At 72.3% G+C, this 57,671-nt stretch carries 32 protein-coding genes and 2 pseudogenes (2 of these 34 cut by a window edge); 24 read left to right on the plus strand and 10 right to left on the minus strand.

All coding sequences use genetic code 11. From position 1 onward, the window contains the following. The 3 genes in view from PVK37_RS09040 to PVK37_RS09050 are tightly spaced (at most 47 nt apart) and all read right to left on the minus strand, a layout consistent with a single transcriptional unit that may run on beyond the window. On the minus strand, window positions 1-801 hold the start of the coding sequence (locus PVK37_RS09040; protein ID WP_275033355.1) for an iron ABC transporter permease. 1,308 nt of this gene lie to the left of the window's left edge; the window shows 801 of its 2,109 coding nt (coding positions 1-801); the start codon lies at window positions 799-801; the stop codon falls past the left edge of the window. Beyond that, on the minus strand, window positions 798-1,784 hold the full coding sequence (locus PVK37_RS09045; protein ID WP_275033356.1) for an ABC transporter substrate-binding protein: 987 nt from the start codon (window positions 1,782-1,784) through the stop codon (window positions 798-800). The genes PVK37_RS09040 and PVK37_RS09045 overlap by 4 nt, the downstream gene beginning before the upstream one ends. A 47-nt stretch (window positions 1,785-1,831) precedes the next feature. Continuing rightward, complete coding sequence (locus PVK37_RS09050; RefSeq protein WP_275033357.1) at window positions 1,832-2,656, minus strand: ABC transporter ATP-binding protein; 825 nt, start codon at window positions 2,654-2,656, stop codon at window positions 1,832-1,834. A gap of 560 nt (window positions 2,657-3,216) precedes the next feature. Here PVK37_RS09050 and PVK37_RS09055 point away from each other — a divergent pair. The 9 genes from PVK37_RS09055 to mnhG all read left to right on the plus strand — a co-directional run bounded on the left by PVK37_RS09055 (window position 3,217) and on the right by mnhG (window position 12,108). Then, window positions 3,217-4,299: a polyprenyl synthetase family protein gene (locus PVK37_RS09055; RefSeq protein ID WP_275033358.1), complete on the plus strand. Its 1,083-nt coding sequence runs from the start codon at window positions 3,217-3,219 to the stop codon at window positions 4,297-4,299. 133 nt (window positions 4,300-4,432) lie between these two features. Further along, on the plus strand, window positions 4,433-4,867 hold the full coding sequence (locus PVK37_RS09060) for an SRPBCC family protein (RefSeq protein ID WP_275033359.1): 435 nt from the start codon (window positions 4,433-4,435) through the stop codon (window positions 4,865-4,867). Window positions 4,868-4,963: 96 nt separating this feature from the next. Next, window positions 4,964-5,878: an ion transporter gene (locus PVK37_RS09065; RefSeq protein WP_275033360.1), complete on the plus strand. Its 915-nt coding sequence runs from the start codon at window positions 4,964-4,966 to the stop codon at window positions 5,876-5,878. A gap of 112 nt (window positions 5,879-5,990) precedes the next feature. Further along, the gene (locus tag PVK37_RS09070) at window positions 5,991-8,825 is read left to right on the plus strand and encodes a Na+/H+ antiporter subunit A (RefSeq protein WP_275033361.1); all 2,835 of its coding nucleotides are present in this window, start codon (window positions 5,991-5,993) and stop codon (window positions 8,823-8,825) included. Next, a complete protein-coding gene (locus tag PVK37_RS09075; RefSeq protein WP_275033362.1) occupies window positions 8,822-9,283 on the plus strand; it encodes a Na(+)/H(+) antiporter subunit C in 462 nt (153 codons plus the stop codon). The genes PVK37_RS09070 and PVK37_RS09075 overlap by 4 nt, the downstream gene beginning before the upstream one ends. A 2-nt stretch (window positions 9,284-9,285) precedes the next feature. After that, window positions 9,286-10,863 carry a Na+/H+ antiporter subunit D gene (locus PVK37_RS09080; protein WP_275035048.1) on the plus strand — a complete coding sequence of 526 codons (1,578 nt, stop codon included), beginning with the start codon at window positions 9,286-9,288 and terminating at the stop codon, window positions 10,861-10,863. Further along, the gene (locus PVK37_RS09085) at window positions 10,860-11,492 is read left to right on the plus strand and encodes a Na+/H+ antiporter subunit E (RefSeq protein ID WP_275033363.1); all 633 of its coding nucleotides are present in this window, start codon (window positions 10,860-10,862) and stop codon (window positions 11,490-11,492) included. Before PVK37_RS09080 ends, PVK37_RS09085 begins: the two co-directional genes overlap by 4 nt. Continuing rightward, complete coding sequence (locus PVK37_RS09090; RefSeq protein WP_275033364.1) at window positions 11,489-11,752, plus strand: MrpF/PhaF family protein; 264 nt, start codon at window positions 11,489-11,491, stop codon at window positions 11,750-11,752. Before PVK37_RS09085 ends, PVK37_RS09090 begins: the two co-directional genes overlap by 4 nt. After that, entirely contained in the window at window positions 11,749-12,108 is a 360-nt protein-coding gene (gene mnhG, locus PVK37_RS09095) for a monovalent cation/H(+) antiporter subunit G (protein ID WP_275033365.1), read from the plus strand. The genes PVK37_RS09090 and mnhG overlap by 4 nt, the downstream gene beginning before the upstream one ends. A gap of 190 nt (window positions 12,109-12,298) precedes the next feature. On the opposite strand, the gene PVK37_RS09100 is transcribed toward mnhG, so the two are convergent. Both PVK37_RS09100 and PVK37_RS09105 read right to left on the minus strand, forming a co-directional pair. Next, window positions 12,299-13,057, minus strand: a complete 759-nt coding sequence (locus tag PVK37_RS09100) for a class I SAM-dependent methyltransferase (RefSeq protein ID WP_275033366.1) — start codon at window positions 13,055-13,057, stop codon at window positions 12,299-12,301. Window positions 13,058-13,139: 82 nt separating this feature from the next. After that, the gene (locus PVK37_RS09105; protein WP_275033367.1) at window positions 13,140-13,520 is read right to left on the minus strand and encodes a YccF domain-containing protein; all 381 of its coding nucleotides are present in this window, start codon (window positions 13,518-13,520) and stop codon (window positions 13,140-13,142) included. Window positions 13,521-13,815: 295 nt separating this feature from the next. On the opposite strand from PVK37_RS09105, the gene PVK37_RS09110 reads away from it, so the two are divergent. The 3 genes from PVK37_RS09110 to PVK37_RS09120 all read left to right on the plus strand — a co-directional run bounded on the left by PVK37_RS09110 (window position 13,816) and on the right by PVK37_RS09120 (window position 17,606). Then, window positions 13,816-14,037, plus strand: coding sequence for a hypothetical protein (locus tag PVK37_RS09110; protein WP_275033368.1), 222 nt, complete (start codon window positions 13,816-13,818; stop codon window positions 14,035-14,037). Window positions 14,038-14,694: 657 nt separating this feature from the next. After that, window positions 14,695-16,017 (plus strand): NAD(P)/FAD-dependent oxidoreductase, encoded by a 1,323-nt coding sequence (locus tag PVK37_RS09115; RefSeq protein ID WP_275033369.1) that lies wholly within the window; start codon window positions 14,695-14,697, stop codon window positions 16,015-16,017. A gap of 26 nt (window positions 16,018-16,043) precedes the next feature. Beyond that, the gene (locus PVK37_RS09120; RefSeq protein ID WP_275033370.1) at window positions 16,044-17,606 is read left to right on the plus strand and encodes an aminotransferase class I/II-fold pyridoxal phosphate-dependent enzyme; all 1,563 of its coding nucleotides are present in this window, start codon (window positions 16,044-16,046) and stop codon (window positions 17,604-17,606) included. Window positions 17,607-17,646: 40 nt separating this feature from the next. Here the strand turns inward: PVK37_RS09120 and PVK37_RS09125 are convergent, their stop codons facing one another. Continuing rightward, the gene (locus PVK37_RS09125; protein WP_275035049.1) at window positions 17,647-18,591 is read right to left on the minus strand and encodes an ROK family protein; all 945 of its coding nucleotides are present in this window, start codon (window positions 18,589-18,591) and stop codon (window positions 17,647-17,649) included. Continuing rightward, entirely contained in the window at window positions 18,588-20,108 is a 1,521-nt protein-coding gene (locus PVK37_RS09130) for an FAD-binding oxidoreductase (RefSeq protein WP_275033371.1), read from the minus strand. The genes PVK37_RS09125 and PVK37_RS09130 overlap by 4 nt, the downstream gene beginning before the upstream one ends. A gap of 497 nt (window positions 20,109-20,605) precedes the next feature. On the opposite strand from PVK37_RS09130, the gene PVK37_RS09135 reads away from it, so the two are divergent. Continuing rightward, window positions 20,606-23,500 (plus strand): ATP-binding protein, encoded by a 2,895-nt coding sequence (locus PVK37_RS09135; protein ID WP_275033372.1) that lies wholly within the window; start codon window positions 20,606-20,608, stop codon window positions 23,498-23,500. Here PVK37_RS09135 and PVK37_RS09140 read toward each other — a convergent pair. Next, window positions 23,489-25,363, minus strand: coding sequence for an FAD/NAD(P)-binding protein (locus tag PVK37_RS09140; RefSeq protein WP_275033373.1), 1,875 nt, complete (start codon window positions 25,361-25,363; stop codon window positions 23,489-23,491). The two genes, PVK37_RS09135 and PVK37_RS09140, sit on opposite strands and share 12 nt — an antisense overlap. After that, a complete protein-coding gene (locus PVK37_RS09145) occupies window positions 25,360-25,800 on the minus strand; it encodes a GNAT family N-acetyltransferase (protein WP_275033374.1) in 441 nt (146 codons plus the stop codon). The genes PVK37_RS09140 and PVK37_RS09145 overlap by 4 nt, the downstream gene beginning before the upstream one ends. A 388-nt stretch (window positions 25,801-26,188) precedes the next feature. On the opposite strand from PVK37_RS09145, the gene PVK37_RS09150 reads away from it, so the two are divergent. The 5 genes from PVK37_RS09150 to PVK37_RS09170 all read left to right on the plus strand — a co-directional run bounded on the left by PVK37_RS09150 (window position 26,189) and on the right by PVK37_RS09170 (window position 32,855). Next, window positions 26,189-27,223 (plus strand): amino acid ABC transporter permease, encoded by a 1,035-nt coding sequence (locus tag PVK37_RS09150; protein WP_275033375.1) that lies wholly within the window; start codon window positions 26,189-26,191, stop codon window positions 27,221-27,223. Next, window positions 27,220-27,984 carry an amino acid ABC transporter ATP-binding protein gene (locus tag PVK37_RS09155; protein ID WP_275033376.1) on the plus strand — a complete coding sequence of 255 codons (765 nt, stop codon included), beginning with the start codon at window positions 27,220-27,222 and terminating at the stop codon, window positions 27,982-27,984. Before PVK37_RS09150 ends, PVK37_RS09155 begins: the two co-directional genes overlap by 4 nt. Before the next feature lie 20 nt (window positions 27,985-28,004). Continuing rightward, a complete protein-coding gene (locus PVK37_RS09160) occupies window positions 28,005-28,940 on the plus strand; it encodes an ABC transporter substrate-binding protein (protein ID WP_275033377.1) in 936 nt (311 codons plus the stop codon). Between the two features lie 10 nt (window positions 28,941-28,950). Continuing rightward, a complete protein-coding gene (locus PVK37_RS09165; protein WP_275033378.1) occupies window positions 28,951-29,985 on the plus strand; it encodes an LLM class flavin-dependent oxidoreductase in 1,035 nt (344 codons plus the stop codon). Between the two features lie 110 nt (window positions 29,986-30,095). After that, a complete protein-coding gene (locus PVK37_RS09170; RefSeq protein ID WP_275033379.1) occupies window positions 30,096-32,855 on the plus strand; it encodes a helix-turn-helix transcriptional regulator in 2,760 nt (919 codons plus the stop codon). Here the strand turns inward: PVK37_RS09170 and PVK37_RS09175 are convergent. Next, entirely contained in the window at window positions 32,822-33,217 is a 396-nt protein-coding gene (locus PVK37_RS09175) for a winged helix-turn-helix transcriptional regulator (RefSeq protein WP_275033380.1), read from the minus strand. The genes PVK37_RS09170 and PVK37_RS09175 overlap by 34 nt on opposite strands. 66 nt (window positions 33,218-33,283) lie before the next feature. On the opposite strand from PVK37_RS09175, the gene PVK37_RS09180 reads away from it, so the two are divergent. The 6 genes and pseudogenes from PVK37_RS09180 to mhpA all read left to right on the plus strand — a co-directional run. Next, window positions 33,284-34,090, plus strand: coding sequence for a shikimate dehydrogenase family protein (locus tag PVK37_RS09180; protein ID WP_275033381.1), 807 nt, complete (start codon window positions 33,284-33,286; stop codon window positions 34,088-34,090). 105 nt (window positions 34,091-34,195) lie between these two features. Beyond that, a complete protein-coding gene (locus PVK37_RS09185) occupies window positions 34,196-47,386 on the plus strand; it encodes a type I polyketide synthase (RefSeq protein ID WP_275033382.1) in 13,191 nt (4,396 codons plus the stop codon). A 38-nt stretch (window positions 47,387-47,424) separates the two neighbouring features. Next, window positions 47,425-52,857: pseudogene (locus PVK37_RS09190) on the plus strand (SDR family NAD(P)-dependent oxidoreductase); the annotation flags it as partial. A 38-nt stretch (window positions 52,858-52,895) separates the two neighbouring features. Continuing rightward, window positions 52,896-55,991 (plus strand): annotated as a pseudogene (locus PVK37_RS09195) (type I polyketide synthase); the annotation flags it as partial. Between the two features lie 38 nt (window positions 55,992-56,029). Next, window positions 56,030-56,818, plus strand: a complete 789-nt coding sequence (locus tag PVK37_RS09200) for an arylamine N-acetyltransferase family protein (protein ID WP_275033384.1) — start codon at window positions 56,030-56,032, stop codon at window positions 56,816-56,818. Window positions 56,819-56,845: 27 nt separating this feature from the next. Further along, on the plus strand, window positions 56,846-57,671 hold the 5' portion of the coding sequence (mhpA, locus tag PVK37_RS09205) for a bifunctional 3-(3-hydroxy-phenyl)propionate/3-hydroxycinnamic acid hydroxylase MhpA (protein ID WP_275033385.1). 767 nt of this gene lie beyond the right edge of the window; the window shows 826 of its 1,593 coding nt (coding positions 1-826); the start codon lies at window positions 56,846-56,848; the stop codon falls past the right edge of the window.

Below are 57,671 nucleotides of genomic sequence, written 5' to 3' on the forward strand. Positions count from 1 at the left end.
CGCGGCGGCGGAGAGCAGCACGGCGAGCACGACCACCACCAGCCGGGTACGCCGGACGTGCAGCCCGAGCACGGTGGCCGTGTCGTCGCCGAGGGCGAGGATGTCCAACCGGTGCCCGAGCGCCACCAGCAGCAGCGCGCCGAGGCCGATCACCGGGGCCAACTGGGTGAACGCCACCATGTCGCTCTGCACCAGCGAGCCGTTGCCCCATGCGAACAGACCGATGGTGGCCTGCTCGAACAGGAGCAGCAGCAGCATGGTGAGCGAGCTGAGGGCGAGCGCGGTCGCCGAGCCGGCGAGGATCAGCCGGGTGGTGCCGGCCTGCCCGCCGGCGGAGAGCGCCATCACCAGGCCGGCGGCGGCGAGTCCACCGCCGAAGGCGAGCGCACCGGACGGCAGTGCCGGGAGGGTGATCCCGAACGCCGCCACGGTGACGATGGCCAGGTGCGCCCCGGCGTTGACCGCGAGGGTGTCCGGGGAGGCGAGCGGGTTGCGGGCCAGCGACTGGAGGGCGGCCCCGGCGAAGCCCAGCGCGACCCCGACGGCCAGCCCGGCGAGCAGCCGGGGCAGCCGGGACGCGACCAGCACCCGGGCGGCCTCGTCGTCGGTGTCGACGACTAGGCGCAGCAGATCGGTCGCGCCCACCGAGGAGGTCCCCTGGGTCAGGTGCACCAGGGTGATCACCAGGAGCAGGGCGGTGGCGAGGACGAAGGCGCCGGTGACCCGGGTGGCGCCCAGTGGCCCGGTCGGGGCCGGCCGGGTGGCCGACCCCGATCGGACGGGTGCGTCGAGCTGGCTCAAGCCGCGTAGACCTTCACGAGCTGGTCGACGTACTGCTTGGCGGAGAGCGGGCCGCCGAAGGTCCAGATGCCGTCGGGCATCCGGTGCAGCTTGTTCTGCTGCACGAACGGCAGCGACTTCCAGATGGCGTTGGCGGCGAGCCCGTCGGCGAAGACGTCGTTGCCGTCCGAGGCGTTGTAGAAGAAGTGCAGGTCCTGACCCTTGAGGACGGTCAGCCCTTCGACGTCGGTCTGGCCCAGGCCCCACACCTCGTCGGCCTGGCCGGTCCAGGCGTTCTTCAGGCCGAGCTGGATGCCGAGCTGGGAGACCAGCGCGCCCTGGCCGAACATCCGGATGGAGACGGTGCTGCCCTCCTTCCAGCCGTCGGCGAACGCGAACTGCTGGCCGGCGGCACCGGCGTCGGCGATCTTCTTCTTGCCGTCGGCGAGGGCGGCGTCGAAGTCGGCGAGGAGCTTCTCCGCCTCGGCGGTCTTCCCGGTCGCCTGGGCGATCATGTTCACGTCGGCGCGCATCCGGCCGAGGTTGTCCTTGGCGTCGCTGCCCTTGGTGACCAGCACCGGAACGTACTGCTCCAACTGGGTGACCAGCGCGGAACCGCGCTCGGCCTCCATCACCACCAGGTCGGGCTGCAACGCCACGATCGAGTCGACGCTCGGCTCGCCCCGGGTGCCGACGTCCTTCACGCCGGCGTCGAGCTTCGCGGCGCTGACCCAGGTGGCGTACCCCTTGGGGTCGGCCACGCCGGCCGGCATGACGCCCAGGCTGACCAGGATCTCAGCCTCGGCCCACTCCAGGGCGACAACCTTGCTGGCCGGGGCCTTGAGGGTGACCGCCTTGTCGCGGCTGTCGGTGACGGTGACCGGGCCGCTGGAGGTGGTGTCGGCGGAGGGGCTTCCGGTCGGGGTCTCCTCGGTGGTGCCGCAGGCGCTGAGCAGCAGCGCGGCGACGGCGGCGACCAGAACGGTCGCACGGGTACGCATCATGGCTCTTCTCTGTTCTCGGGTCCGTGGTACGTGGATCGGTGCAGGGGTCAGGCGACGACCCGGGTGGTGTGCCGGCCGACGGGTCGGGTGGAGAGCAGCCCGGTCACCGGGTCGACGGTCACCTCGATGCGGATGCCGTACGTCTCGGTGAGGGCGTCCTCGGTGAGGACGTCGCCCGGTGCGCCGGTGGCCCGGACGCGTCCGGCGTGCAGGAGCACCACCTCGTCGGCGACGGCGGCGGCCTGGTTGAGGTCGTGCAGCACGACACCGACGGCGACCCCGTCGGTGTCGGCGAGGTCCCGCATCAGGTCGAGGATCTCGACCTGGTAGCGCAGGTCGAGGAAGGTGGTGGGCTCGTCGAGCAGCAGCACGGCGGTGTCCTGGGCCAGGCAGGTCGCCAGCCACACCCGCTGCAACTCGCCGCCGGAGAGTTCGTCGACGGGCCGGTCGGCCATCGCGGTGACCCCGGTGACCGTCATGGCGCGACCGATCATGGTCGGGCCGTCCGGGTCGTCGGCCCGCCACCGCCCCCGGTACGGGTGCCGGCCGTAGCCGACCACGTCCCGGACGGTGACGCCGCTGGGGGTGGGTCGGCTCTGGGCCAGCAGGGTGACCCGGCGGGCGAACTCCCGGGCGGACAGGGCGCGGGCGGGGGTGCCGTCACCGAGCAGGATGTCGCCGTGCTCGAGCGGGTGCAGCCGGGCCAGTCCGCGCAGCAGCGTCGACTTGCCGCTGCCGTTCGGCCCGACCAGCGCGGTCACCGCGCCGGGGCGTAGCGTGATCGCGGCGTCGTGGACCACGGTCGTACCGTGGTAACCCAACCGCAGATCCACGCCCCGTAGGCCCTCGGCGTCGCCGTCCCCACTGCTCATGGGGGTTAGGTTAACCTAACCTTAGTTGGCGTTGTCAAGGTTGTCCGGCGTCCGGTGGCCGACCGTCCGGCGGCCACCGCGACGGCGTGCGGCCCCACCAATTGGGGCCGTCGATAGTTGGCGTTGGGAAAATGTCCCGGGCGGCCCGGCACGAAATCGCGCGGACCGGCGCATCGTTTCGGTACGCGCCGGGTGAACTGCTCCGCCGACGCCGCCCGAAAGGGTACGGGGGCCGGCGAACCAGCAGGTCAGGCCGGTCCTTCGCGGATCCCGGCGGTGGCCTGTGGAAGTGCCGGCGGGAAGTGCCCGACAAGGGCCGCCGGACACCTGCCGGTCCGATACACTCATCGAGCGCTGCCAAAGAATGCGTTATGCCATAAGGGCTGGAGTTCGCCGAACGGCGGCGCGACGCCATGCCTGGCTGCCGGGCCGTCGCCCGGTGGTGCCCGCCGGGCCCGGCGGTTCCGCGTCGTCCGCCGGTCGGGCCGCCACGGCCGGTCACCCCTGCGGCCGGCGCGTCCGGAACACCCGCCCCGGCCGGAGTCGACGGGAGAACGGGCATGATCAACGTGGATGGGCCGCCGGTGTCGCTCGACCGTGGGGCCGATGCCGTCCGGCGTGCGGTCGACCGGGTGCTCGACGAGTTCCTCACCGCGCAGCGGGACGCCACCGGAGACGACGACTGGCGGCAGGACGTCGACCTACTGCGCTCCTTCGTGCTCGGCTCCGGCGGCAAACGCACCCGGCCCACCCTCTGCCACCTCGGCTGGCGGGCCCACGCCGGCGAAGGCCCCGGCATCCTCCGGGCCGCCGCCGCGCTCGAGTTGTTCCACGCGTTCGCGCTGATCCACGACGACCTGATGGACGACAGCGACACCCGCCGCGGTCGGCCCACCGTGCACGTCACGCTCGCCGAACGGCACCGGCGGCGGGGCTGGCGCGGGAGCGCCGACCGGTACGGCCGGAACACCGCCATGCTCTGGGGCGACCTGTGCCTGGTCTGGGCCGAGGACCTCTTCCACGCCGGCGAGGTGGCCGCCGCGCGCCGGCCCCGGGTACGGGCGCTGTTCCAGCGGATGCGTACCGAGGCGATGCTGGGGCAGTACCTCGACGTCCGGGGCGAGGTGGCCGGCGCCGACCTGGCCGACTGCCTGCGCATCCTGCGCTACAAGTGCGCCCGGTACACGGTCGAACGTCCACTCCAGATCGGGGCGGCGGTGGCCGGCGCGGAAGAGGCCGACCTGGCCGTGCTGTCCCGGTACGGTCTCCCGCTCGGCGAGGCGTTCCAACTCCGGGACGACGTGCTCGGGGTCTTCGGCGACGACGCGCTCACCGGCAAGTCCAGCCTGACCGACCTGCGGGACGGCAAGGCCACGGTGCTGATGGTGCTGGCCCGCCAGGCCGCCACCGCCCGCCAGGCCGCCACGATCCGGCGCTGGCACGGCGCGCCCGACCTCGACCTGGCCGGCGCGGACCTGCTCCGGGAGGTCATCGTCGACACCGGCAGCCTGCGCCGGGTGGAGGAGATGATCGCGGCGCGCACCGAGGAGGCGGTCGCCGCGTTGGACGACGCGTCCATCGTGGACGACGTACGGGCCGAACTGGTCGGGCTGGCCCGTAGGCTCTCGGTCCGGAGCCGCTGACGCCGTCGGGGCCCGGGACCCTGGCCGGCGGTGGTCGCGGCACGCCGGAACGTGACCGTCGGCTGACTGTCGCCGCGAACCTGAGTACGGTTCACGGTGCACGGCGACCGCGCTCGGGACGGGGAGGCAGACGATGGGTGTCACGTACCGCCGGATGGTCGAGCTGGTTCAACCGGTCGAGACGGTGGTGCGCGTCCTGACGGACGTGGCGGGGTGGCCGCGCTGGAACGCGTCCGTGGCATGGCTCGAACGCCCCGGCACCGGGCCGCTCACCGTCGGCGAGACCATCCGGCTCAAGCAGCACCGACTGCCGGCGAACACCTGGACGGTCACCCAGGTCGACGGGTCCGGTTTCACCTGGACGGCGACCAGCACCGGTGTCCGTACCACCGGGGACCACCGGGTCCGGCCGGCCGGTGCCGGCCGCGTCGAGGTCAGCCTCGCGCTGACCATGGACGGGCCGATGGCCCGGTTCACGACGCTGCTCGGGGCCCGGTTGATCCGGCGCTACCTCGACCTGGAGGCCGAGGGGCTGCGCCGCGAGACGGACCGGGGCGGTACCGGATGAGCGTGCCGTGCGCCCAGGGCCGTACCGGATGAGCGCGTCGCGTGCCCCGGGTCGGTACCGGACGGGCGTGCCGTGCGGCCCGGGGACGACCCGCCGGTGAGACCTGCCTCCACGCCGACCGTCGGTCGGCCCGACCTGGCTGCCCGCTGTGCCCGCATCGCCCGGTCCCGGCCGTTCGAGATCGCCATCGTCGTCGTGATCATCGCCAACGGGATCGTGCTCGGTCTGGAGACCTACCCGCACCCCGGTCTCGCCGGGTCGGTGCTGCGCGGGCTGGAATGGGCCTTCCGGGTCGCGTTCGTCACCGAGATCCTCATCCGGGTGCTCGCCTACGGCCGGCGTCCGCAGGACTTCTTCCGGCACGGCTGGAACGTCTTCGACTTCCTGGTCATCGCGGCGATCTTCATCCCGGGGTTGCACGGCGACTCGGCGTTGCTGCGGGTCGTGCAGGTGGCCCGGATGCTGCGACTGGTGCGGTTCTCCCCGGGGCTGCGCACCATCGTCGCCGCGCTGTGGCGCAGCCTCCCCGGCGTCGGCGGCTTCCTGGCGCTGGCCGTGGTGACCCTCTACGTGTACGGCATGGCCGGCTGGCTGATCTTCGCGGACACCTACCCCGAGGAGTACGGCGACATCGGCCGGTCGCTGCTGACCCTGTTCGTGCTGCTCTCCCTGGAGACCCTGCCGGACCTCATCGAGCAGGGCATGGCGGTCTCGCCGTGGACCCTGGTCTACTACATCAGCTACGTGCTGATCACGGTGAACCTGCTGCTCAACATCCTGATCGCGGTCATCGTCAACTCCATGGAGGAGGCCCGCCGGCTGGAGATGACCGAAGGGCTGGCGGCCGACTACGACGAAGACGGCGACGGTGTACCGGACGAGGTGGACCGGATCGCGATCAGTCAACGGCTGGACGACCTGCGGATGGTCATCGCCGAACTGGAACGGGAGCTACGCATCGACCGCGATGACCCTCAGCATCGTTCGCCGCACCGGCCCGACGGGCGCTGAACCGCTGGTGGCGTCGATGGCCGGGCCGATGACCTGACTCACGACGCGTGCCGGCACGCCGGATCCCCGGATAGGGTGGTGGGAACCGGTGTGCTGATCTTGGGGAGGGTGTGTGCTGGTACTGGTGGCGGTCCATGCGCTGGCAGCCGTGGTCGCCCCAGGGCTGGTACGCATCTGGGGCCGAAGCGCACTCTACTCCCTCGCGGCCGTACCGGGGGCCACCCTGGTCTGGGCGCTGGCCCACACCGGTCAGGTCCGCGCCGGTGAGCCGGTGGTCGAGACGTACCCCTGGGTGCCCCGCCTCGGCCTGGAGATCGCCCTGCGGATGGGCACCCTGGCCTGGTTGATGGTGGTGCTGGTCGGCGGGGTCGGCGCGCTGGTGCTGGTCTACAGCGCCCGCTACTTCCGCTCCGACGACCCCGGCCTGGGCCGGTTCGCGGCGGTGTTCGTCGCGTTCGCCGGGGCCATGCTGGGCCTGGTGGTCTCCGACGACCTGCTGCTGCTCTACGTCTTCTGGGAACTCACCACCGTCTTTTCCTACCTGCTGATCGGGTACGACCCGGCGAAACGGGCCAGCCGGCGGGCCGCCATGCAGGCGCTGCTGGTCACCACGCTGGGCGGCCTGGCCATGCTGGCCGGGTTCGTGATGCTCGGCCAGCACGCCGGCACGTACCGCTGGTCGGAGATCGCCGAGAACCTGCCCGGCGGCGGCTACCTGGCGGTGGCGCTGGTACTGGTGCTGCTCGGCGCGCTCAGCAAGTCGGCGATCTTCCCGTTCACCTTCTGGCTGCCCCGGGCGATGGCCGCCCCCACCCCGGTCAGCGCGTACCTGCACGCCGCGGCGATGGTCAAGGCCGGCGTGTTCCTGGTCGCGCTGTTCGGTCCGGCGGTCGCCGAGGTCACCGTGTGGCGGGTGGTGCTGCTCACCGCCGGCCTGGTCACCCTCTTCGTCGGGGCCTGGTCCGCGCTGCGCCAGGACGACCTGAAACTGCTGCTGGCGTACGGCACGGTCAGCCAACTGGGTCTGCTGATGGTGGTGCTCGGGGCCGGCACCCGGGACGCCGCGCTGGCCGGGGCGGCGATGGTGCTGGCGCACGCCCTCTTCAAGGCCACCCTGTTCCTGGTGGTCGGCATCGTCGACCACGCCACCGGCACCCGGGACCTGCGCGAACTCAGCGGCCTCGGCCGGCGGGCACCGGCGCTGGCGGTGGTGGCGACGCTCGCCGCCGCGTCGATGGCCGGCCTGCCGCCGCTGGCCGGGTTCGTCGCCAAGGAGGCCGCGTTCGAGGCGTTCCAGCACGGCGGCCCGGCCGACCTGGTGGTGCTGGTCGGCGTGGTGGCCGGCTCGGCGCTGACCGTGGCGTACACGCTGCGGTTCCTGTGGGGCGCGTTCGCCGGCAAGCCGGACGTCGCCGCCACCGAACCGAAGCCGGTGCGCTGGTCGTTCCTGGCGGCCCCGGCCCTGCTCGCCGTGGCCGGGCTGGGCGTCGGGGTGGGCGCCCCGGCGATCGACAAGCTGCTCGCCCCGTACGCCGACGGGTACCCCACCAGCGAGACCCCCTACCACCTGGCGCTCTGGCACGGCCCGACGCTGGCGCTGGGGCTGTCCGTGCTGGCGGTGGCGGCCGGGGCCGGGCTCTTCCTGCTGGCCCGCCGGGGCCGGTTCCGGCCCGGCCAGGTGCTGCCGTTCGACGGGACGAGCGTCTACCAGCGGGTGATCGACGGGACGGACCGGGCGGCGGTCGAACTGACCGGTGCCACCCAGCGGGGTTCGCTGCCGTTCTACCTGGGCGTCATCCTGATCATCCTGGTGGTGCTGCCCGGTGGCGCGCTGATCGCCGGCAACCCGTGGCCGGCCGGCTTCCGGGCCTGGGACACCCCGCTCCAGGCGGTCGCCGCCGCGGTGGTGGTGGTCTCCGCGATCGCCGCCGCCCGCGCCCTGCGCCGGCTGACCGCGATGATCCTGGTCGGGGTGGCCGGCTACGGCACCGCGCTGCTGTTCGTCCTGCACGGTGCCCCCGACCTGGCGCTCACCCAGTTCCTGGTGGAGACCGTCACGATCGTGATGTTCGTGCTGGTGCTGCGCCGGCTGCCGGAGAAGTTCTCGGAACGGCCGATCCGGGCCAGCCGGCGCGGCCGGATCGCGCTCGGCGTCGCGGTCGGCGCGGTCACCGCCGGCATGGCGTACGTGGCCGCCGGCGGGCGGGTCGCCGTACCGATCTCGGTGGGCTTCCCCGAGGAGGCGGTCTCCTACGGCGGCGGCAAGAACGTGGTCAACGTGACCCTGGTCGACATCCGGGCCTGGGACACCATGGGCGAGATCGCGGTACTGGTGGTGGCCGCCACCGGCGTGGCCAGCCTGATCTTCCGCCGGGCCCGGGACCTGGACCGGCGCAGCGGCATCCCGGGGGAGCGGAGCGCGCTGCCGTCGCGTCCCCGGTGGCTGCTCACCGGGGACACCACCCGCCGCCAGTCGGTGATCCTCCAGGTGGTCACCCGGCTGCTCTTCCACGCCATCGCGGTCTTCTCCATCTACCTGCTCTTCTCCGGGCACAACGCCCCCGGTGGCGGGTTCGCCGCCGGCCTGGTCGCCGGGCTGGCACTGACCGTGCGGTACCTGGCCGGTGGGCGTACCGAGCTGAACAGCGCCGCCCCGGTCGACGCCGGCGCGGTGCTCGGCGCGGGACTCTTCGTCGCGGTGGGCACCGGCGTGGCCGCGATGCCGTTCGGCGGGGAGTTCCTGCAGAGCGCGGTCCTCGACTTCTACCTGCCGGTGCTGGGCAAGCTGCACTTCGTCACGTCGGTCTTCTTCGACGTCGGGGTGTACCTGATCGTGGTCGGCCTGGTGCTGGACATCCTGCGCAGCCTCGGCGCGGAGATGGACCGGCAGCACGAGATCGAACGGGCCGAGGCGCCCGCCGACGAACGGGACAAGGAGCTGGTGTGACCCCCAACCTCACCTACGTCCTGGTGGTCGGCGTGCTGTTCGCCGCCGGGGTGACGCTGCTGCTGGAACGCAGCCTGACCCGGGTGCTGATGGGCGTCATCCTGCTCGGCAACGGAGCGAACCTGCTGCTGCTCACCGGCGGCCGGGCCGGCGGACCGCCGATCGTCGGCACCACGCCGGAGGGTGCGATGAGCGACCCGCTGCCGCAGGCGATGGTGCTCACCGCCATCGTCATCACCCTCGGCATGACCGCGTTCCTGCTCGCCCTCTCCTACCGCAGCTGGCACCTCAACGGCCACGACGAGGTGCAGGACGACGTGGAGGACCGCCGGATCATGGACCTGGCCGACCGGGACGAGGGGCCGGGCACCGCCGACGACGACGGATCCACCGCCGACGACGACGATCCGGACGAACCGGTCGCCGGAGCCGGCGTGACCGCCGGGAGGTCCGGATGAACCTGAACCATCTGGTGCCGCTGCCGGTGGTGCTGCCGCTGCTCGGTGCGGCCCTGACCCTGATGCTGGCCGGGCGTCCCCGCGCCCAGCGTTGGGTCAGCCTCACCGTCCTCACCGTCACCGTCGCGGTGGCCGCGACACTGCTGATCCAGACCACGCTGAACGGGCCGATCGTGGTCGAGGTGGGCGGGTGGGTCGCCCCGCTGGGCATCGTGCTGGTCGCCGACCAGTTGGCCGCGTTGATGCTGGTCGTCTCGGCCGCCGTCACGCTCTGCGTGCTGGTCTACTCGATCGGGCAGGGCATGGCCGACGGCAACGAGGAGACGCCGCTGTCGGTGTACCACCCGACGTACCTGGTACTCACCGCCGGGGTGTGCAACGCGTTCCTCTCCGGCGACCTGTTCAACCTGTACGTGGGCTTCGAGATCCTGCTGGTCGCCAGCTACGTGCTGCTCACCCTGGGCAGCACCGAGACCCGGATCCGGGCCGGTACGACGTACGTGGTGGTCAGCCTGCTCTCGTCGCTGATCTTCCTGGTCGCGATCGGGCTGGTCTACTCGGCGACCGGCACCCTCAACCTGGCCCAGCTGGTCGACCGGCTGGACGCGCTGCCGGACAATCTGCGCCTGGTCCTCCAGGGCATGCTGCTGCTCGCCTTCGGCATCAAGGCCGCCGTGTTCCCGCTGTCGGCGTGGCTGCCGGACAGCTACCCCACCGCCCCGGCCCCGGTCACCGCGGTCTTCGCCGGCCTGCTGACCAAGGTCGGCGTGTACGCGATCATCCGGACCGAGACGCTGCTGTTCCCCGGCGGGCGGACCGCCGACCTGCTGCTCTGGGCGGCCGGGCTGACCATGGTGGTGGGCATCCTTGGCGCGGTGGCGCAGTCCGACATCAAACGTCTGCTGTCGTTCACCCTGATCAGCCACATCGGGTACATGCTGTTCGGGGTCGGGTTGACCACCTCGCTCGGGCTGGCCGCGGCGATCTTCTACGTGGTGCACCACATCACCATCCAGACCACCCTGTTCCTCGCCGCCGGCCTGGTCGAACGACGCGGCGGCAGCACCGCCCTGGACCGGCTGGGCGGGCTGGCCCGACTGTCACCCCTGTTGGCCGTGCTGTTCTTCGTGCCGGCGCTCAACCTGGCCGGCATACCACCGTTCTCCGGGTTCCTCGGCAAGCTGGGTCTGGTGCAGGCCGGCGTGGACGACGGCGGTCCGCTGGCCTGGGGCCTGGTCGCCGGGGGCCTGCTGACCAGCCTGCTCACCCTCTACGCCATCGCCCGGGTGTGGAACCTGGCGTTCTGGCGGGCGCCGCACCCGGACATGCCGGCCGCCGGGGACACCGTACGGGCCGCCCGGACGGCGGGCGCGGAACAGCCGCACGACGATCCGCCCGCCGACCAGCAGGGCGCGATGCTGCCCCGAACGATGGTCGTCTCCACCGCCGCCCTGGTGGTGTTCGGGCTGGCGCTGACCGTGGTCGCCGGCCCGCTGATGGAGATCAGCACCGACGCCGCCGACGACCTGCTGCGCCGTACCCCGTACGTGGAAGCCGTCTACCCGGAGGGGCCGCCGTGAGTGCCGACCCGATGACGCCGGGCCAACCGGTCGAACCGCAGGACCCGCCGCTGACCCGCCGGGCACGCCGCCGCAACCTGGCGACCGCGGTGGTCTTCCTGGTCGCCGTCTGGGTGCTGCTCTGGGGGACCTTCACCTGGGCCAACGTGATCAGTGGACTGGTGGTGGTCGCGGTGCTGCTGACCGTCTTCCCGCTGCCACCGGTGACCTTCGCCGGACGGATCCACCCGTGGGGGCTGCTCCGGTTCACCGGAAGGTTCCTGGTCGACCTGGTGGTGGCGAGCGCCCAGATCGCCGGGCTGGCGCTGAGGTTCGGGCACACCCCACGCGGCGCGATCATCGCGGTGCCGCTGCGGATCGCCTCGGACCTGAACCTCACCCTCACCGCCGAGGCGCTGTCCCTGGTGCCCGGCAGCCTGATCCTGGAAGCCGACCGGAGCACCGGCACCCTCTACATCCACGTGCTCGGGGTGCACACCCTCGACGACGTCGAGCGGTTCCGGCGCAGCGTCCTGGCCCTGGAGGAACGGATCATCGCCGCGATCGGGTCACCGGACGAACAGCGCCGGATGGCCGCCGCCACCCGTACCGGCCCGCCGCCGGCCGACCTGGAAGGGGCACCGACGTGACCGCCGTCGCCGTGACCGTCACCGCGCTGCTCGCCGTGGCCGGTGGGCTCACCCTGATCCGCATCATCCGGGGCCCGTCCATCCTGGACCGGGCGGTCGCCACCGACGTGCTGCTGGCCATCATCGTCGCGGCCATCGCCACCGAGACCGCGTACAGCCGGGACGCCACCGCCCTGCCGGTGTTGGTGGTGCTCGCCATCCTCGGCTTCGTCAGCTCGGTCAGCGTGGCCCGGTTCGTCGCCCGGAAGGACCCGAAGTGAACGCGGTCCTCGACGCCGCCGCGGCGGTCTGCCTGATCGCCGGGGCGCTGCTCAGCCTGGCCGCCGGGGTGGCCCTGGTCCGCTTCCCCGACCTGCTGTCCCGGATGCACGCCGCCGCCAAACCGCAGGTGCTCGGGCTGCTGCTGGTGCTGCTCGGGTGCGCCCTGCGGCTGCGGACCCAGGTGGACATCACCACGCTCGTCCTGGTCGGGGCGTTCCAGCTGGCCAGCGCGCCGGTCGCCGCGCACATGGTCGGCCGGGCGGCGTACCCGCACGACGAGATCCGGTTCGATCTGCTGGTCACCGACGAACTCGCCGCCCACCTGGACCGGCTCAGCGGCGACCGCCAGCCCTGACGGTCCGGCCGGACCGTTGCGGCCCGGTGCCCCACGGCGGGCCCGGTGAACCGGTCCTCACCGCCGGGCCGTGGCGTGTCCGGACGGCCGTGCCGGTGGCGTGTCCCGGCCACCGTGCCGGTGCAGTGTCCCGGCCGCCGTGCCAGTGGCGTGTCCCGGCCGCCGGGTCGGTGGCCCGGCGGGGCGCCGGTCAGCGCAGGGCGGCGACGACGGCGTCGGCACCACCGCGCCAGAGCAGGCCGGTCTCGGTGAAGCCCGCCGCCCGGAGCGCGTCGAGGTGCCAGGCGGCCGGTGGCAGCCAGTCGCTGCTGTGCCCACCGGGGTAGATCTGCCGGCGCTTCTCGGCCAGCGGCGCGAGCACCGGATCGGCGGCCACGTGGGCCCACCACGCCGGCCAGGAGAGCACCGCCCCGGCGGTGTACCTGGCCGTCCGGCGGGTCTCCTCCCGGGCGGTCAGCCGCGCGGTCAGCGTGGGTAGGCCCTCGTCGGGCATGTGGTCGGCGTTGGCGAACAGGCCACCGGGGCGGAGCAGACCGTGCAGTTCGGTGTAGAGGGCGGCCAGGCGCGGCCCGTCGATCCAGTGCAGGGCGGTGGCGGTGAGGATCGCGTCGTACCCCTGGTGCGGAAGCGCGGCGGCCCAGTCGGCGGCGTTCAGGTCGGCGGTGACGATGGTGGCCCGGTCGCCCAGCGACGCCTCGGCGATGGCGAGCAGGACGGGGTCGAGGTCGACCAGGGTGACCTGGGCCCGGGGGAAGCGGGCCAGGGCCCGCAGGCTGATCGACCCGGTGCCGCCGGCCAGGTCGAGCAGCCGGGGCGAGTCGTGGTCGACGGTGGCGTCGACCGCGTCGAGCATGGTGCCGATCCGGTGCTCGCGGTCCGGCAGGTACGCCTCCTGCTGCCGGTCCCAGCTCTCCTGCCATGCCCAGGCGTCCAGCTCGTAAGGAATCATGTCCTGCACGCTAGTTACCCGGCTGGACGTCGTCCAGGGATTGTTGCCAGTCATGTGCAACTGCCGAAGGCTGGCGACAAGGTCAGGGGGTCTCGACGACCTGCTGGCCCAGCGGCCAGAGCGCGGCCGGCACGAGCTTGAAGTTGGCGATGCCGAACGGAATCCCGATGATCGTGACGCACTGGGCGACCCCGGCGACGATGTGGGAGAGGGCGAGCCACCAGCCGGCCACCACCAGCCAGACCACGTTCGCGGCACCGGAGGCCAGCCCGGCGTCCGGCTTCGGCACCAGGGTGCGGCCGAAGGGCCAGAGAGAGTACGACGCCAGCCGCAGCGCGGCCACCCCGAACGGGATGGTGACGACCAGCGCGAAGCAGATCAGGGCCGCGATGCCGTACCCGATGGCCAGGACGAACCCACTGCCGAAGACGAACCACAACACGTTCAACAGAAAACGAATCACCCCTCCATGGTGACCCGGCCCCGCCAGCCGTACCGCTGATCGGCGGAGGCCACGGCTGTGGGCCGTCGAGGCGGACCGCCCGCAGCGTGGCCGGTCACCGCTGACAGCGGTCACGCCGCCACTGTCAGGCACCTCTCAGGCTCCGTTGCTAGGTTTCCCCGCAACACGGAGTCCACTGGAGACGGTGCTGATTCCGTTGCCCGGAAACGGTTGTGTCCTGCTGTTCACGATCGTCCGCCGGGTCGTGTCCGTACCGCTGTCCGGCCGGTCCCGGCCGGGATTCGAAGGAGTGTGCATGCCCGTCACCGCCGACCTCAACACCCTGGTCGACAAGGCATACCAGGACAAGACCCTCACCGAGCTGGTCGACGCCCCGGTTGCCGCTCTCGCCGGGGTCAGCGCCGGCGATGCCAAGCTGCTCAAGGAAGCCTTCAACATCGTCACCGTCGGTGACCTGGGCCGGAACCCGTACTTCCGGACCGCCAGCGCGCTGGTCGCGCTGACCGGCGACAAGTAGGAGAGCCGGATGCCCGGCGGCGGCGGACTCGGGCCTCCACGGCCGCAGGGCATCCCGTCCGCGCTCTGATCAACTCGGGATGCGGCAGGTGGGGGTCAAGGCTGCGGCTGACACCCCGACATGCCGCATCCCGTTTCACGTACACGACCCCCGACGACCCCGACCCGTCGGGTCATCACGCCGCCCGCTCGGCCCGCCCGCTCGGCCCGCCCGCTCGGCCCGCCCGCTCGGCCCGCCCGCTCGGCCCGCCCGCTCGGCCCGCCCGCTCGGCCCGCCCGCTCGGCCCGCCCGCTCGGCCCGCCCGCTCGGCCCGCCCGCTCGGCCCGCCCGCTCGGCCCGCCCGCCCGGGCCGGTCTCTGGGCCCTGCGCGGCTGCCGTGACGCGGGAGAAGGCGCTGCCTCTGTCACGCGGGATCACGTCGGGGTTTCCGTGCCGAGGTGACGACCGGCGCCCGGGCGGTGTCGGGGCCGGCGCGGGCGGTACGACGGCGGCGGTGAGCGGGCCGGCCGGCACCGCCTGACCACCGGTCAGACATCTTTCCTCCACTGTGTACGTTGGGCTCTTCATTCCCGCTCGGTCCCGCCCGGCGACCGCCCCACGGTCCCCGCGTCGGCCCGCCGACGGGTGGTCAACCGTGATCGAAGGATCGACAAACCTATGTACGACGCGATAGTGGTCGGGGCCCGCTGTGCCGGTGCCTCCACCGCCCTGCTGCTCGCCCGACGTGGGCACCGGGTGCTCCTGGTGGACCGGTCGTCGTTCCCCAGCGACGTCATCTCCACCCACTTCATCTGGCCGCACGGGATGTCCTACCTGAACCGGTGGGGTGTCCTCGACCAGGTCACCGCCGTCACCCCCACGCACACCACCGTGGACGTGGTCAACGACGGCATCCGGCTGACCGGCTCGGTCCCCGTCGACCTGCTCCGCGAGTACTTCCGGGACCTGCACGGCGACGACTCCGGCGTGGTGCAGCAGTACGCCTCGGTACGGCGGCGGGTGCTGGACCAGATCCTGGTCGAGGCGGCGGCCAAGGCCGGCGCCGAGGTCCGCACCAACTTCAACGTCCGCGAGCTGGTCACCGAGGACGGCCGGGTGGTCGGCATCCGGGGCCGGACCGCCGACGGGCAGACCGTCGAGGACCGGGCCCGGATCGTGGTCGGCGCGGACGGCCGGAACTCGTTCGTCGCCCGCACCCTGAACCTGCCCAAGTTCGACGAGCGGCCCCGCTGCACGTTCGCGTACTGGAGCTACTGGTCCGGCTTCGATCTCGGCCCCGGCCAGATCCACCGGCGCGGCCGGCTGGCCTGCGCGGTGGTGCCGACCAACTTCGAGCAGAACATGGTGCTGGTCTGGGGGCCGAGCGAGTGGTCCCGGGAGTTCCGCGCCGACGTGCCGGGGAACTTCCAGAAGGCACTCGACTTCGTCAGCCCCGAGCTGGGCGCGGTGGTCCGGGACCGGGGCACCCGGGAGGAGCGGATCTACGGCACGCTCGACCAGTCCGGCTTCCTGCGGCCCCTGTACGGGCCCGGCTGGGTGCTGGTCGGCGACGCCGAGTCGGCGAAGGACCAGTGCACGGCCATCGGCATCACCCACGCCTTCCGGGACGCCGAACTGGTCACCGCCGCGCTCGACCGGTGGCTGACCGGGGACACCACGGTCGAGGAGGCGATGACCGGGTACGAGGCCCGCCGCCGCAGCCAGAACGCCGCCGCCTACCACGACTACGTGTGCACGCTCGCCGAGATGCGCCCGTACCGGCACGACGAGCTGCAACTCTTCGTCGCGTTGCGCGGCAACCAGCAGGAGACCGACCGGTTCATCGCCACCCACGCCGACGTCGCCCCGGTGTCGGAGTTCTTCCAGGCGTCCAACCTGTTCCTGCTCAACGACGCCGCCAAGGAGACCTCCGCCGACCACGCGGTCTTCGACGACTTCGCCGCCACGTCCCGCACGTACCAGCAGAACCTCTTCGCCTGATGCCGCCGTACCAGGGAGCTACCACCGTGACCACCACCGACCTGCACCAGCGCGAAGACGGCGAACTGATCGAGGTCATCCTGCACGCGGCGCACCGCGGCGACGTCGAGACCATGGCGCGGACCGCCACCGAGGTCTCCGAGATGACCCGCAACTGGGCCAGCCACGTCCCCTGGGAGGACTTCGCCGACCTGGACACCTCCGGGGCCGACGGCGAACTCGCCCGGATCATCGCCGACCTCACCGAGATGTGGGAGCCGGCGCACCTGCGCAACCCCGTCGACCCGGACGAGGAGTACGCGCTGGACAAGAACGCGTACGACTTCTACCGCCCGGCCGGCCGGAACCTGCTGGCCCGTACCGAGGACTTCTACGACTGGGTGCAGGCCCGCCGCCGCACCGAGACCTGGCAGTACTCCCGGGTGCTGGAAGCCGCCCCGGACAGCATCGCGCAGATCACCAACGACCTGGGCAAACGGACCCGGGGCATCAACTTCAACTCGCAGGACTACCTGTCGTTCAACACCCACCCGGCGATCCGGGAGGCGGCGGCGAAGGCCATGCACGACTACGGCCCGCACAGCGCCGGGTCGCCGATGGTGCTGGGCAACACCCGGATCTCCGACGAACTGGAGGCGCTGCTCGGCGACCTGGTCGGGCTGGACCATGTCACGCTCTTCCCGACCGGCTGGGCGGCCGGCTTCGGCGCGGTGGTCGGCCTGGTCCGGCAGTCCGACCACATCCTGATCGACCGGCTGGCGCACTCCTGCCTCCAGCAGGGCGCGCGGGCCGCCACCCGCAACGTGGTCCGCTACGAGCACCTCAACGTCGAGGCGGTCCGGCAGCACCTGGTGGAGATCCGGGCGCACGACACCCGCAACGGCATCCTCGTCGTCACCGACGGTCTCTTCTCGGTGGACGCCGACTGGCCGGACCTGGTCACCCTCCAGCGGGTCTGCCGGGAGTACGACGCCACCCTGCTGGTCGACGTCGCGCACGACCTCGGCTCGATGGGGCCGGGCGGTACCGGCGTGCTGGGCATGCAGAACCTGCTCGGCGAGGTCGACATCGTGATGGGCGCGTTCTCGAAGACGTTCTGCTCCAACGGCGGCTTCGTGGCGTCCAACTCCCCGGCGCTGAAGCAGTACGTCAAGATGTTCGGCGGTTCGCACTTCTTCTCCAACGCGCTCTCCCCGGTGCAGACCGCCGTGGTCCGCGAGGCGGCGAAGATCATCCGTTCCGCCGAGGGCGACGTGCTGCGGGCCCGGCTGTTCACCGCCATCCACGCGCTCCGCGACGAACTCACCGGCCGGGGTCTGACCTGCATGGGTGAGCCGTCGCCGATCGTGCCGCTGCTGATCGGCAACGAGAAGCTGGCCCGGACCGCCAACCGGCTGCTGTTCGACCGGGGGGTGCTGGCGTTCATGGTGGAGTTCCCGGTGACGCCGACCGGCTCGTCCCGGTTCCGGCTCCAGGTGCAGGCCGGCCATCGTCCCGAGGAGGCCCGCGAGGCCGCCCGGATCATCGAGGGCGCCATCGCCGACTCCCGGGCGTACCTGTCCAGCGCGTTCGGCAGCGCGCCCCGGTAGCCGGTCCGCGACGGGGTACCCGGGCCGCCGGGCCGGCCGTTCAGCGGGCCGGGCCGGCGGCCCGGTCGTCGGCCGCCGCACCGGCCAGGATGAGCGCGCCGCGCAGGGACGAGAGCCCACCGAGCCGGGCCGGTCGTACCGGCACGGCCCGCACCCCGGGCCGGGTCAGCGCCGCAACCTGCCGGTCCAGTCGGGAGACCAGCTCGGGCAGCGCGGCGGCGACCCCGCCGCCGACCAGGACCACCGCCGGATGGGCCAGCTCGCACACGCTGACCGTGGCGGCGGCCAGGGCGGTGACGGCGGGCTCCAGGGTCGCGGCTGCCCAGTCCGCCCCGTCCCGTACCCCGGCGACCAGGTCGTCGAACGTGACCGTCCCGCCCCGGAGCCGACCTGCCCGCCGGAGCAGGGCCGGACCGGCGGCCACGGCCTGGACGCAGCCCCGACGGCCGCAGTCACAGGACGGCCCTCCCAGGTCCACGACGAGGTGTCCGACCTCGCAGGAACCGTGGGCCGGACCGGGCCAGCTCCGCCCGTCCAGCACCACCCCGCCACCGACACCGGTGCCGATGCCGAGGTAGAGCACGTCGGGCTGACCCGCTGCCCGGGCCTCGGCCAGGGCCGCCAGATCGCCGTCGTCGGCCCACCGCACCGGGAGGTCCGGGAAGAGGCTGGCCAGGGCGCCGGTGAAGTCCAGCCCGACCCAACTCGGTCGCCCTGGCCAGGTCAATACCGTGCCGCCCGGGTCGCAGCCGGCAGGCGTCGCCACCCCGACACCCCGGATGGGTTCCGGCCACCGGCGGCGCAACTCGTCGACCCGGCTGGACAGCAGTTCCAGATCGGCGTCGACGCCACCGTCCGGCCAGCGGAAGGTCGTCTCCACCGGCGTCTGCCCCGCGGCGGAACCGGGTACGCCCTCGGCGCGGAGCGCCACCTTGGTGCCCCCGATGTCGATGCCCAGGTAACTGATGGCGTCCTCCCGGTTCAGCTGCCGACGCTCTGGGGGTGGTGGAACAGGTTGCCCGGGTCGTACTGCCGCTTGACCTGGAGCAACCGGGTGTAGTTGTCGCCGTGGTAGGCCCGCTGCCAGTCGGTGAGGAAGAGGTCCGGGAAGTTGAGGTAGGACTCACCGGTCGACACCGGGTCCAGGGTCCGGAACCCGCGCTGCACCCACCGGACGGCGGACTCCTGCTCCTCGGGCGGCGCCGGATGCTGCGCCAGCGCCGCGAAGCCGGTCAGGAACTGCGCGTTGCGGTGCCAGTACGCGGTCTCGGCCCGGTCGACCTCGTTGGCCCGGCCGCCGGTGGCGGTGAGGCTCAGCAGGCGCGTCTGGCCGGCCTGCCGGTCGTCGAAGAGCGCCAGGGCGTCGGTGAGGACGGTGCCCGTGACCGGCCGGTCGAAGATCCGGGTACGTTCCCGGAGGAAACCGCCGCGCGGCAGGGCCGCGTCCGGGTTCTGTCCCTCCAGGTGGCACTCCCGTACGGTGAGCTGCCCGCAGCCGTACACCCGCTGCATCACCTCGTGGTAGGTCCCCTCGTGGAGCTGGCTGGTGACCGGGCCGGTCCCCGCCTCGGCGGCCATCGCGGCCAGCCCGGCCTCCAACTCGGCGCGTGGTCCCCAGTAGGCCCCGTTGAGCATCACGACCGGGGTGGCCCCGGGGGCGGCGTCGGGCAGCACGACCAGCAGGGCCGAGCCGAGGTCGTGGGAACTCGACACGCTCCACTTCTGCCAGGCCTCCAGGACCTCCGCGGCCCGGTCCCAGGGCCAGACCGTGTCGAAGTGGACGCCGTACGGCGCCTCGATCGGCCTGACCTCGAAGTCGAGCACGATGCCGAAGGTGCCGCCGCCACCACCCCGCAGGGCCCAGAACAGATCGGGCTCCCGATCCGCCGAGGTCCGGACCACCCGGCCGTCCGCGAGCACCACCAGCGCGGAGACCAACCGGTCGGAGCCGGTACCGAACTTGCGGGTCTGGTGTCCGACACCGCCGCCGGAGATGAAGCCGCCGGGGCAGACCGTGGGGCAGGTGCCGGTGACGATCTGCCGTCCGTACCCGGCCAGGGCGGTCAGCGCGTCGATGGACCTGACGCCGGGCCCGACGTGCACGGTCTCCGGGCCGACCCGTGTCTGGTGGAACCGGGAGAGGTCCACCACCAGCCCGGGGCCGGTGGACCAGCCGGCGAGATTGTGACCGCCGCTGCGGGTGTGCAGTTCGATCCCCTCGTCGCGCACGAAGCGCAGGCAGGCGCGTACGTCGTCCACGGTCCGGCAGTAGGCGATCGCCTGGGGGTTGGCGGTGCTGTACTCACCGAGGTACACCCGCTGCGCGGCGGCGTACCCGGCGTGCGTGGGGCGGACGAGTCGGCCGGTCAGCAGGTCGTCCAGCCGTCTCCACGGGTCACCGCTGACCGGCCCGGCGGCGGCGTGTCCGCTGACCGCCGTGCCGGCGGCTGCGGCGACGGTGAGCCCGCCGATAGTTCTCAGGACTGATCTCCTAGTGGGCATCACGAACCTCCTCAGCGAGTCGCAGACTACGAAGGAGACAGTTCGGAAGAAACCCCTATCGCCCCCCTGTCGGTCTGGACGCAACCAAGGGGGACCTGAGCAACAAACCGGGACAATTTATTGATGGGGCTCGTAGGAAGTGCTGCGTTTTCGCTGCTGTTCGGGGGTGGTTCGGTGGTCCCTACCAGGCGTACCGGCCGCGTGCAACGCAATTGCCGTCGGCGTGTCGTCTGTTATATTCGTGGGTGGTGTCGTACGGGGGGCGGTATCGATGGCTGTCTGGGTGTGTCCACGGTCGCCAGCGGTCGCGGCCTTTCGCTTATCCAGCGCTCCGGCCAGTCTGCCGGTGGCCCCTGCTTCCGGTCGACGTGGCACCTCGTGATCAGCCGAAATGCGCGGAAGGGGGCCGGAGAAGTGCTGGTAAACCCCAGGGTCTGGTCCGCAGGCCCACCCTGTTCCGGCTTCCGTATCGGTAATGCACGCCACGCGGGTCGTTGATGGAATTCCGGGTTCTCGGCCCACTCCAGGTCGTCGAGGAAGCGGAGCCGATCTCGCTGGGTGGGACGAATCAGCGGGCGGCGCTCGGCTACCTTCTCCTCTACACCAACAAAGTGGTGGCGACCAGCCAACTCATGGCCGCGTTATGGGGTGAGGACGCCCCACCCACCGCCCGCAAGATGCTCCAGAACGCCATTTCCAGCCTGCGCCGGACGCTCACCCCCGGCCGGCACGGATCCGGGACGTTGGTCACTCATGCTCCCGGCTACCTCATCCAGGTCGACCCGGTCGATGTCGACCTGTGCCGGTTCCGGGAGCTGGCGGCGGCGGGACACACCGACCTCAACGCCGGCCGCTGGGACGACGCCGACCGCCACTTCGGCGACGCGCTGGCCCTGTGGAGGGGCCCCGCCCTGGCCGACCTCATCGAGGAGGGCTACGACTGGCCGGAACTCACCGCCCTGCAGAACGCCAAGTTCGCGGCGCTGGAGAGCCGGATGGAGGCGGTGCTCGCGGCCGGCCGCAGCATGGAGGTCATCGCGGAGCTGGAACCGATGGTCGGCACGGAACCCCTGCGCGAGCGGCTCTGCCGACAGCTCATGCTCGCGCTGTACCGGGTGGGCCGACAGGCCGACGCGCTGGCGGTGTACCGCCGTACCCGGGCCGTGCTGGTGGGCCGACTCGGGCTCGACCCCGGCCCCGAGCTACGCGACCTCGAGCGTGCCATCCTCGATCACGATCCGGCGCTGTTACCCGGTGGTGGCGCCGCGGTGGTGGCGGGCCGCACGGTGGGTGGGAGCACCGCAGGTGCCGTCGAGACCGGGGCGTCCACCGGGCTGGACGGCCCCGACGGCAACGGTCCCGCCCTCGCCGAGTCCGCGCTGGTGCCCGTCGTCCGTCGGCCGCACCATTACGACGCCGAGCTGAAGCAGCTGACCGCCCTCTTCGTGCGGTTCGAGAGTGGACACAACCCGGCGTCCCCGGAGGTGATCGAACTCCGGCTGGACCTGCTGGAGGAGACCGTGTGTCACCTGGTCGGGCGGTACGGCGGGCGCCACCACGGCCGGCTCGGGCCGGTGCTGTTGACGGTGTTCGGCGCCGAGCGGACCCGGGAGGACGACGCGCAACGGGCCATCCGGGCGGCGGTGGCACTGAGCCGACAGTACCGCGAAGTGCCCTGCCTGCGGATCGCCGTTGTCACCGGGGAGGCCCTGGTCGGGGCCGTCCGCTCCGACCAGGTTGCCGAGCCGGGCGACCGGAACCCGGTCAGCGGCCCGCTGCTGGACAAGGGGCTACGGATCCTCTTCGACCCGATGCCGAAGAGCGTCCGGATCTGCGAGCGGACCCGGCAGATCTGCGCCGACCACTTCGACTTCGGTCTGCCCGGGGAACGGTGGCTCAGCGTCCGGCAGGGACTCCATCTGGCCACCCGGCCGACGGTGCCGTTCGTGGACCGGGAACGGGAGTTGCAGCAGCTCGGCAGGTTGCTGGAGGACGTCCGGCGGCAGCAGCGCCCGAACCTGGTGACCGTGCTCGGCGAGGCGGGCATCGGCAAGAGCCGGCTCATGCACGAGTTCCGCACCATGATCGCGGGCCTGCCCGGGGTGCGCTGCCTGGTCGGCTGCAATCGTTTGTTCGGCCCGGAGGTGCCGTACGCGCCGCTGGTCGGGGTGGTGCGTTCGTACGCCGGGATCACCGACGCCGACCGGGAAGCACAGCTCGACGACAAGCTGCGCCAGGCGGTCACCGGTCTGGTCGGCCCGGGACCGGTCGCCGGCCAGGTGATCAGGAGCCTGCGGGCCATCGTCGGCGGTGAGTGGGACGACCCGGTTGCCAGCGACCCGGCCGAGCTCACCGCCGCGTTCACCGCCTGGCGTCGGCTGGTCGAGGAGCTGGCGGAACGCGAGACCCTCGTGATCATCCTGGAGGACCTGCACCGGGTGGACGACCTGTTGCTGCGGTTCGTCGGCAACCTCGCCGAGACCGTCGGCAACCTGCCGCTGCTGGTGGTGGTCACCGCCCGTCCGGAGCTGGTCGACCGGCCGGCCTTCTGGGAGGGTGCCCGCCGCCGGGCGACCACGATGAGCCTCGGCCCGATGTCCCAGGCCGGCATCCAGACCCTGCTGAGAAGCCTGCTCGGTCCGGTCCCCGAGGAGCAGGCCACCGAGCTGGGCCGGAGCCTGAGCGGGCAGGTCGGTGGAAACCCGCTGTTCGCGATGGAGTATGTCCGGACGGTGCAGTCCCGGCCGGGCGGATCAACGCCGGTCGGCGCGGAGGGGCCCGACCGGCTGCCCGTCCCGGACCTCGTTCACAACATCATCTCCGCCCGCCTGGACACCCTGCCGGCGACGGAGAAGTCGGTCCTCTACGACGCGGCGGTCTTCGACGCGTCGTTCTTCCACGAGGTGCTCGCGGCGATCGGTGGGCGGGACGCCAACGAGGTACAGCAGTGCCTGGAGTCCCTGGAGCGGCAGGAACTGGTCCGCCGGTGTCGGCTCGGCCCGGAACTGGGCAAGATCGAATACACCTTCGCCCACGACCTCGTCGCCCGGGTGGCGTACTCCCGTCTGCCGCACAGCGTCCGGTCGGAGAAGCACCGTCGGGCCGCGAACTGGTTGCAGTCGGTGGCCGACCGGCCGGTGCAACTGCTGATACACCACTGGCAGGAGGCCGTCCGGCACGCCGAACTCGCCGGTCTGAAGACCGACGAGCTGTGCGATCTGGCCGTCGACCATCTGGCGGAGGCCGCCCGGCGTACCTCGGCCCGGGGCATGCTGCTCGCCGCCCGGTTGCTCTACCAGGCGGCGCTCCGCTTCTGCTCGCCCGAGCATCCACGGCACGCGCAGCTGGTGCAGCGGTACGAACTCGACAGCGCCGCGACGTCAGCGGGCTGACCGGACGGCGGCCAGCAGGGCGGAACGGGCCACCGCATCGGTCAGCCGGGAGGCGACCGGGTTGCTCCCCGGTCGGGTGAAGTTGCCACCGCTCAGCGCGGTGGTGAACGGCCCCAACGCGAACCGTCCCGGCTGGGGGCGGCCCTCGGCGTCCAACACCGTGCCGTTCCGGCCGTCCACGACGGCCAGTCCGCTCCGGTGCACGAAGTCACCCGCGACGGCCGTCCGCTCGTGCAGCCGACCACGACGGTAGAGATTCCGCACCAGCAGGTCGCGGCTCCGCGGGGCCGAACCGACCGGGAGCCGGGCCTCGACCAACGCTGCCGCGGTCACCGTACCGGGCACCGAGGGACTGCCCGCGGCGAACGCGCCGTCGACCGGGCGGACCCACATGTCCGGGCCGACGAAACGCACCACACCCGCCTCCGACAGGGCCAACAGCTCCCGGATCCGGCGCAGCGGCGGCCCGACCGCGATCCGGTTGAACACGCCCGCCCACCAGCCGTCCACATCCAGCGCCTGCGACCGTGCGGAGAACCGCCCGCTCTCCAGCAGCACGGGCAGCTGCCCGAAGACCGAGACCACCCCGAGCATCGTGCCCAGGTCGGGACTGTGCCGGGGATCGGTGGCGCGGACCAGGTCATCGTGCAGGTACGAGCGCATCCGGCGCTGCAACGCGGCGGCGTCCGGGAAGGACTCCCCGCGCAGCGGCCGGTCCAGCCGGTCCGGGTCGAACCGGTCCGCCCGGTCGGGCACGCTGCGCCGGATCAACCCAGCCAGCGCCGGACTGTCCCAGTCGGCGGCGGCGTACCCGGCGAGGAACTCGTCCAGGCTGCCCCGGACCCGCTCCGGGTGGCCGGTGAACAACTCGTGGTAGTGGCCCCAGGCGATCTCCCGGGCCGCCGCCGGCCAGACGTCGCGGAAGAAGTCCAGGGTTCCCGACACCTCGGCCAGGATCCGCTCGGGCCGGAAGAAACGGGGCGTCGGGGGCGGTGGCCCGACCAGCGTGACGACCGGTTTGGGCGGTGGGGGCACGCCCCGGCGGGACCCGACGTACAGCACCGGTTCCCGGCCGCTGGGCCGGTAGCGCAGACCGCCGGCACCGTCCTCCTGGTAGCTGCCGCCCCGCCCCTCGGTGAGCAGCACCATCAGGTCCACAAAGGCGAGACCGAGACCGCGGACGATGACCGGTTCACCCGGTCGGATCGGCGACAGATCGGTGTCGGCGGCGTACCCCGGCGGCAGGAACCACAGGCCGTGGTGGTCCGCGTGGGCGGCCAGCCGGCGCTGCGGGGTGGCGGGTTCGACGTCCTGGTGGCCGACCGCGAGCACCACGACGTCGACCTCCAACCACCGTCCGTCGGCGAGCAGGAGCCGCTGACGGCCGTCCTGTTCGTCCAGATCGACGGCGGTCGTCCGGTGGTGGTGCACCCGGGTGCCCGCGGGCAGGCCGGCCACCGCCCGTTCGTACACCCAGGTCAGGTAGTGGCTCTGGAGCCGCCGGGTGGGAAAGGACGACTCCGTCAGGCCGGCCCGTTCAGCCTCCTCGGCCGGCCCGAGCGTGGTCGGGTCGACGACCCGCGACCATTCGAGCAGGGACGGACCGGTCCTGATCGGACCGGCACACGCCACGGTCTCGTCGGTGAACATCGTGACGTGCCGCGCCACCGTGTTCAGGGTGAGCAGCGGCGACTGGTCGTGCCGCCAGACCCGGCCGGGTCCCGCCGGGTACGGGTCGACCAGGTGCACCTCCAGCGGCCGGCCGGCGAGCAGTTCCGGCGCGTTCGCCCCCAGCCTTTCGAGTACGCCGACGCCGCTGGGTCCGACTCCGACGATGGCGACGGCGACGGCGACGGCGTTCACAGGTCCTTCTCGTAACGTAGTGCCGGCGGCTCACCGGCCGGCAGCGTCACCGGCACCGGGCGGTAACCCATCGTCCGGTACAGCGCGTCGGCCTCGGGTTGGCGCGGACCGGTCAGCAGGTGGGCCCGCCGGCAGCCCAGCCGGACCGCACGGGCCTCGATCTCGGTGACCACCCGGCGGGCCAGGCCACGTCGGCGGTACCGGGGGTCGGTCCAGATCCGGCGCAGCTCGACCTGTCGCCCGTCCGGGGAGTGGAAGCCGCCCCCGGCGACCGTCTCACCGTGCAGCAGCAACAGGACCAGGCCCCCGCGCGGGGGCGTGAAGTCGTCGTCCGGCCAGCGGCTCATCTCCTCCTCGACACCCACCCCGTACCGGTCCCGGTACTCCCGGGCCAGGCCGGCGCGTACCGGCGCGTACCGCAGGTCGTCCGTGGTCACCCAGTGTGTCTGTGCGGGTTCGGGGTCGTGCTGGCTCGGCATGGCCCAAGTCGACCAACGGCGGGCGGGTCCGTCAATGCCCCCGGGGCTGGCGATGGGCGGACAGTGGCTGCTGAACAGCCCCGTCCCCGGTGCACCAAGCGGCGGGGTCTGACCAGGTCACGGCGGCTTTCCCGGCGGTGGTGACGGCGGTTCGGCCCGACCTGCCCCGGGCCCGGCGGAGACGGTCGGGCCGGATTATCCATTGAGCAGTAACTGGGGGATAACTCTGAGCGTGTGGAGTTTGACGGTCCGTTATGGAATTTCTAGCATCGACCAGTGGCGATCGGCGTGGTCGTCAGGACGGCCCGGGACATCACCCGATCCCCTGCGTGAAGAAGAGGGAGCCATGATCTCCTCAGCGCTGTCGCCTGCCACCGGTGCCCGCCCGACACCCATCGACGACGCGGCTCGCGAGCTGAACAGCCTCAAGCGGGTCCCCGCCCCCCGCCCGTGGCGGTGGATCGCCAGTGCCGTGCTGATCGTGCTCCTCGCCCAGTTCGTGCACGGGCTCGCCACCAACCCCGGCTGGGACTGGCCCGTCTTCCGGGAGTTCTTCACCGAACGCACCATCCTGAAGGCCCTCGGGCTCACCCTCCAGCTCACCGCCTACGGCACCACCCTGGGCTTCGCGCTCGGGTTGGTGGTCGCGTTGCTGCGGCTGTCGGGCAGCCCCCTGCTCAACGCGGTCGGCTGGGCGTACGTCTGGGTCTTCCGGGCCATCCCGCTCATCGTCCAGCTGCTCTTCTGGTTCAACCTGGCCTACCTCTACGACCGGCTCTCCTTCGGAGTGCCGTTCGGGCCGTCGTTCGTCAGCGTGCCGACCATGAACCTGGTCAGTCCGATGGGTGCCGCCGTGCTCGGGCTCGCCCTGCACCAGGCCGCGTACGCCGCCGAGATCATCCGGGCGGGCGTCATCTCCGTCGACCGGGGGCAACTCGACGCGGCCGAGGCGTTCGGCATCCCCCGGCGCCGGCAGCTGCGCCGGATCATCCTGCCCCAGGCGATGCGGAGCATCCTGCCCAACGCGTCCAACGAGCTGATCACCCTGTTCAAGGGCACCTCGGTGGTGTCGGTGATGGCGTTGGGCGACCTGTTCTACCAGGCCCAGGTCATCTACGGCCGGAACGGCCGGGTGATCGCGCTGGTGATGGTGGCGACCGTCTGGTACGTGATCCTGACCGGCCTGCTCTCCATCCTCCAGTACCACGTCGAGCGGTACTTCGCCCGGGGCTCGGCCCGTCCACTGCCACCGACACCGTGGCAACGGCTGCGCGTGGCGTTGACCGCCGGCCGTCGGCCCGACGACGCCCCGGCACCGGACGCCCCGGCCCGCCCGGACACCGGTGGCGCGACCCCGCACACCACCGGGGGTGCCCGGTGACCGTGCCGATGGTGCAGGTGCGTGACGTCCACAAGAGCTACGGCGGCCACCAGGTGCTCGCCGGAGTCGACCTCGACGTGCACGCCGGTGAGGTCGCCGTCCTGATCGGGCCCTCCGGGGCCGGGAAGTCGACACTGCTGCGGGTGATCAACCATCTGGAGCAGGCCGAACGCGGCCACGTCCGGATCGGTGGCGAGCTGATCGGGTACCGCCGGGTCGGCAACCGGCTCCGCGAGCTGCGCGGGCGCGAGCTGCTGCGGCAGCGTACCGGCGTGGGTTTCGTCTTCCAGAACTTCAACCTGTTCGCCAACCTCACCGTGCTGGAGAACCTCGTCGAGGCGCCACTGTCGGCCCAGGGCCGACCGGCCGCCGAGGTCTACCCGATGGCGTTGGCGTTGCTCGACCGGGTGGGGCTGACCGACAAGGCACACGCACACCCCCGGCAGCTCTCCGGCGGCCAGCAGCAACGGGTCGCCATCGCGCGGGCCCTGGCCCTCCAGCCGAAGCTGCTGCTCTTCGACGAGCCGACCTCGGCCCTCGACCCCGAGCTGGTCGGTGAGGTGCTGGAGGTGATGAGGTCGCTGGCCGACGGCGGCACCACCATGGTCGTGGTGACCCACGAGATGGGCTTCGCCCGTGAGGTGGCGGACACCGTGGTGTTCATGGCCAACGGCCGCGTGGTCGAGCAGGGCCCACCGGAGCAGCTTCTCGAAGCGCCCGTCCACGAACGTACCCGGTCGTTCCTGACCAGGATCCGATGATGTACATGGGGGAGGAAAAGGTGCGTCGAATCGTCACGGCCGCTGCCGTCGTCCTGCTGCTGGTCAGTGGGTGCAGCGCCACCAAGGGGGAACCGTCCTCGGCTCCGGCGGCGGTCAATCTCAGCCCGGACCAGAATCGCCTGAGCACCGAACGGGTGGCCGCGGTGGCCGCCCTGGTGCCACCCCGGATCCAGGCGGCCGGCGTGCTGCGCATCGGCGGGACGATCGACAACACCCCGCCGCTGAGCTGCTACGCGACCGACAACAAGACCCCGATCGGCTTCGAACTGGACATCGCGATCCTGGTGGCCGAGGTGATGGGACTGCGCCCGGACCGGCAGATCACCTCCTGGGACAACATGTTCCTGGGCGTGGACAGCGGCCGGTACGACGTCGCCTTCTCCAACATCTCGGTGACCGACGAACGCATGAAGAAGTACGACTTCGCGACGTACCGCCGGGACCTGCTCGGGTTCGAGGCGCGCAAGGGGGCCACCTTCGAGGTACGCGGCCCGGCCGACCTGGCCGGCCGCAGCGTGGCCCTGGCGTCCGGCTCCACCCAGGAGCGGATCATGCTCCAGTGGAACGAGGCCAACCAGCGTGCCGGCCAGGAACCGATCGAGATCCAGTACTACCAGAAGGCGTCGGACTACTACCTGGCGTTGCAGTCCGGCCGGGTCGACGTCTATGTCGGACCGAGTTCGACGGTGGTCTACCACGCCAACACGTCCGGGCAGACCGAGCTGGTCGGCGTCGTCGACAGCGCGGCCGACACCATCAACAGCCAGGTCGGTGCCATGAGCCGGCGGGGCGACGGGATGGCCCCGGCGGTCACCGCGGCCGTCAACGAGCTGATCCGTAACGGTCGCTACGCCGAGGTGCTGGACCGCTGGGGCCTCGGCGACCAGCGGGTGGAACGGTCCGAGGTCAACCCGACGCTGTCGGCGAACGGGTAGCGGGTCCAAGATGTACCTGGCAGTCGCCCTCGACGGTCTCGGGTCGCACCCGGCGGCGCACCGGACGGCCGGGCAGGACCCGGCCGCGCGGTTCGACCCCGGCCGTGTCGTCGAGTTGGCCCGGCTCGCCGAGCGGGGTCGGCTGGACCTGCTCACCGTCGACGGCCGGTCCGCCGACCGCCCCGACCCCGGTCGCCCGTACGGTGCTCTCGACGCCTGGCTGGTGCTCGCCCTGGTCGCCGCGCACACCGAGCACATCGCACTCGTCGGGGCGGGGTACGCCAAGGGTGATCCGCTGGAGACGGCCGCCCGGGTGGCGACCCTGGACCGGATCTGCGCCGGCCGGGGTGGCTGGCAACCCCGGGTGGTGATCAGCGACGAGCAGCGGCGGCGGGCCACCGCCGACCCGCTGGGCCATGTCGCCTTCACCGAGGAACGGTTCGCCCGGGTCACCGACTTCGTCGCGGCCGTCACCGACGCCTGGGCGAGCTGGCCGGAGGGGGGCCGTCCCCGCCCGCTGGACACACCGGACCGCTACGCCACCGTTCCCGTACCGGTCGACGGGCCGCCGCTGACGGCGGTACTCGCCCACTTCCGTACGCCGTACCAGCTGGCCGTCCGGTACGCGGACGTCGTCTTCGTCACGCCCCGCGACCGGGACGACGTCCTCGCCATCCGCGCGGAGCTGGCCGGGATCCGGGCCGAGGTGGGGCGGACCCGGCCACTGGCGGTCCTGGCCGACCTGAACGTGGTACTGGCCGGGACGGTGTCCGCGGCCCGGAAGCGCCAGGATCTCCTGGACGCGTACGACTCGGGCGTCTCCGACGCCGCAGGCTATGTCGGCGACGCTGCCGGCCTGGCCGACCTGCTCACCGAGTGGCACCGTGACGGCGGGGTGGACGGCTTCCGGCTACGTCCCGCCGTGCTGCCGGACGACCTCGTCGCGACGGTGCACGAGGTCGTACCCCTGCTCCAGGAGCGGGGACTGTTCGAGACCACCTATCCAGGGCCGCTGCGCACCCGACTACGACGCGGATCCGCCTGATCCGGTCCCTCGCGCAGCGTCCGCACCGGTCCTGACCGCTCCAGCCGGAGCGGTCCGTTCCGGGTGCCCTGCCGACGGGCCGGACCGCCCGTGGACCATGGAGGAGCTCCATGCAACTCGTCGAACGAGAGCAGCACCTCGACCGGATCGACCGGTTGGTCGCCGACTGCCTGACCGGACGGGGGCAGGCGGTGCTGCTGGAAGGCCCGCCCTGCACCGGCCGGACCACCCTGCTCGACCGGGTGGTCGAGCAGGGTCGCGCCAGCGGAGCGCTGACACTGCGGGCCACCTGCTTCGCCATGGAGCAGAAGATGGCCGGCAGTCTGGTCAGCCAGTTGCTGCACAGCGCGGCACTGCCCCCGGACGTCACCGAGCAGGCCACCGGCGGATCGCCGGCGTTCTGTGCCGCCATGCTGTCGGTCGCCGCCCGTACCCCCCTGCTCATCGCGGTCGACGACGCGCACCACGCGGACGACGACTCGCTGTGCCATCTGCTCTACCTGGCCCGCCGGCTGGGCGCGGCCCGGATCGTCCTGGTGCTGACCCTGGACCGGACGGCCGAGACCGCACCCTCGGCGGTGAATGCGGACCTGCGCACCGCAGCTCACTGGCAGCGGATCGGCGTCGAACCGGTCAGCGAGGCGGGGGTGGCCCGGATGCTGACCGAACGGTTGTTCCCACGACCGGTGCCGGCGGACGCTCCCGCCGGCCTGCGGCGGATCAGCGGCGGCAATCCCGTGCTGCTCAGCGCGCTGCTCGACGAGTGCGAGCGGACCGGGGACGCCGACCCCGACCGGGCCGCCGCAGGCGGGTACGGGGCCGCCGTGGTGAGTCTGCTGCGGCGGGGCGGCCCGACCATGCTGCGGCTCGCCCAGGCCCTGGCGGTGCTCGGCGAGGAGGGTGACCCCTGGCGGGCCGCCCGGATCAACGACCTGGACGGGGCTGCCGACCAGGCCGGCGTGCGGCGGACGGTGGCCGTCATGACCGCGTCCGGGCTGCTCCGCGACGGCCGGCTGCCGCACCCGGCCGCCGGGTCCGCGGTGCTCGACACCGTGCTCGGCGCCGAACGCGCCGACCTGCACAGCCGGGCCGCGACCCTGCTGCACGAGCTGCACCGGCCCGCCGGTGCGGTCGCCCACCAGCTCGGGCTCGCCGGCCGCGCGGTCGCCCCGTGGGGGGTGCCGGTGCTGCTGGAGGTGGCCGAGCAGGCGCTGCTGGCCGGGGACCTCCGGACCGCGGTGTCGCACCTCGACCTGGCCCGGAAGTCGGCCGGACGGTCCGCCGACGCCGCCGGCATCCTGGCCAAGCTGGCCGCGGCCGAATGGCGGATCAGTCCGGCGCTGGTGGTGCACCGGCTGGACGCTCTGGTCGACGCGGCCCGGCAGCGGCTGCTGGAGCCGACCGCCGTGGTCGGGCTGGTCCGTCAACTGCTCTGGCATGGCCGGAACGACGAGGCCGCGACGGTGCTGGCCGGACTGCGGGCGGACCCGACGACCACCGGTGACCTGGGCAACCTGGAAGCCTGGCTGTCCGTTTCGTTCCCATCGTCGGCCGGTCCCGGTACGGTCCGGGGCCGAACCGTACCGGCCGTCGAGCAGGGCCTGTCCCTGCTGGCCGGCACCGATCCCTGGCTGGCCTCCGCCGGCACGCTGGGCGACCTGCACGTCCGGGGTACGGGGCGACGGCAGGTCGACCGGATCGAGCAGGCCCTGGAGAACCTGCAACGGGGCGGCAGCACGCCGTGGGCCGAGGAGACGGCCGGCCTCGCCCTACTGGGATTGATCAACGCGGACCTGTACGGGTACGCGCTGGAGTGGGCTGACGCGCTGGCCGCGCCGGTGCCCGTCGAGCAGGCCCCGACCTGGCACGCCCTGCTGGAGAGCCTCCGGGCTGAGGCGGCGCTGCGTATGGGTGACCTCGCCGGCGCGGCAGCCGGGGCCCGACGCGCCCTGGCCCTGATTCCACCGGCCGCGTGGGGGGTGGCCGTCGGGTTCCCCATCGGCACCCTGGTCACGGCAGCGGTGCGCCTGGGTGACCTGCACGAGGCCGCCGACCACCTCGCGTTCGCGCCCAGCGAGGCCATGTTCCACAGCCGGTACGGGCTGTACTACCTGCACGCACGGGGGCTCTACTACCTGGCGACCGGACGCGGGTACGCCGGCCTGGCCGACTTCCTGACCTGTGGTGAACGGGCCCGCTCGCTCGGGCTCGACGCGGCGGTGACGGTGCCGTGGCGGACCAGTGCGGCCCGGGCCTGGTGGCAGCTCGGCAACGAGGACCAGGCGCGGCGGCTGGTCCGTGAGCAGTTGACCCGGTCGGAGGCGACCGGCGGCAGCAACCGGGGCAGGTCGTTGCGGATGCTGGCCGTGGTGAGCCCGGCGGAGCGGCGTCCCCAACTGCTGTCGGAGGCCCTCGACCTGTTCGAGGAGTGCGGGGCCCAGTACGAGCAGGTGCAGGTCCTGGCCGACCTCGGACGGGCGTACTCGGCTCTCGGGGACAGCCGGCGGGCCCGGACCACCCTCCGCCGGGCCCGGCATCTGGCCGAGCGCTGCCGCGCCATGCCGCTCTGCGACGACCTGCTGGCCCTTCAGGAACGCAGCGAGGGCCCCGCCGTGGCGGGGGACGGGCAACGGTTGCTGACCGACTCGGAGCGTCGGGTCGCCTCCCTGGCGGTGCTCGGTTACACCAACCGGGAGATCGCGGCCCGGTTGTACATCACGTCGAGCACGGTGGAGCAGCACCTGACCCGGGTCTACCGGAAGCTGGACGTGAAGCGCCGCAAGGACCTGCCCGCCGACCTGGGGGCCGCATCGGTGCGGACCCGGCCCCTGCGGCGTCAGCCCGCGTCGGCCAGGCGCCTGCTGTCGTAGGCGGTCCGGGCGGCGGAGATCGTCGCCCGGTGCCGTTGGGCCCAGCCGGTCAGCGACAGCAGGGACTCGTGCAGCTCCCGGGCGATGGGGGTGAGTTCGTAGTCGACCCGGGGCGGGACGACCGGGTACACCGTGCGGTGAAGCAGCCCGTCCCGCTCCAGGTTGCGCAGGGTCAGGGTGAGCATGCGCCGACTTATCCCGTCGATCGAGCGTTCGAGTTCGGTGAAGCGAACCGGCCCGTCGGCGGCGGCGATGATCACCATGATGCTCCACTTTCCGGCCACCCGGTCCAGCACCTCCCGGACGGGGCAGGCCTGCACGACGATGTCGGCGGTCCGGTCGCTGAGCGTACTCGTCTGCATACGGTCCATGGTGCCACATCCGTCTCCTCTGTTACATGAGGATGCATCAAGAAAGGAGTCGTCGCGGTGGCCGCTGACGGCATCTCGGGTACCACCCGGCTCTACGGCGTCCTGGGTGACCCGGTGACCCAGGTCCGGGCTCCGGAACTGCTCAACCCGCTGCTCGCCACACTCGGAGTCGACGCCGTCGTGCTCCCGGTGCACGCCGCGCCCGGGGACCTGCCGGACGTTCTGCGCGGGCTGCGTCGGGTGGGCAACCTCGACGGGCTGTTCGTGACGGTCCCGCACAAGGCGGCCGTCTGCCGGTTCGCCGACCGGCTGGGGCCGTACGCCACCCGGATCGGTACGGCCAACGTACTACGGCGGGACCCGGACGGCGGCTGGACGGCGGAGAACTTCGACGGTACGGGCTTCGTCCGGGGACTGGTGGCGGACGGGCACGCGGTACGCGACGCCACGGTCTGCCTGTTCGGTGCGGGCGGCGCCGGCAGTTCCATCGCCGACGCGCTGCTGGCCGCCGGCACCGCCCGACTCCTGGTGCGTGACGTCCACCCCGACCGGCAGGCCGCCCTGCTGGCCGCGCTGGACGCCCACTGGCCGGGGCGGGCGTCGCCGGGCCGGGACGGTGACCTGGCGAGCGCCGACATCGTGGTCAACGCGACCCCGTCGGGGCTGCGCCCGGACGACCCCCTGCCCCTGGACCCCGCCGTCGTGCGACCCACCGCCGTGATCGCCGACATCATCATGCGGCCAGCCGAGACCGCCCTCCTGGCAAGCGCGACGCGGCACGGTCTGCGGGTGCACTACGGGATCAACATGCTTCTACACCAAATACCCTGCTACCGGAACTTCTTCGGCTGGCCGGAAAGTTAGGGACGGCATAGGGGTGTAGCTAGGGGTTTCAATCTTTTGGTTTCTGCGAGAATTTCCTGCGGAGGTTGTGTCCGGCCCGGCCCTCGCTAGGAGTTGTGATCCCCCATGCTGCGCATCGAGCTGATCCGTCCGCTGCCCGAGATCCTGGCCGGCCACGCCGAGGTCAGGGGTGCCCGGATCGCCTTCTCCGACGCTCGCCGTGCAGTTACCTACGCCGAACTGGAAACTCGTACCCGGTGCCTTGCCGGCCACTTGGCTGAATTGCGCGTCCAGCCCGGCGACCGGGCCGCCATCTATCTCGGAAACTGCGTGGAAATGGTGGAGAGTTACCTGGCCATCACCCGCGCCGACGCGGTCGGAGTGCCACTCAACCCGCATTCGACCGACACCGAACTGGAATACTTCCTCGCGGACAGCGGCGCCCGTGTGGTGATCACCGACCCCGCGCACGCCGACCAGGTGCGCCGGGTCGTCGCGGGCGCGCAGTACCCCCGGATCGTGGTGACCGGGCACCGCGAGCTACCCGCCTGGGCCGTCCCCTTCGAGACGCTGGCCACCACCCGGCCCGACGAGCCGGCCCGCGACGGCCTCGGGCTCGACGAGGTGGCCTGGATGCTCTACACCTCGGGCACCACCGGGCGACCCAAGGGGGTGCTCTCCACCCAGCGCAACGGGCTGTGGTCGGTGGCCGCCTGCTACGTGCCGGTGCCCGAGCTCTCCCCCGAGGACCGGGTGCTGTGGCCGCTGCCGCTGTTCCACAGCCTGTCGCACATCGCCTGCGTGCTGGCCGTCACCGCGGTCGGCGCGTCCGCCCGGATCACCGACGGGTACTCCGCCGACGAGATCCTGTCGATCCTGCGAACCGAGTCGCCCACCTTCCTCGCCGGGGTCCCGACCATGTACCACCACCTGGTCCAGGCCGCCCAGCAGCACGGGCTGGACACGCCGAATTTGCGGGTCGCCCTGGTCGGCGGCGCGGTGACCACCGCCGCGTTGCGGGCCGCCTTCGAGGAGACCTTCGGTGTGCCGCTGCTCGACGCGTACGGCAGCACCGAGACCAGTGGATCCATCACGGTCAACTGGCCCAACGGTGCCCGGGTGGAGGGCTCCTGCGGGCTGCCCGTACCCGGACTCAACGTGCGGCTGGTCGACCCGGACACCGGCCTCGACGTACCCACCGGTACCGAGGGCGAGGTCTGGGTCAGCGGACCCAGCGTGATGGTCGGCTACCACAACCGTCCCGAGGAGACCGAAGCGGCCCTCCGCGACGGCTGGTACCGCACCGGTGACCTGGCCCGACGCGACGACGCCGGATACTTCACCATCTCCGGACGGATCAAGGACCTGATCATCCGCGGCGGCGAGAACATCCACCCGGGCGAGGTCGAGGACGTCCTGCGCGGCGTGCCCGGCGTGGCCGACGTGGCGGTGGCCGGCAAGCCGCACGAGGTGCTGGGCGAGGTGCCGGTCGCCTTCCTCGTACCGGCCGAGGGCGGACTGGACACCGAGGCGCTCTTCGCGGCCTGCCGGGAACGGCTGTCCTACTTCAAGGTGCCCGAGGAACTCTACGAGGTCGCCGAGATTCCCCGGACCCGCTCCGGGAAGATCACCCGTCACCTGCTGCTGGAACAGCCGGCCCGGCTGCGGGCCGCCGGCAGCGGCTACTACGAGTCGCTGTTCCGCACCGACTGGCTGCCCCTCTCCTCGGTACCCGCGCCGACCTCGCCGGCCGGCCCCCGTCGCTGGGCCCTGGTCGGCGACGACACCACCGAGCTGACCGACCGGCTGCGCGCCGACAGCTTCGACGTGACGTCCCACCCCGACCTCGGCGCGCTCGCCGCCCACGTCGCCACCAGCGGCCAGCCGGTACCGCAGGTCGTCGTGGTCGCCGGCCGGCCGGGACCGGACCACGGCCGTACCGGCCTCCGTACCGTGGTCGACACCTGGACCGCCGACCTGCGCGGCTGGCTGGCCGACGAACGGTTCCACAGCAGCCGGCTGGTCGTGTTGACCAGGGACGCTGCCGGGCCGGGTGAACCCGGACGCACCCCCGACCCGACCCAGGCCGCCGTGGCCGGCGTGGCCCACGGCCTCCAGGCCGCGGCCGCCGGCCGGTTGGTCCTGGCGGACCTGCCGGCCGGGGACGACGACCCGGTCGCCCCGCTGGTCCGCGCGCTGGACACCGGGGAGACCCGGTTCGCGGTACGGGCCGGCAGCGTCCTGACCCCGTCGCTGGAACGGGTACCCACCGCCGAACGTTCCGGCGCCACCCTCGACCCGAAGCGCACCGTGGTGGTCGCCGGGGCCGACACGGCCCTCGGCGCGGCCGTGGCCCGGCATTTGGTGAGCGGGCACGGGGTCCGACACCTGCTCCTCCTCAGCGACCAGGGCCGGAAGGACCCGGCGGTGGCCGCCCTCGCCGACGAACTGCCCGCCTCGGTGACCGTGGTCGCCTGCGACCTGACCGACCGTCCCGCACTGGCGAAGCTGCTCGGCCGGCCCCGCCGCCCGCTCGGCGCGGTGTTCTACGCCCCGGACCTGGACGACCGGCCGGCGCTCGACCGGGTCGGTGCCGCCGCCACCCACCTGTACGACCTCACCCGGGACGCCGGCCTGACCACGTTCGTCCTGTTCGGAAGCACCGCTGGCACCCTCGCCGACGCCCCGGACGTCGAGGGGACCACCGTGACGGAGATCCTGGACGGCATCGCCCGCACCGGCCGGCACCAGGGCGTACCGGCGCTGTCGCTGGCTGTCGGGCCGTGGAGTCCGGACGGTACGACGGACCCGGACCCCGCCCGTCCCGGCCGGCCCGGGGTCGGGCTGCTCGCCCGGCGGGACCTGCTGGCCCTCCTCGACGCGGCACTGATGACGGACGAGGCGGTGCTCACCGCCGTCCGGATCGACATCACCGCCCTCCGGGGCGGTCCGGTGCCGAGCCTGCTCTCCCGGCTCATCGACACCCCCGCCGGGCCCGGCGGCACGGATCGGGACCGTACCCGCGCGCTGCGCGCCCGGCTGGCTCCACTCCCGTCGGCCGACCGGCTGTCGGCCCTGGTCGACCTGGTCGTCTCGGCCGCGTCCCGTGCCGGTGGCGTACCGGCCGGGCGGTCGCTCCCGGTGGACCGGGCGTTCAAGGATCTCGGGTTCACGTCGGCGCAGTCGGTTCTGCTGCGCAACCTCCTGGTGGAGGCCACCGGGCACCCGTTGCCGGCCACCGTGGCCTTCGACTACCCGAACCCGCGGGCCCTGGCCGGCTTTCTCCGGTCCGAGCTGCTCGGCGAGGACTCCGGCACGGAGGAGGTGACCGCCGAGACGCGTACCGACGACGACCCGATCGTGATCGTGGGCATGGCGTGCCGGTTGCCGGGCGGCATCGCGTCGCCGGAGGACCTGTGGGAGTTCGTGGTCGCGGAACGGGACGGTGTCGGTCCGTTCCCGACCGACCGCGGCTGGGACATCGACGGCATCTACGACCCCGACCCCGACCGTACCGGCACCACGTACGTCCGGGACGGCGGCTTCCTGGCCGACGCGACCGACTTCGACGCCGGGTTCTTCCGGATCTCGCCGCGTGAGGCGTTGGCGATGGATCCGCAGCAGCGGGTGTTCCTGGAGGCGTCGTGGGAGGTGTTCGAGCGGGCGGGTATCGACGTGACCACGTTGAAGGGCAGCCGGACCGGCGTCTTCGCCGGCGTGATGAACCAGGAGTACGCGACCGCGCTGGCCGGTTCGGCCGAGGAGACCGAAGGTCACCGGAGCACCGGTTCCGCGGCGAGCGTGGTCTCCGGTCGGGTGTCGTACACGTTCGGGTTCGAGGGTCCGGCGGTGACGGTGGATACGGCGTGTTCGTCGTCGTTGGTGGCGTTGCATCTGGCGGCGCAGTCGTTGCGGTCGGGTGAGTGTGATCTGGCGGTGGCGGGTGGGGTGGCGGTGATGGTGCGGCCGTCGACGTTTGTGGAGTTTTCGCGGCAGCGGGGGTTGGCGCGGGATGGGCGGTGTAAGGCGTTTGCGGCGGGGGCGGATGGGACGGGGTGGTCTGAGGGTGTGGCGGTGGTGTTGTTGGAGCGGTTGTCGGTGGCGCGGGCGCGGGGTCGTCGGGTGTTGGCGGTGGTGCGGTCGTCGGCGGTGAATCAGGACGGGGCGTCGAATGGTTTGACGGCGCCGTCGGGTCGGGCGCAGCGGCGGGTGATTGGTCAGGCGTTGGTTAATGGTGGGTTGTCGGCGGTGGATGTGGATGTGGTGGAGGCGCATGGTACGGGGACGGTGTTGGGGGATCCGATCGAGGCGCAGGCGTTGATCAGTGTTTATGGGCAGGGTCGTGGTGAGCCGTTGTGGTTGGGGTCGTTGAAGTCGAACATCGGTCATACGCAGGCGGCTGCGGGTGTGGCGGGTGTGGTGAAGATGGTGTTGGCGTTGGGGGCGGGGGTGTTGCCGGCGACGTTGCATGTGGATGCGCCGTCGCCGCATGTGGATTGGTCGGCGGGGGATGTGCGGTTGTTGACGGAGTCGCGGCCGTGGCCTGTCGTGGGTCGTCCGCGTCGGGCGGGGGTGTCGGCGTTCGGGGTGAGTGGGACCAACGCGCACGTGATCCTCGAACAGGCACCGCAGGACGACGGCGGGCTGGTCGATGGTGGCCCGGTCGGTGGTGCCGTCCGTTTGGTTGCCGGTCCGGTCGATGACCAGGAGACCGGCGGGGTGTCGGCGTGGGTGTTGTCGGCGCGGTCGTCGGAGGCGTTGGTGGCGCTGGCGGGGCGGTTGGGTGAGTACGTGGGCCGGTATCCGGGGGCGGGGGCGGCTGATGTGGCGGTGCGGTTGGGTGGCCGGGCGGTGTTGGAGCATCGTGCGGTCGTGGTGGGGGGTTCGCGTGAGGTGTTGTTGGCGGGGTTGGGGGCGTTGGTGGAGGGGCGGCCTGATCCTGCGGTGGTGACGGGTTCGGGTGGGCCGGCGGGGAGGACGGTGTTCGTGTTCCCGGGGCAGGGGACGCAGTGGGCGGGCATGGGTGCGGGTTTGGTGGCGTCGTCGTCGGTGTTCGCGGAGACGGTGGCGGAGTGTGAGGCGGCGCTGTCGGGGTTGGTGGACTGGTCGTTGTCGGGGGTGATCGGTGGGGTTGCGGGTGCGCCGTCGTTGGATCGGGTGGACGTGGTGCAGCCGGTGTCGTTCGTGATGATGGTCGGTCTGGCGCGGTTGTGGGCGTCGCATGGTGTGGTGCCGGATGCGGTGCTCGGTCATTCGCAGGGGGAGATCGCGGCGGCGGTGGTGGCTGGTGGTCTGTCATTGGCTGATGGTGTGCGGGTGGTGGTGTTGCGGAGTCGGCTGATCGCGGCGCGGTTGGCGGGCCGTGGGGCGATGGTGTCGGTGGCGTTGTCGCAGGAGCGGGTGGCTGCCGATCTGGTGGAGTTCGACGGGGTGGAGATCGCCACGGTGAACGGGCCGGCGTCGGTGGTGGTGGCCGGGGATCCGGCGGCGGTGGATCGATATGTGGCGCATTGCGAGCGGGTGGGGGTGCGGGCGCGGCGGATTGCGGTGGATTACGCGTCGCATTCGCGGTTCGTGGCGGAGATCGAGGCGGAGTTGGTGGAGGTGTTGGCGGGGATCGTGCCGGTGACGCCGACGGTGCCGATGTTCTCCACGACGGAGGGCCGGTGGGTGGATGGGCCGGTGCTCGATGGTGGGTACTGGTATCGGAATCTGCGGCAGCGGGTGGGTTTCCATCCGGCGGTGCGGTCGTTGTTGGACGAGCAGTTCCGGGTGTTCGTGGAGGTGAGTACGCATCCGGTGTTGGCGATGGCGATCGGGGACACCATCGACGAGGCCGGGGTCGAGGCGGTGGTGGTGCCCACGCTGCGCCGGGACCAGGACGAGCGGGTCACCTTCCGGACGGCGTTGGCGACCCTGGCCACCCAGACCGATGTCCGGGTCGACTGGCGGCATCCCGTTCCCACGCACGTCCATGAGGTTCCCCTGCCCACCTACCCCTTCCAGCACCAACGCTTCTGGCCGGCGCCGGCCACGGTCGCCGCTCCTTCGGCGGGCACCATGGACCCGGCCGAGATCCGGTTCTGGGAGGCGGTCGAGCAGGAGAACCTGTCCGCCCTCACCGAGACGCTCACCGTCACCGACTCCGACACCGACGCGGTGGCGGCGTTGGCCTCGGCCCTGCCGACCCTGGCCCACTGGCGCCGGCAGCACCACCGGCGCTCGACGCTCGACGCGTGGCGCTACCGGGTGATCTGGCGTCGACTGGGCGCCATCGGCACCGGGCGACTCACCGGCTCCTGGCTGACCGTGGTCCCTGAGCACCTGCGTGACGACGACCGGGTGACCGCGATCCTGTCCGCCCTGCGGACCGCCGGGGCCCACTGCGTGACACTGGAACTCGGCCCGTCGGACACCGACCGGCCGACCCTGGTCCAGCGCCTGCACGCGGCCAGGTCGGCCGACGCCGGGTACGACGGCGTGCTGTCCCTGCTCGCCCTCGACCAGCGCCCCCAGCCCGCACTGCCGGAGCTGCCGGTCGGCCTGGCCCTGCTCGCGTCACTGGTGCCGGCACTGGCGGAGGCCCAGTTCACCGCCCCGGTCTGGGCGGTCACCGTCGGGGCCACCACGGTCGACGACGACCCGGACACCGAGGTCGACCCGGTCGCGGCCCTCACCTGGGGATTCGGCCTGGTGGCGGCGCTCGAACACCCCCGGCTCTGGGGTGGCCTGGTCGATCTGCCGCCGAACGCGGACGCGCCCGTACTGCGGCAACTTCCGCTCGTCCTGCAGGGCCAGGGGGACGAGGACCAGGTGGCGCTGCGGACCGCCGGGCTCTTCGGGCGACGCCTGGTGCGCGCCCCGCTACCCACGGCGGCCCCGGTACGGCCGTGGAGTCCGCGCGGCACCGTCCTCGTCACCGGCGGCACCGGAGGCGTGGGAGCCCAGGTCGCCCGATGGCTGGCCGGTGCCGGCGCGGAGCACCTGCTGCTGCTCAGCCGGCGGGGTGCCGACGGGCCCGGTACCACCGACCTGGTGGCGGAGCTGTCCGGAACGGGAACCACCGTCACCGTCGCCGCCTGCGACGTGGCGGATCGGGACGCGCTGGCCGCGGTGCTCGCGGCGGTGCCCGCCGAGCATCCCCTGACCGCCGTCGTGCACGCCGCTGGGCTGGGACAGAACAGCCCGATCGCCGAGACGGAGCTGTCCGAGTACCACTCGGTCATCGCCGGCAAGGTCGCCGGTGCCCGGCACCTCGACGAACTTCTCGGCGACCACCCGCTCGACGCGTTCGTGCTGATCTCCTCCAACGCGGGCGTGTGGGGTGGCGGCGGGCAGGGCGCGTACGCGGCCGCCAACGCCCACCTCGACGCGTTGGCGCTGCGCCGTCGCCGGGCGGGCCGGGTCGCCACCGCCATCGCCTGGGGCTCCTGGGCCGGCGCCGGTCTGGGCGCGGTGGACGGGGCGGCCGAGCGGCTGAGCCGGCTGGGTGTCTTCCCGATGGACCCCGAGCTGGCCGTGTCGGCCTTGGTCGCCGCCGTCGAGCACGACGAGACGGTGGTCTCCGTCGCCGACCTCGACTGGGGGCGATTCGCACCCGGATTCACCTCGGCACGACCCAGCGCGCTGCTCGGTGAACTGCCCGAGGTGCAGGCCGCGCTGCGTACCCCCGAAGCGGTCGGCCAGCAAGGCGCTGCCTCGGCCCTGGCCCAGCGGCTGGTCGAGCTTCCCGAGGCGGACCGCGCGCCGGCGGTACTCGCGGCGGTGCAGGCCCAGGCCGCAGTGGTGCTCGGCCACCGGGATCCGGCCGTGGTGCAACCCGGTACGGCCTTCACCGAGCAGGGCTTCGACTCGATGACGGCGGTCCAGCTCCGTAACGCGCTGGCCCGGGAGTTGGGCGTACGACTGCCCACCACGGTGCTCTTCGACCACCCGAATCCGAGGTCGCTGGCGACCTTCCTGCTCGGGGAACTGCTGGGGGAACAGGAGGCAGCCGGCGAGCCGACCGCCGCCACCGTCGTCAGCGACGACGACCCGATCGCGATCGTGGGCATGGCGTGCCGGTTGCCGGGCGGCATCGCGTCGCCGGAGGACCTGTGGCAGCTGCTGATGGCCGGCGACGAGGCACTGTCGGACTTCCCCACCGACCGGGGCTGGGACATCGACGGCATCTACGACCCGGAGCCGGGAGTACCCGGCAAGACCTACACCCGCCGGGGTGGCTTCCTGGCCGACGCGACCGACTTCGACCCCGGGTTCTTCCGGATCTCGCCGCGTGAGGCGTTGGCGATGGATCCGCAGCAGCGGGTGTTCCTGGAGGCGTCGTGGGAGGTGTTCGAGCGGGCGGGTATCGACGTGACCACGTTGAAGGGCAGCCGGACCGGCGTCTTCGCCGGTGCCTTCCACACCGGCTACACCATCGGGGCCGACCTGATCGGTGAGGGCGTGGACGGCTACTCGTCGCACGGCAACCTGCCCAGTGTCCTGTCCGGTCGGGTGTCGTACACGTTCGGGTTCGAGGGTCCGGCGGTGACGGTGGATACGGCGTGTTCGTCGTCGTTGGTGGCGTTGCATCTGGCGGCGCAGTCGTTGCGGTCGGGTGAGTGTGATCTGGCGGTGGCGGGTGGGGTGGCGGTGATGGTGCGGCCGTCGACGTTTGTGGAGTTTTCGCGGCAGCGGGGGTTGGCGCGGGATGGGCGGTGTAAGGCGTTTGCGGCGGGGGCGGATGGGACGGGGTGGTCTGAGGGTGTGGCGGTGGTGTTGTTGGAGCGGTTGTCGGTGGCGCGGGCGCGGGGTCGTCGGGTGTTGGCGGTGGTGCGGTCGTCGGCGGTGAATCAGGACGGGGCGTCGAATGGTTTGACGGCGCCGTCGGGTCGGGCGCAGCGGCGGGTGATTGGTCAGGCGTTGGTTAATGGTGGGTTGTCGGCGGTGGATGTGGATGTGGTGGAGGCGCATGGTACGGGGACGGTGTTGGGGGATCCGATCGAGGCGCAGGCGTTGATCAGTGTTTATGGGCAGGGTCGTGGTGAGCCGTTGTGGTTGGGGTCGTTGAAGTCGAACATCGGCCACACGCAGACCGCCGCCGGCCTGGCCGGTGTGGTGAAGATGGTGTCGGCGTTGCGGGCCGGTGTGTTGCCGGCGACGTTGCACGTGGACGCCCCGACGCCGCACGTGGACTGGTCGGCGGGGGATGTGCGGTTGCTGACCGAGTCGCGGCCGTGGCCCGCCGTGGACCGTCCGCGCCGGGCGGGGGTGTCGGCGTTCGGGGTCAGTGGCACCAACGCGCACGTGATCCTGGAACAGGCCCCGGACGAGGCGGAGCCGGCCGTCGGTGACGTCCCGGACGACGCCACCGGCGGGGTGTCGGCGTGGGTGTTGTCGGCGCAGACGCCGGCGGCGTTGGCTGCGCAGGCGCGGCGGTTGAGCGAACACGTCGAGCGGTACCCCGAGGTGGACCCGGCTGACGTCGCGGTCCGGCTGAGCGCTCGGGCCGTGTTGGCACACCGCGCGGTCGTCGTCGGGGATGGGCTCGAAGGGCTGTCGACGGGGTTGGGGGCGTTGGTGGAGGGCCGGCCTGATCCTGCGGTGGTGACGGGTTCGGGTGGGCCGGTCGGGAAGTCGGTGTTCGTGTTCCCGGGGCAGGGGACGCAGTGGGCGGGCATGGGTGCGGGTCTGGTGGCGTCGTCGTCGGTGTTCGCGGAGACGGTGGCGGAGTGTGAGGCGGCGTTCGCGGGGTTGGTGGACTGGTCGTTGTCGGAGGTGATCCGGCAGGTTCCGGGGGCGCCGTCGCTGGACCGGGTGGACGTGGTGCAACCGGTGTCGTTCGTGATGATGGTCGGTCTGGCCCGGCTGTGGGCGTCGCATGGTGTGGTGCCGGATGCGGTGCTCGGTCATTCGCAGGGGGAGATCGCGGCGGCGGTGGTGGCGGGTGCTCTGTCGTTGGTCGACGGTGCCCGGGTGGTGGTGTTGCGGAGTCGGTTGATCGCGGCACGGTTGGCCGGTCGTGGGGTGATGGTGTCGGTGGCGTTGCCTGAGCAGCAGGTGGCTGCCGAGTTGGTCGGCTTCGACGGGGTGGAGATCGCCACGGTGAACGGGCCGGCGTCGGTGGTGGTGGCCGGGGATCCGGCGGCGGTGGACCGGTACGTGGCCCACTGTGAGCGGGCGGGGGTGCGGGCGCGGCGGATCCCGGTGGACTACGCGTCGCATTCCCGGTTCGTGGCGGAGATCGAGACCGAGTTGGTCGATCTGTTGGCGGGTGTGGAAGCGGTGACGCCGGCGGTGCCGATGTTCTCCACCACCGAGGGCCGCTGGATCGACGGCCCGGTGCTCGATGGTGGGTACTGGTATCGGAACCTGCGGCAGCGGGTGGGTTTCCATCCGGCGGTGCGGTCGTTGTTGGACGAGCAGTTCCGGGTGTTCGTGGAGGTGAGTACGCATCCGGTGTTGGCGATGGCGATCGGGGACACCATCGACGAGGCCGGGGTCGAGGCGGTGGTGGTGCCCACGCTGCGCCGGGACCAGGACGAGCGGGTCACCTTCCGGACGGCGTTGGCGACCCTGGCCACCCAGACCGACGTCCCGGTCGACTGGCAGCATCCCACTCCCGGAAGTACCCATCAGGTTCCCCTGCCCACCTACCCCTTCCAACACCAACGCTTCTGGCTGAAGACGGCGACCGCGACCACCGACCTCGGCGCCGTCGGTCTCGGCGAGACCGGGCACCCGCTGCTCGGCGCGGCGATGAGCCTGCCCGACTCCGGCAGCCTGGTCTTCACCAACCGGATCTCCACGACGAACCAGCCCTGGGTGGCCGATCACGTGCTCGCCGGAACGACGCTGCTGCCGGGCACCGCGCTGCTCGAACTGGCGGTCCGGGCCGGCGAGGAGGTCGGCCTGACGACGGTCGCCGAGCTGGTGATCGAGGCACCCCTGGTACTGCCCACGCCGAAGGGTGTCGACCTGCGGGTGACCGTCGGTGAAGCCGAGCCGACCGGGCTGCGTTCCGTCGCCGTCCACTCCCGGCCGGTCGGTGCGGCCACGGACGCCCCGTGGCGCCGGCACGTCAGCGGACAGCTCGGTGACGGGTCGGCCCGGCGGTCCGACGTGGATCTCGGTACCTGGCCGCCTCCCGGAGCCGATGTCGTCCCGGTGGGGGAGTTCTACGACCACCAGTCGGCGGCGGGATTCGAGTTCGGCCCGCTGTTCCGGGGCCTGCGGGCGGCCTGGACCCGGGACGGTGAGGTGTTCGCCGAGGTGCAACTGCCCGGCGACGCCGACCCGGATGCGTTCCTGCTGCACCCGGCACTGCTCGACGCGGCGCTGCACGCCAGCTCGTTCCTGCCCGGCCGGGGCGCCGAGGACGCCCCCGCCCTGCTGCCCTTCGCCTGGACCGACGTGGTCCTGCACGCGACCGGCGCGACCGCCCTCCGGGTGCACGTCCGAGCGTCCGGGGTCGACGAGGTCGCGCTGGAGCTCGCCGACGGCACCGGGGCGCCGGTGGCCTCGGTCGGCGCGCTCACCGTCCGGCCGGCGGACCCTCGACAGCTGACCGCAGCGGCCGACCGGGCTGATGATCTGTACCAGATGGTCTGGAAGCCGGTGCCGCTGGGCGCGCCGGGCGAGGCCGGCCAGGTGCTGGACCTGTCGACGGCGGTCGACGGCCTTCCGCCCGAGCGGGCCCGCAAGCTGGTCGGACTGGCGTTGGCCGGTATCCAGCGACACCTGGCCGAGGGGGCGCCGGAGCAGCCCCTGGTGGTACTCACCCGACACGCCCGTCGGGATCCGGCAATGGCCGCGGTGTGGGGCCTGACCCGGAGTGCGCAGACCGAACATCCGGGCCGGTTCGTCCTGGTCGATCTGGACGACCGCGAGGATCCCGCCCGGCTGCTCCCGGCTGCCGTCGCCACCGGGGAGCCACAGCTCGCCATCACCGACGGCGAGGTGACGGTACCTCGGCTGATCCGGTACGATCCGGCCGACGGTCCGGAGGGCCCTCCGCACCTGGAGGGCACCGTCCTGATCACGGGCGGCACCGGCACGCTCGGTGGACTGATCGCCCGTCGGCTCGTCGCCCGGCACGGCGTCCGCCATCTGGTGTTGGCGAGCCGTCGTGGACCGGACGCCCCGAACGTGGCCGAGCTGCACGCGGAGCTGACCGCGCTGGGCGCGATGGTCACCGTGACCTCCTGCGACACCTCCGACCGGCGGGCGATCGCCGAGATGCTCGCCCGGATCCCCGTCGAGCATCCGCTGACGGCGGTACTGCACACGGCGGCCGTACTGGACGACGGGGTGATCACCGCGCTCGATCCGGACCGGGTGGACACCGTCTTCGGGCCCAAGGTCGACGGCGCCTGGCACCTGCACGAGCTGACCGCCGAACTGGACCTGTCGGCGTTCGTGTTGTTCTCGTCCGCGTCCGGAACGGTGGGCAACGCCGGGCAGGGCAACTACGCGGCGGGGAACGGCTTCCTGGACGGGCTCGCCGCCTACCGGCGTGCTCTCGGGATGCCGGGGCTCTCCCTGGTCTGGGGGCTGTGGGAGGAGGCCAGCGAGATGACGGGGGCGCTGCTGGACGGCAGTCGCGGCCACCTCAAGAAGGATGTCGCCGCGCTCTCCAACGAGGAGGCGCTGCTGCTGTTCGACCGGGCGATGGCCGGGGTGGGCCAGCCGGACACCCCGGCCGTCCTGGCGCCGGTCAGGTTCGACCTCGGGGCGTTGCGCCAGTCGGCGGAGCCGCCGGCGGTGCTGCGTGATCTGGTACCCCGGAGCCGACCTGCGGCCCGGCGGGACAGCGTCGCCACCGACGCCCTGGCCGACCAGCTCCAGCGGATGACCCCGGCGGAGCAGCTACGGCGGCTGGTCGACCTGGTGCGTGCGCATGCTGCGGCCACCCTCGGCCACCCCGACCCCGGGGCGCTGCGGGACGGGCAGGCGTTCCGGGATCTGGGCTTCGACTCGCTGGCCGCGGTGGACCTGCGGAACCGGCTCGGTGCCAGCACCGGCCTGCGGCTACCGGCCACGCTGGTCTTCGACCACCCGAACCCGGCAGCCCTCGCCGAGTACCTGCGCTGCCAGCTCGTCGCCGACCAGCCCTCGGGCACCCAGCGGGCCCTCGCGGAACTGGAACGGCTGGACCTCTCGCTGCGGTCGGTCGCGCTCGACCCCGACGACCAGGTGCAGGTGGAGGCCCGGCTGCGCGACCTGGCGAGCAGGTGGCGGCTGCTGGTGAAGGGCACCACCGACGACGGGGACCTGGACTCGGCGACCGACGACGAGATCTTCGAACTGGCCGAGTCGGAACTGAACCTTTCCTGAGTCGCTGCGGATCGCAAAGGAACGTTGTCGTGTCCAATGATGAGAAGCTCCGCACGTACCTGAAGCGCACCCTCGTCGAGTTGAAGCAGACCCGGGAACAGTTGCGCGACGTCGAGGCGCGGCAGCAGGAACCGATCGCGATCGTGGGTATGGCCTGCCGGTTGCCGGGCGGGGTCTCCTCCCCGGAGGACCTGTGGGAGCTGCTGACGGCGGGTGGGGAGGGGATCGTCCCGTTCCCGAGGGACCGGGGGTGGGACCTTCCCGGGCTGTACGACCCCGACCCGGACAAACCCGGCAAGTGTTATGTCAGGGAGGGTGGCTTCCTGGCCGATGCCGCCGGGTTCGACGCCGAGCTCTTCGGTATCTCACCCCGGGAGGCCCGCTCCCTGAACCCCCAGCAACGGCACCTGCTGGAGGTGTCCTGGGAGGCGCTGGAGCGCGGCGGCATCGACCCGACCTCGCTACGCGGCAGTCGGACCGGGGTCTTCATGGGCGTCATGTACCACGACTACGCCCCGCCGGTCCGGCAGATCCCACCCGAGCTGGAGGGGCTGCTCAGCATCGGCAACTCGTTCAGCGCCGCCTCCGGGCGGATCTCCTACACGCTCGGCCTGGAAGGGCCGGCGGTGACGGTGGAGACGGCGTGTTCGTCGTCGCTGGTGTCGCTGCACCTGGCCGCCCAGTCGCTGCGGTCCGGGGAGTCCGACCTGGCCCTGGCCGGTGGTGCGGCAATCATGGCCACCCCCGACACCCTCGTGCAGTTCTCGCGGCAGCGGGGGTTGGCGCGGGATGGGCGGTGTAAGGCGTTTGCGGCGGGGGCGGATGGGACGGGGTGGTCTGAGGGTGTGGCGGTGGTGTTGTTGGAGCGGTTGTCGGTGGCGCGGGCGCGGGGTCGTCGGGTGTTGGCGGTGGTGCGGTCGTCGGCGGTGAATCAGGACGGGGCGTCGAATGGGTTGACGGCGCCGTCGGGTCGGGCGCAGCGGCGGGTGATTGGTCAGGCGTTGGTTAATGGTGGGTTGTCGGCGGTGGATGTGGATGTGGTGGAGGCGCATGGTACGGGGACGGTGTTGGGGGATCCGATCGAGGCGCAGGCGTTGATCAGTGTTTATGGGCAGGGTCGTGGTGAGCCGTTGTGGTTGGGGTCGTTGAAGTCGAACATCGGTCATACGCAGGCGGCTGCGGGTGTGGCGGGTGTGGTGAAGATGGTGTTGGCGTTGCGGGCGGGGGTGTTGCCGGCGACGTTGCATGTGGATGCGCCGTCGCCGCATGTGGATTGGTCGGCGGGGGATGTGCGGTTGTTGACGGAGTCGCGGCCGTGGCCTGTCGTGGGTCGTCCGCGTCGGGCGGGGGTGTCGGCGTTCGGCGCCAGCGGCACCAACGCCCACGTGATCCTCGAACAGGCACCGCAGGACGACGCCACGACCGACGTCCGCTCCGACGGTGGCCCCGCCGGGGCCGGGGCGACGGAGAGCACGGGTTCCCCGTCCGGGCCCGATCCGGCCCGCCCGCCGGTCGTCCTCTGGCCGCTCTCGGCGAAGAATCCGGCCGCGCTCGCCGCCCAGGCCGACCGGCTGCGCGGGTACCTCGACGAGCGACCCGACCTGGACCTGTACGAGATCGGCCGGGCCCTGGCCATCGGCCGTGCCCAGCTCGACGAACGCGCCGTGGTGGTGGGAACCGGCCGGGCCGAACTGCTGGGCGGTCTGGCCGCCCTGGCCGCCGACCGGCCGGACGAGGCCGTCGTCCGGGGGCGACCGGCCCCCGGACGGATCGCCTTCGCCTTCCCCGGTCAGGGCAGTCAGCGGGTCGGTATGGCCCGGCAGCTCCACCGGGAGCTGCCGGCCTTCGCCGCCGCCTTCGACGAGGTGTGCGCGGAACTCGACCGGCACCTGCCGCGTCCGCTGCGGGAGGTGGTGTTCGCCGAACCGGGCAGTCCCGAGGCCGACCTGCTCGACCGCACCGAGTACACCCAGCCCGCGCTGTTCGCCGTCGCGGTCGCGCTGACCCGGGTCCTCGCCGGCTGGGGCGTACACCCCGACGTGCTGATCGGGCACTCGGTGGGTGAACTGGCCGCCGCGCACGTCGCCGGGGTGCTGTCCCTCGCCGACGCCGCCCTGCTGGTCGCCACCCGGGGCCGGCTGATGGAGGAGCTGCCGACGGACGGCGCGATGGTGGCGGTGGACGTCACCGAGGAGGTGGCCCGCCGGTTCCTGACCGGCCACGAGGACCTCGTGGACGTCGCGGCGGTGAACGGGACCGCCTCGGTGGTGCTCTCCGGCGACCGGACGGCGGTGCTGGCCGTCGCCGACCAGCTGCGTGCCGACGGACACCGGGCCCGGCAGCTCACCGTGAGCCACGCCTTCCACTCGCCGCACATGGAGCCGATGCTCGACGAGTTCGGTCGGGTCGCGGCGGAGCTGGTCCGCGCCGCACCCACCCTGCCCGTCGTCTCGAACCTCACCGGCCGGCTCGTCGACCCCGACCAGTTCGCCACCGCCGACTACTGGCGACGGCACGCCCGGGAGGCGGTGCGCTTCCACGACGGCGTCCGGACACTCGAAAGCGAGGGCGTCCGCGTCGTCCTGGAGATCGGTCCCGGGGCGACGCTGACCGCGCTGACCCGGGAGGCCAGCAGCACCCTCGCCGCGGTCCCGACGTTGCGCCGGGACCGGGACGACACGACGGGGCTCTTCGGTGCGCTGGCCGAGCTGCACGTCCTCGGGTACCCGGTGGACCGGGCCGCGGTCTGGCCCGGGACCGGTGCGATGGTCCCGGTGCCCACGTACCCGTTCCAGCACCAGCGGTTCTGGTTGGAGCCGGTACCGGTCCGGGAGCTCACCGAGCTGGGGCTGGCCGACACCGACCACCCGATGCTCGGCGCGGCGACGTACCTGCCGGAGTACGACGGCGTCTGGTTCACCAACCGGCTGTCCCTGCGCGGGCATCCCTGGCTCGCCGACCACGTGGTCGGCGACGTGGTGCCGGTGCCCGGCACGGCCCTGCTCGAACTGGTGGTCCGAGCCGGGGACGAGGTCGGCGCCGCGGTGGTCGACGAGTTGGTGATCGAGACGCCACTGATCCTGCCCGGCGACGGCCCCGGCGACGTCCAGATCCGGGTCGGCGTCGGTGAGCGTGGCGAGGACGGCCGGCGGACGGTGACGATCCACTCCCGCGCCGATGCCGCCGGACCGGCTGCAGGGTGGACCAGGCACGCCCACGGCCTGCTCGCCGAGGCCCCCGGGAAGGCGACCGCCGTCGACCTGGGCGACTGGCCGCCGGCCGCCGCTGATCCGGTGTCGCTGGACGGCTTCTACGAGCACCAGGCGGAGAACGGGATCGTGCTCGGGTCGACCTTCCGTGGCCTGCGTGCGGCCTGGACCAGGGGGAACGAGGTCTTCGCCGAGGTCGAGTTCCCGGGCGACGCCACCGACGGCTTCCTGCTGCACCCGGCGCTGCTGGACACCGCGCTACAGGCGAACACCTTCGTCCCCGGTCACGATCCGACGGTGGCCCGGTTGCCGTTCGTCTGGAACGGGGTCACCGTGCACGCCACCGGTGCCCGCGCCCTACGGGTCCGGGTCCGCGTCGTGGGGGACGGGACGATCCGGGTGGACCTCGCCGACACCGCTGGCGCTCCGGTCGCCACCATCGGCGCGTTGACCACCCGGCCGGTCGATCCGGCCCGCTTCGCGGTCGCCGAACACCCCCTGGACAACCTGCTGTACGCGCTGGACTGGCCCGTGGTCGCCCGGCCGGACGGGGTGGCGGCCGACGACCGGGCCGTTCCCGCCGGGCAACTGCTGGACCTGACCGGTACGGCCCCCGGGGACGCCCCGCAGCGCACCCGTGAGCTGCTGGCGGCGCTCCTCGACGCGGTGCACCGCCAGCTCGCCGCCCGCCCCGGCGGCCCGCTCGTGGTGCTCACCCGGGCCGCCCGGCACGACCCGGCGGCGGCCGCCGTCTGGGGCGTGGTGCGGTCCGTGCAGGTCGAGCACCCCGGAGAGGTGGTGGTCGTCGACCTGGCCGACGAGCAGTCCCGTGATCTGCTGGCCGCCGCGCTCGCCACCGGTGAAGCACAGCTCACCATCGCCGACGGGGTGCTACGCGTTCCGCGTCTGGCACCGGTACGTCCGCACCCCTCCGCCTCGACCCTGGACCCGGACGGCACGGTGCTGGTGACCGGCGGTACCGGCACGTTGGGCGGGCTGCTGGCCCGCCATCTGGTCAGCGCGCACGGGGTCCGGCATCTGCTGCTGGTCAGCCGGCGTGGTCCGGCTGCCCCGGGTGCCGAGCGGCTGTGCGCCGAGCTGACCGCGGCGGGGGCGGAGGTCACCGTGGTGGCCTGCGACGTCACCGACCGTCGGGCCGTCGAGGAACTGCTGGCCGACATACCGGCCGAGCGGCCACTGACCGCCGTGGTCCACACCGCCGCCGTACTCGACGACGGGGTGGTCACCGCCCTGACCCCGGACCGGTTCGAGCCGGTGCTCGGCGCGAAGGCCGACGCCGCGTGGCATCTGCACGAGCTGACCGCGTCGCTGGACCTCGCCGCCTTCGTGTTGTTCTCGTCGGCGGCCGGGGTGCTCGGCAGCGCCGGCCAGGCCAACTACGCCGCAGCCAACGCCTTCCTGGACGGGCTGGCCGCCCACCGACGGGAGCTCGGCCGCCCCGGTGTCGCGCTGGCCTGGGGATTGTGGGCGGCGGACAGCGCGCTGACCAGCGGGCTCGACGAGGGCGGCCGGGGACCGGTCAAGCAGGATCTGCTGCCCCTGCCGACCGCGACCGGGCTGGCGTTGTTCGACGCGGCCCTCGGTGCCGATCCGGCGGTGCTGGTTCCGCTGCGGCTCAACCTGCCCGTACTGCACCGCGCGGACGACCCGCCGGTGGTGCTGCGGGGGCTGGTGCAGCGGTCCCGCCCGGCCGCCCGGGCGGAGCGCGCTCCGGCGGAGCCGCTCGCCGAGCAGCTCGGCCGGCTCACCCCGGCGGAACGGCTCCGCAGACTGGTCGGCCTGGTCCGTACCCACACCGCCGGGACCCTCGGGCACGCCAGCGTGGACGCGATCGGGGTGGAACAGGCGTTCAAGGACCTGGGCTTCGACTCGTTGGCCGCGGTCGACCTGCGGAACCGGCTGGCGGCCCTCACCGGGATCCGGCTCCCGGCGACCCTGGTCTTCGACTTTCCCAACCCCACCGTCCTGGCCCGGCACCTGCTGGACGAACTCCTGCCGGACACCGGTGGTCCGGAACTCGACGAGGCCCGTGCCGCGCAGCTGCGTCGGGTGCTCGCCTCGGTGCCGCTCGACCGGTTCCGGGAACTGGGCGTGCTGGACCAGCTGCTCGCGTTGGCCGAATCGGCGGGCGGCGCGGGCGGGCCCGCCGAGCCGGCGGACGACCCCACCCCGGCGGCGGACATCGCCTCGATGAGCGTGGAGCACCTGATCGCCCGGGCGATGGGCACCAGCGCCGGTTGACCCCGACCCGACGACCGCGGGAGAGCGACATGGACAGTGACGACAAGCTGGTGACGGCCCTACGCGCCGCACTGACCGAGAACGAGCGGCTGCGCGGGGAGTTGACGGCGCAGCGGGCCCAGGCCAGCGAGCCGATCGCGATCGTGGGTATGGCCTGCCGGTTGCCGGGCGGGGTCTCCTCCCCGGAGGACCTGTGGGAGCTGCTGACGGCCGGCGGGGACGGCATCGGCGACTTCCCGACCGACCGGGGCTGGGAGGTCGACGCTCTCTACGATCCGGATCCCGACCGTCCGGGCCGCACCTACACGCGCAGTGGCGGGTTCCTGCACGACGCCGGCGGGTTCGACGCCCGGTTCTTCGGTATCGCCCCGCGTGAGGCGTTGGCGATGGATCCGCAGCAGCGGGTGTTCCTGGAGGCGTCGTGGGAGGTGTTCGAGCGGGCGGGTATCGACGTGACCACGTTGAAGGGCAGCCGGACCGGTGTCTTCGCCGGGGTCATGTACCACGACTACGGCGCGGGACAGGCCCCGACCGCGCAGCTCGAAGGTTTCCAGGGCGCGGGCGTGGCCGGCAGTGTGGTCACCGGTCGGGTGTCGTACACGTTCGGGTTCGAGGGTCCGGCGGTGACGGTGGATACGGCGTGTTCGTCGTCGTTGGTGGCGTTGCATCTGGCGGCGCAGTCGTTGCGGTCGGGTGAGTGTGATCTGGCGGTGGCGGGTGGGGTGGCGGTGATGGCCCAGCCGAACACCTTCATCGAGTTTTCGCGGCAGCGGGGGTTGGCGCGGGATGGGCGGTGTAAGGCGTTTGCGGCGGGGGCGGATGGGACGGGGTGGTCTGAGGGTGTGGCGGTGGTGTTGTTGGAGCGGTTGTCGGTGGCGCGGGCGCGGGGTCGTCGGGTGTTGGCGGTGGTGCGGTCGTCGGCGGTGAATCAGGACGGGGCGTCGAATGGTTTGACGGCGCCGTCGGGTCGGGCGCAGCGGCGGGTGATTGGTCAGGCGTTGGTTAATGGTGGGTTGTCGGCGGTGGATGTGGATGTGGTGGAGGCGCATGGTACGGGGACGGTGTTGGGGGATCCGATCGAGGCGCAGGCGTTGATCAGTGTTTATGGGCAGGGTCGTGGTGAGCCGTTGTGGTTGGGGTCGTTGAAGTCGAACATCGGTCATACGCAGGCGGCTGCGGGTGTGGCGGGTGTGGTGAAGATGGTGTTGGCGTTGGGGGCGGGGGTGTTGCCGGCGACGTTGCATGTGGACGCCCCGTCGCCGCATGTGGACTGGTCGGCGGGGGATGTGCGGTTGCTGACCGAGTCGCGGCCGTGGCCCGCCGTGGACCGTCCGCGTCGGGCGGGGGTGTCGGCGTTCGGGGTGAGTGGGACCAACGCGCACGTGATCCTGGAACAGGCACCGCAGGACGACGTCCCGGACGACGCCACCGGCGGTGACCCGCTACTGCCGTGGTTGCTCTCCGCCCGGACCGTCCCGGCACTGGCGCTCCGGGCGCAGCGTTTGGTCGAGCACGTCGAGCGGCATCTGCACGAGTGGGACCCGGCGGCGGTCGGCGCGGCCCTGGTCACCAGTCGGGCCCAGCTCGAACACCGGGCCGCCGTGGTCGGCGACAACCGGGACGACCTGCTCCGGGGACTCCGCAAACTGGCCCGTGGCGAGTCGGACCCGGCCGTGGTCGTCGACCGGACCACCAGCGGGACGCTCGCCTTCGTCTTCCCCGGTCAGGGCAGTCAGCGGGTCGGTATGGCCCGGCGGCTCCACCGGGAGCTGCCGGCCTTCGCCGCCGCCTTCGACGAGGTGTGCGCGGAACTCGACCGGCACCTGCCGCGTCCGCTGCGGGAGGTGGTGTTCGCCGAACCGGGCAGTCCCGAGGCCGACCTGCTCGACCGCACCGAGTACACCCAGCCCGCGCTGTTCGCCGTCGAGGTGGCGCTGACCCGGCTGCTGGAGGCGTGGGGCATCCGACCCGACATTCTCGCCGGTCACTCGATCGGTGAACTCGTCGCCGCGCACCTGGCCGGGGTGCTGTCCCTCGCCGACGCCGCCGTGCTGGTGGCCGCGCGCGGACGGCTCATGCAGGCGCTGCCGCCCGGTGGTGCCATGGTGGCGGTCGGCGCCGCCGAGGCGCGGGTCCGGCCGCTGCTGGCAGGTCACGGCGACGAGGTGGACATCGCCGCGGTGAACGGCCCCACGTCGGTGGTGCTCTCCGGGGCCGACGAACCGGTGTCGGCCATCGCGGCCCGGCTGCGGGAGCAGGGCTGCCGGACCAAGCGGTTGACCGTGAGCCACGCCTTCCACTCGCCGCTGATCGAGCCGATGCTGGCCGAGTTCGCCCGGGTCGCCGACGGTCTGCGCTACGGCACCGCGACGCTGCCGGTGGTGTCCGACGTCACCGGTCAACTCGCCGAACCGGCCGAGCTGGCCACCGCCGGCTACTGGGTCCGGCACGTCCGGGCGACGGTCCGCTTCGAGGACATGGTGCACACCCTGGAGAAGGAGGGCGTCGGCACCGTACTCGAGGTCGGACCGGGTGGAGTCCTCACCGCCATGACCCGCGAGAGCTGCACCACCGCGGTCGCGGCCTTTCCGCTGCTCCGCGACGACCAGGACGAGTGGCGGTCGGTCCGGACCGCACTGGGTCGCCTGCACACCCGGGGACGCGACCTCACCGTTGCGCCGCCCCCGCGCCATGTCCCCCTGCCCACCTACCCCTTCGAACGTAAGCGCTACTGGTTGGAGACGACGCCCGTGAGCCTGGACGAGCAGACCATCGCCCCATCGCAGACCGCGAACCCGGACGTCGTGGCGGACGAGCCCGGCGCGGATCCGGCGGTCCCGGAGCTGGCCCGCCGGTTGGCCGGGCTGTCACCGGCGCAGCGGCGTCAGGAACTCGTCGACGCGATCATCGTGATCTCGGCGGCGGCCCTGGCCATGGAGAGCACCGACGACATCGAGGAGGAGACCGGCTTCTTCGACATCGGGTTCAGTTCGCTGACCGCCGTGGAGGTCCGTGACGAACTGAACACCGTCACCGGTCTGGAGCTGGCCCCGATGACCCTGTTCGACCACCCGACTCCGCTGATGCTCGCCGAGCACATCGACGGGCTGCTGGCTGCCGCCGACGCGAGCTGACCGAACGAGACCCCGACCGACGAGGAACGGAGCAGGACATGTTCGACATCGACCGGTACTTCGAGCACCTGGGTTACACCGGTGGCCGTGAGCGGTCCGCCGACAATCTGCGCGAGCTGCACAAGAAGCACATGATGACCGTCCCCTTCGACAATTCCCGGAACGCGCCGAAGGGCCTGGCCATCTGGGACGACGTCGACGCCGGGGTGGACGCCTTCCACGAGGCGTTGATCGTCGAGGGGCGTGGCGGCATCTGCCACGAGCACAGTGGACTGTTCCGGGGGGCGCTGCTCGAACTCGGTTACGACGTGTCGATCGTGTCGGCCGGCGTACGGGGGGCCAACGACCAGTTCGGGCCGGACCTGGAACACATGATGAACGTGGTCCGGCTCGACGGGGAGCAGTGGCTGGTGGACGTCGGGTTCGCCGGCCCGTCCTTCATCGAGCCGGTCCGCATCTCGCCCGAGGTGCAGAGCCAGTACGGCTTCGACTACCGGGTGGTGGAGAGCGGCGACTACCTGGTGCTGGAGCGCCGGACCCGGGCCAAGGACTGGCACGCGGTCTACCGGTTCACCCTGACCGAGCGGAAGCTGACCGAGTGGAAGGCCATCGCCAGCGGCGAGAACGACGACCCGGTCTGGCACTGGGCCGGCGAGATGATCGCGGCCGGCACGCTGATCTACGGGCGGGCCTACGACAACGGCCAGCTTCTGCTGGTCGGGCGGCGGTACCTGCGCGCCGAGGACGGTCAGGAGCATGTCCGGGTGCTGGCCAAGACCGACGAGTACCAGGCCGTCATCCGGAACGTCCTGCTTCAGGACGCCTGATCCGGCCCCGGGGAGGGTGGACGAATCATGGAGCGGATTGACGCCGACGTGGCCATCGTCGGCGACGGCCCGGTCGGCCAGACCCTGGCGGTCCTGCTCGCCCGGCAGGGCTGGCAGGTGGTGGTGGTGGACCGCTGGCCCCAGCCGTACACGATGTCGCGGGCGGTCGCGTTCGACAGTGAGACGGCCCGCATCCTGGCCATGGCCGGAATCCGGGACTACGTCGCGAACGACACCGAACCCTCGGGCCGCTACATCTGGCGGAACGGGGAAGGTCGGGTCCTGTTGGACATCCAGGGTTCGGTGACCGGTTGGTGCGGTTGGCCGGACTCGACCTCCATGTACCAGCCGGCGCTGGAGAACGCGTTGCGGAACCAGGGCAGGGAACTGCCGTCGCTGCGGGTCCGGCGCGGGTGGGAGGCGGTGGCGGCCACCGACCTGGGCGACCGGGTGGAGCTGCGCGCGGTCGACCGGAACGGGGAGTCGCTGACCGTCACGGCCGGCTGGTTGGTCGGCTGCGACGGCGCGAACAGCTTCGTCCGGGGGCTGATCGATCCGCCGGTACGGGATCTCGGGTTCTCCCACGACTGGTTGATCTGCGACGTGGTACTGACCCGGCCACGGGTCTTCGACCCCAACAACCTCCAGGTGTGCGACCCGGCCCGGCCCCGCACCGAAGCCTCGGCGGGGCCGGGGCACCGGCGGTGGGAGTTCATGCGGGTGGCGGACGAGTCGGTGGCGGAGATCGACACCGTCGAGTCGGCGTGGCGGCTGCTGGAACTGTTCGACGTCACCCCGGACAATGCGCGGCTGCTGCGTCACGCCGTCTACACCTTCCAGTCCCGCTGGGCGG

Source organism: Micromonospora cathayae (genome assembly GCF_028993575.1).
Classification (GTDB): Bacteria; Actinomycetota; Actinomycetes; order Mycobacteriales; family Micromonosporaceae; genus Micromonospora; species Micromonospora cathayae.

Coding starts and splice junctions, on each gene's coding strand:
- PVK37_RS09045 (WP_275033356.1), bottom strand. CDS start 1,784: ATGATGCGTACCCGTGCGACCGTTCTGGTCGCCGCCGTCGCCGCGCTG.
- PVK37_RS09050 (WP_275033357.1), bottom strand. CDS start 2,656: ATGAGCAGTGGGGACGGCGACGCCGAGGGCCTACGGGGCGTGGATCTG.
- PVK37_RS09055 (WP_275033358.1), top strand. CDS start 3,217: ATGATCAACGTGGATGGGCCGCCGGTGTCGCTCGACCGTGGGGCCGAT.
- PVK37_RS09060 (WP_275033359.1), top strand. CDS start 4,433: ATGGGTGTCACGTACCGCCGGATGGTCGAGCTGGTTCAACCGGTCGAG.
- PVK37_RS09100 (WP_275033366.1), bottom strand. CDS start 13,057: ATGATTCCTTACGAGCTGGACGCCTGGGCATGGCAGGAGAGCTGGGAC.
- PVK37_RS09110 (WP_275033368.1), top strand. CDS start 13,816: ATGCCCGTCACCGCCGACCTCAACACCCTGGTCGACAAGGCATACCAG.
- PVK37_RS09115 (WP_275033369.1), top strand. CDS start 14,695: ATGTACGACGCGATAGTGGTCGGGGCCCGCTGTGCCGGTGCCTCCACC.
- PVK37_RS09130 (WP_275033371.1), bottom strand. CDS start 20,108: ATGCCCACTAGGAGATCAGTCCTGAGAACTATCGGCGGGCTCACCGTC.
- PVK37_RS09135 (WP_275033372.1), top strand. CDS start 20,606: ATGGAATTCCGGGTTCTCGGCCCACTCCAGGTCGTCGAGGAAGCGGAG.
- PVK37_RS09150 (WP_275033375.1), top strand. CDS start 26,189: ATGATCTCCTCAGCGCTGTCGCCTGCCACCGGTGCCCGCCCGACACCC.
- PVK37_RS09165 (WP_275033378.1), top strand. CDS start 28,951: ATGTACCTGGCAGTCGCCCTCGACGGTCTCGGGTCGCACCCGGCGGCG.
- PVK37_RS09170 (WP_275033379.1), top strand. CDS start 30,096: ATGCAACTCGTCGAACGAGAGCAGCACCTCGACCGGATCGACCGGTTG.
- PVK37_RS09175 (WP_275033380.1), bottom strand. CDS start 33,217: ATGCAGACGAGTACGCTCAGCGACCGGACCGCCGACATCGTCGTGCAG.
- PVK37_RS09185 (WP_275033382.1), top strand. CDS start 34,196: ATGCTGCGCATCGAGCTGATCCGTCCGCTGCCCGAGATCCTGGCCGGC.
- PVK37_RS09200 (WP_275033384.1), top strand. CDS start 56,030: ATGTTCGACATCGACCGGTACTTCGAGCACCTGGGTTACACCGGTGGC.